General features: G+C 64.9%; 62 protein-coding genes (2 of these 62 only partly in view). 22 read left to right on the top strand and 40 right to left on the bottom strand.

Features of this window, described 5'->3' with window-relative positions; all coding sequences use genetic code 11:
• The 3 genes from KUV65_RS11235 to phbB all read left to right on the top strand — a co-directional run.
• On the top strand, nt 1-476 hold the 3' portion of the coding sequence (locus KUV65_RS11235; RefSeq protein ID WP_222190651.1) for a patatin-like phospholipase family protein. The gene continues 208 nt to the left of window position 1, outside the view; 476 of the gene's 684 nt are visible here — the last part of the coding sequence; its start codon lies beyond the left edge, outside the window; its stop codon occupies nt 474-476.
• 12 nt (nt 477-488) lie between these two features.
• Nucleotides 489-620: a hypothetical protein gene (locus tag KUV65_RS18115; protein WP_261331736.1), complete on the top strand. Its 132-nt coding sequence runs from the start codon at nt 489-491 to the stop codon at nt 618-620.
• A 73-nt stretch (nt 621-693) separates the two neighbouring features.
• The gene (phbB, locus tag KUV65_RS11230) at nt 694-1,416 is read left to right on the top strand and encodes an acetoacetyl-CoA reductase (RefSeq protein WP_222190650.1); all 723 of its coding nucleotides are present in this window, start codon (nt 694-696) and stop codon (nt 1,414-1,416) included.
• A 466-nt stretch (nt 1,417-1,882) separates the two neighbouring features.
• On the opposite strand, the gene KUV65_RS11225 is transcribed toward phbB, so the two are convergent.
• The 3 genes from KUV65_RS11225 to KUV65_RS11215 all read right to left on the bottom strand — a co-directional run bounded on the left by KUV65_RS11225 (nt 1,883) and on the right by KUV65_RS11215 (nt 3,123).
• Nucleotides 1,883-2,047, bottom strand: coding sequence for a YdcH family protein (locus KUV65_RS11225; RefSeq protein WP_222190648.1), 165 nt, complete (start codon nt 2,045-2,047; stop codon nt 1,883-1,885).
• A 126-nt stretch (nt 2,048-2,173) separates the two neighbouring features.
• A complete protein-coding gene (locus tag KUV65_RS11220; protein ID WP_222190646.1) occupies nt 2,174-2,911 on the bottom strand; it encodes a tRNA1(Val) (adenine(37)-N6)-methyltransferase in 738 nt (245 codons plus the stop codon).
• Entirely contained in the window at nt 2,908-3,123 is a 216-nt protein-coding gene (locus tag KUV65_RS11215; protein WP_222190643.1) for a putative signal transducing protein, read from the bottom strand. Before KUV65_RS11215 ends, KUV65_RS11220 begins: the two co-directional genes overlap by 4 nt.
• A 58-nt stretch (nt 3,124-3,181) precedes the next feature.
• Here KUV65_RS11215 and KUV65_RS11210 point away from each other — a divergent pair, with 58 nt between their 5' ends.
• A complete protein-coding gene (locus KUV65_RS11210; protein WP_222190641.1) occupies nt 3,182-4,183 on the top strand; it encodes a polyprenyl synthetase family protein in 1,002 nt (333 codons plus the stop codon).
• Nucleotides 4,184-4,222: 39 nt separating this feature from the next.
• Here KUV65_RS11210 and KUV65_RS11205 read toward each other — a convergent pair whose 3' ends face one another.
• The 3 genes from KUV65_RS11205 to KUV65_RS11195 all read right to left on the bottom strand — a co-directional run bounded on the left by KUV65_RS11205 (nt 4,223) and on the right by KUV65_RS11195 (nt 8,522).
• Nucleotides 4,223-5,056 (bottom strand): 4-(cytidine 5'-diphospho)-2-C-methyl-D-erythritol kinase, encoded by an 834-nt coding sequence (locus tag KUV65_RS11205; protein ID WP_222190639.1) that lies wholly within the window; start codon nt 5,054-5,056, stop codon nt 4,223-4,225.
• Nucleotides 5,053-6,777, bottom strand: coding sequence for a tetratricopeptide repeat protein (locus tag KUV65_RS11200; RefSeq protein WP_222190637.1), 1,725 nt, complete (start codon nt 6,775-6,777; stop codon nt 5,053-5,055). Before KUV65_RS11200 ends, KUV65_RS11205 begins: the two co-directional genes overlap by 4 nt.
• A gap of 89 nt (nt 6,778-6,866) precedes the next feature.
• On the bottom strand, nt 6,867-8,522 hold the full coding sequence (locus tag KUV65_RS11195; RefSeq protein ID WP_222190635.1) for an electron transfer flavoprotein-ubiquinone oxidoreductase: 1,656 nt from the start codon (nt 8,520-8,522) through the stop codon (nt 6,867-6,869).
• Between the two features lie 365 nt (nt 8,523-8,887).
• On the opposite strand from KUV65_RS11195, the gene KUV65_RS11190 reads away from it, so the two are divergent.
• A complete protein-coding gene (locus KUV65_RS11190) occupies nt 8,888-9,205 on the top strand; it encodes a DUF2834 domain-containing protein (RefSeq protein WP_222190634.1) in 318 nt (105 codons plus the stop codon).
• On the opposite strand, the gene KUV65_RS11185 is transcribed toward KUV65_RS11190, so the two are convergent.
• Nucleotides 9,202-10,230 (bottom strand): trans-3-hydroxy-L-proline dehydratase, encoded by a 1,029-nt coding sequence (locus tag KUV65_RS11185; RefSeq protein ID WP_222190632.1) that lies wholly within the window; start codon nt 10,228-10,230, stop codon nt 9,202-9,204. The genes KUV65_RS11190 and KUV65_RS11185 overlap by 4 nt on opposite strands.
• A complete protein-coding gene (locus KUV65_RS11180; RefSeq protein WP_308124634.1) occupies nt 10,227-11,198 on the bottom strand; it encodes a quinone oxidoreductase family protein in 972 nt (323 codons plus the stop codon). Before KUV65_RS11180 ends, KUV65_RS11185 begins: the two co-directional genes overlap by 4 nt.
• Before the next feature lie 138 nt (nt 11,199-11,336).
• Between KUV65_RS11180 and lysA the strand changes: the two genes are divergently transcribed.
• Together lysA and KUV65_RS11170 are read left to right on the top strand one after the other, a co-directional pair.
• Nucleotides 11,337-12,602 carry a diaminopimelate decarboxylase gene (lysA, locus tag KUV65_RS11175; RefSeq protein ID WP_222190628.1) on the top strand — a complete coding sequence of 422 codons (1,266 nt, stop codon included), beginning with the start codon at nt 11,337-11,339 and terminating at the stop codon, nt 12,600-12,602.
• A gap of 40 nt (nt 12,603-12,642) precedes the next feature.
• Nucleotides 12,643-15,273 (top strand): TIGR02302 family protein, encoded by a 2,631-nt coding sequence (locus KUV65_RS11170; RefSeq protein WP_222190626.1) that lies wholly within the window; start codon nt 12,643-12,645, stop codon nt 15,271-15,273.
• A gap of 8 nt (nt 15,274-15,281) precedes the next feature.
• Here KUV65_RS11170 and KUV65_RS11165 read toward each other — a convergent pair whose 3' ends face one another.
• Entirely contained in the window at nt 15,282-16,112 is an 831-nt protein-coding gene (locus KUV65_RS11165) for a zinc-ribbon domain-containing protein (protein WP_222190624.1), read from the bottom strand.
• Nucleotides 16,113-16,343: 231 nt separating this feature from the next.
• Here KUV65_RS11165 and KUV65_RS11160 point away from each other — a divergent pair, with 231 nt between their 5' ends.
• Genes KUV65_RS11160 through KUV65_RS11140 form a run of 5 tightly spaced genes read left to right on the top strand, consistent with a single transcriptional unit; the run spans nt 16,344 to nt 19,456 of the window.
• On the top strand, nt 16,344-17,012 hold the full coding sequence (locus KUV65_RS11160; RefSeq protein WP_222191266.1) for a cell division ATP-binding protein FtsE: 669 nt from the start codon (nt 16,344-16,346) through the stop codon (nt 17,010-17,012).
• Nucleotides 17,009-17,911, top strand: a complete 903-nt coding sequence (locus KUV65_RS11155) for a cell division protein FtsX (RefSeq protein WP_222190622.1) — start codon at nt 17,009-17,011, stop codon at nt 17,909-17,911. Before KUV65_RS11160 ends, KUV65_RS11155 begins: the two co-directional genes overlap by 4 nt.
• Nucleotides 17,908-18,636: a lysophospholipid acyltransferase family protein gene (locus tag KUV65_RS11150; protein ID WP_222190620.1), complete on the top strand. Its 729-nt coding sequence runs from the start codon at nt 17,908-17,910 to the stop codon at nt 18,634-18,636. Before KUV65_RS11155 ends, KUV65_RS11150 begins: the two co-directional genes overlap by 4 nt.
• A complete protein-coding gene (locus KUV65_RS11145) occupies nt 18,633-19,238 on the top strand; it encodes a pyridoxamine 5'-phosphate oxidase family protein (protein ID WP_222190618.1) in 606 nt (201 codons plus the stop codon). The genes KUV65_RS11150 and KUV65_RS11145 overlap by 4 nt, the downstream gene beginning before the upstream one ends.
• Nucleotides 19,232-19,456: a hypothetical protein gene (locus KUV65_RS11140; protein ID WP_222190616.1), complete on the top strand. Its 225-nt coding sequence runs from the start codon at nt 19,232-19,234 to the stop codon at nt 19,454-19,456. Before KUV65_RS11145 ends, KUV65_RS11140 begins: the two co-directional genes overlap by 7 nt.
• Here KUV65_RS11140 and KUV65_RS11135 read toward each other — a convergent pair.
• The 8 genes from KUV65_RS11135 to def (KUV65_RS11100) all read right to left on the bottom strand — a co-directional run bounded on the left by KUV65_RS11135 (nt 19,453) and on the right by def (KUV65_RS11100) (nt 24,867).
• Nucleotides 19,453-19,908, bottom strand: coding sequence for a CIA30 family protein (locus KUV65_RS11135; RefSeq protein ID WP_222190614.1), 456 nt, complete (start codon nt 19,906-19,908; stop codon nt 19,453-19,455). The two genes, KUV65_RS11140 and KUV65_RS11135, sit on opposite strands and share 4 nt — an antisense overlap.
• Before the next feature lie 83 nt (nt 19,909-19,991).
• The gene (locus KUV65_RS11130) at nt 19,992-21,026 is read right to left on the bottom strand and encodes an acetyl-CoA carboxylase carboxyltransferase subunit alpha (RefSeq protein ID WP_445159134.1); all 1,035 of its coding nucleotides are present in this window, start codon (nt 21,024-21,026) and stop codon (nt 19,992-19,994) included.
• Between the two features lie 88 nt (nt 21,027-21,114).
• A complete protein-coding gene (locus KUV65_RS11125; RefSeq protein ID WP_222190612.1) occupies nt 21,115-22,074 on the bottom strand; it encodes an L-malyl-CoA/beta-methylmalyl-CoA lyase in 960 nt (319 codons plus the stop codon).
• Between the two features lie 116 nt (nt 22,075-22,190).
• Entirely contained in the window at nt 22,191-22,463 is a 273-nt protein-coding gene (locus KUV65_RS11120; RefSeq protein ID WP_222190610.1) for a hypothetical protein, read from the bottom strand.
• A gap of 1 nt (nt 22,464) precedes the next feature.
• Entirely contained in the window at nt 22,465-23,388 is a 924-nt protein-coding gene (gene fmt, locus KUV65_RS11115) for a methionyl-tRNA formyltransferase (RefSeq protein WP_222190608.1), read from the bottom strand.
• Complete coding sequence (gene def, locus KUV65_RS11110; protein WP_222190606.1) at nt 23,388-23,882, bottom strand: peptide deformylase; 495 nt, start codon at nt 23,880-23,882, stop codon at nt 23,388-23,390. Before def (KUV65_RS11110) ends, fmt begins: the two co-directional genes overlap by 1 nt.
• A complete protein-coding gene (def, locus tag KUV65_RS11105) occupies nt 23,879-24,337 on the bottom strand; it encodes a peptide deformylase (RefSeq protein WP_222190604.1) in 459 nt (152 codons plus the stop codon). Before def (KUV65_RS11105) ends, def (KUV65_RS11110) begins: the two co-directional genes overlap by 4 nt.
• Nucleotides 24,337-24,867: a peptide deformylase gene (gene def, locus KUV65_RS11100; protein ID WP_222190602.1), complete on the bottom strand. Its 531-nt coding sequence runs from the start codon at nt 24,865-24,867 to the stop codon at nt 24,337-24,339. The genes def (KUV65_RS11105) and def (KUV65_RS11100) overlap by 1 nt, the downstream gene beginning before the upstream one ends.
• Nucleotides 24,868-25,108: 241 nt before the next feature.
• Between def (KUV65_RS11100) and KUV65_RS11095 the strand changes: the two genes are divergently transcribed.
• Nucleotides 25,109-26,278: a MalY/PatB family protein gene (locus tag KUV65_RS11095; protein ID WP_222190600.1), complete on the top strand. Its 1,170-nt coding sequence runs from the start codon at nt 25,109-25,111 to the stop codon at nt 26,276-26,278.
• Between the two features lie 3 nt (nt 26,279-26,281).
• Here the strand turns inward: KUV65_RS11095 and KUV65_RS11090 are convergent, their stop codons facing one another.
• On the bottom strand, nt 26,282-27,160 hold the full coding sequence (locus KUV65_RS11090) for a DMT family transporter (protein ID WP_222190598.1): 879 nt from the start codon (nt 27,158-27,160) through the stop codon (nt 26,282-26,284).
• Complete coding sequence (gene mobA, locus KUV65_RS11085) at nt 27,157-28,575, bottom strand: molybdenum cofactor guanylyltransferase MobA (protein ID WP_261331778.1); 1,419 nt, start codon at nt 28,573-28,575, stop codon at nt 27,157-27,159. Before mobA ends, KUV65_RS11090 begins: the two co-directional genes overlap by 4 nt.
• 112 nt (nt 28,576-28,687) lie before the next feature.
• Between mobA and KUV65_RS11080 the strand changes: the two genes are divergently transcribed.
• The gene (locus KUV65_RS11080) at nt 28,688-29,407 is read left to right on the top strand and encodes an AzlC family ABC transporter permease (protein WP_222190595.1); all 720 of its coding nucleotides are present in this window, start codon (nt 28,688-28,690) and stop codon (nt 29,405-29,407) included.
• Complete coding sequence (locus KUV65_RS11075; protein WP_222190593.1) at nt 29,404-29,730, top strand: AzlD domain-containing protein; 327 nt, start codon at nt 29,404-29,406, stop codon at nt 29,728-29,730. The genes KUV65_RS11080 and KUV65_RS11075 overlap by 4 nt, the downstream gene beginning before the upstream one ends.
• A gap of 91 nt (nt 29,731-29,821) precedes the next feature.
• Here KUV65_RS11075 and KUV65_RS11070 read toward each other — a convergent pair whose 3' ends face one another.
• Complete coding sequence (locus KUV65_RS11070; RefSeq protein WP_222190591.1) at nt 29,822-30,304, bottom strand: Lrp/AsnC family transcriptional regulator; 483 nt, start codon at nt 30,302-30,304, stop codon at nt 29,822-29,824.
• 116 nt (nt 30,305-30,420) lie between these two features.
• Between KUV65_RS11070 and ald the strand changes: the two genes are divergently transcribed.
• The gene (gene ald / locus KUV65_RS11065) at nt 30,421-31,539 is read left to right on the top strand and encodes an alanine dehydrogenase (RefSeq protein WP_222190589.1); all 1,119 of its coding nucleotides are present in this window, start codon (nt 30,421-30,423) and stop codon (nt 31,537-31,539) included.
• A 74-nt stretch (nt 31,540-31,613) separates the two neighbouring features.
• A complete protein-coding gene (locus KUV65_RS11060; protein ID WP_222190586.1) occupies nt 31,614-32,219 on the top strand; it encodes a sulfite oxidase heme-binding subunit YedZ in 606 nt (201 codons plus the stop codon).
• A 67-nt stretch (nt 32,220-32,286) separates the two neighbouring features.
• Here KUV65_RS11060 and mscL read toward each other — a convergent pair whose 3' ends face one another.
• The 4 genes from mscL to pheT form a co-directional block, all read right to left on the bottom strand.
• Nucleotides 32,287-32,721 carry a large conductance mechanosensitive channel protein MscL gene (gene mscL / locus KUV65_RS11055; RefSeq protein ID WP_222190584.1) on the bottom strand — a complete coding sequence of 145 codons (435 nt, stop codon included), beginning with the start codon at nt 32,719-32,721 and terminating at the stop codon, nt 32,287-32,289.
• A gap of 107 nt (nt 32,722-32,828) precedes the next feature.
• Entirely contained in the window at nt 32,829-34,433 is a 1,605-nt protein-coding gene (locus tag KUV65_RS11050; protein ID WP_222190582.1) for a GMC family oxidoreductase, read from the bottom strand.
• 49 nt (nt 34,434-34,482) lie between these two features.
• A complete protein-coding gene (locus KUV65_RS11045; protein ID WP_308124624.1) occupies nt 34,483-34,926 on the bottom strand; it encodes a YtoQ family protein in 444 nt (147 codons plus the stop codon).
• 89 nt (nt 34,927-35,015) lie between these two features.
• Nucleotides 35,016-37,424: a phenylalanine--tRNA ligase subunit beta gene (gene pheT, locus KUV65_RS11040; protein ID WP_222190578.1), complete on the bottom strand. Its 2,409-nt coding sequence runs from the start codon at nt 37,422-37,424 to the stop codon at nt 35,016-35,018.
• A 183-nt stretch (nt 37,425-37,607) separates the two neighbouring features.
• On the opposite strand from pheT, the gene KUV65_RS11035 reads away from it, so the two are divergent.
• Nucleotides 37,608-38,450: an META domain-containing protein gene (locus KUV65_RS11035; protein WP_222190576.1), complete on the top strand. Its 843-nt coding sequence runs from the start codon at nt 37,608-37,610 to the stop codon at nt 38,448-38,450.
• A gap of 5 nt (nt 38,451-38,455) precedes the next feature.
• Here KUV65_RS11035 and KUV65_RS11030 read toward each other — a convergent pair whose 3' ends face one another.
• From KUV65_RS11030 to pyk, 11 genes are all read right to left on the bottom strand, one after another.
• Complete coding sequence (locus KUV65_RS11030; RefSeq protein ID WP_222190574.1) at nt 38,456-39,331, bottom strand: nitrilase-related carbon-nitrogen hydrolase; 876 nt, start codon at nt 39,329-39,331, stop codon at nt 38,456-38,458.
• A gap of 50 nt (nt 39,332-39,381) precedes the next feature.
• Nucleotides 39,382-39,615: a hypothetical protein gene (locus KUV65_RS11025; protein WP_222190572.1), complete on the bottom strand. Its 234-nt coding sequence runs from the start codon at nt 39,613-39,615 to the stop codon at nt 39,382-39,384.
• A 302-nt stretch (nt 39,616-39,917) separates the two neighbouring features.
• Nucleotides 39,918-40,316 carry a type II toxin-antitoxin system PemK/MazF family toxin gene (locus KUV65_RS11020; protein ID WP_222190570.1) on the bottom strand — a complete coding sequence of 133 codons (399 nt, stop codon included), beginning with the start codon at nt 40,314-40,316 and terminating at the stop codon, nt 39,918-39,920.
• Nucleotides 40,317-40,323: 7 nt separating this feature from the next.
• Nucleotides 40,324-41,397: a phenylalanine--tRNA ligase subunit alpha gene (pheS, locus tag KUV65_RS11015; RefSeq protein WP_222190568.1), complete on the bottom strand. Its 1,074-nt coding sequence runs from the start codon at nt 41,395-41,397 to the stop codon at nt 40,324-40,326.
• 77 nt (nt 41,398-41,474) lie between these two features.
• A complete protein-coding gene (locus KUV65_RS11010; protein WP_222190566.1) occupies nt 41,475-41,807 on the bottom strand; it encodes a phage holin family protein in 333 nt (110 codons plus the stop codon).
• 10 nt (nt 41,808-41,817) lie between these two features.
• Entirely contained in the window at nt 41,818-42,147 is a 330-nt protein-coding gene (locus KUV65_RS11005) for a DUF883 family protein (protein ID WP_222190564.1), read from the bottom strand.
• Nucleotides 42,148-42,226: 79 nt separating this feature from the next.
• The gene (locus tag KUV65_RS11000; protein ID WP_222190562.1) at nt 42,227-42,955 is read right to left on the bottom strand and encodes a class I SAM-dependent methyltransferase; all 729 of its coding nucleotides are present in this window, start codon (nt 42,953-42,955) and stop codon (nt 42,227-42,229) included.
• Nucleotides 42,956-43,032: 77 nt separating this feature from the next.
• Nucleotides 43,033-43,392, bottom strand: coding sequence for a 50S ribosomal protein L20 (rplT, locus tag KUV65_RS10995; protein WP_222190560.1), 360 nt, complete (start codon nt 43,390-43,392; stop codon nt 43,033-43,035).
• A gap of 12 nt (nt 43,393-43,404) precedes the next feature.
• A complete protein-coding gene (gene rpmI, locus KUV65_RS10990) occupies nt 43,405-43,605 on the bottom strand; it encodes a 50S ribosomal protein L35 (protein WP_025311654.1) in 201 nt (66 codons plus the stop codon).
• A 110-nt stretch (nt 43,606-43,715) separates the two neighbouring features.
• On the bottom strand, nt 43,716-43,955 hold the full coding sequence (locus tag KUV65_RS10985; protein ID WP_222190558.1) for a hypothetical protein: 240 nt from the start codon (nt 43,953-43,955) through the stop codon (nt 43,716-43,718).
• 7 nt (nt 43,956-43,962) lie between these two features.
• A complete protein-coding gene (gene pyk, locus KUV65_RS10980; RefSeq protein ID WP_222190556.1) occupies nt 43,963-45,411 on the bottom strand; it encodes a pyruvate kinase in 1,449 nt (482 codons plus the stop codon).
• Between the two features lie 187 nt (nt 45,412-45,598).
• Here pyk and KUV65_RS10975 point away from each other — a divergent pair, with 187 nt between their 5' ends.
• Both KUV65_RS10975 and KUV65_RS10970 read left to right on the top strand, forming a co-directional pair.
• Nucleotides 45,599-46,336 carry an N-formylglutamate amidohydrolase gene (locus KUV65_RS10975; RefSeq protein WP_222190554.1) on the top strand — a complete coding sequence of 246 codons (738 nt, stop codon included), beginning with the start codon at nt 45,599-45,601 and terminating at the stop codon, nt 46,334-46,336.
• Between the two features lie 21 nt (nt 46,337-46,357).
• Nucleotides 46,358-46,654, top strand: a complete 297-nt coding sequence (locus KUV65_RS10970; protein ID WP_222190552.1) for a DUF1244 domain-containing protein — start codon at nt 46,358-46,360, stop codon at nt 46,652-46,654.
• Between the two features lie 51 nt (nt 46,655-46,705).
• Here KUV65_RS10970 and yaaA read toward each other — a convergent pair whose 3' ends face one another.
• Nucleotides 46,706-47,482 (bottom strand): peroxide stress protein YaaA, encoded by a 777-nt coding sequence (gene yaaA / locus KUV65_RS10965; RefSeq protein ID WP_222190550.1) that lies wholly within the window; start codon nt 47,480-47,482, stop codon nt 46,706-46,708.
• A 60-nt stretch (nt 47,483-47,542) separates the two neighbouring features.
• Nucleotides 47,543-49,600: a DNA helicase RecQ gene (recQ, locus tag KUV65_RS10960; protein WP_222190548.1), complete on the bottom strand. Its 2,058-nt coding sequence runs from the start codon at nt 49,598-49,600 to the stop codon at nt 47,543-47,545.
• 202 nt (nt 49,601-49,802) lie between these two features.
• On the opposite strand from recQ, the gene KUV65_RS10955 reads away from it, so the two are divergent.
• Nucleotides 49,803-50,879: a TRAP transporter substrate-binding protein gene (locus KUV65_RS10955; protein WP_222190546.1), complete on the top strand. Its 1,077-nt coding sequence runs from the start codon at nt 49,803-49,805 to the stop codon at nt 50,877-50,879.
• 94 nt (nt 50,880-50,973) lie between these two features.
• Here KUV65_RS10955 and KUV65_RS10950 read toward each other — a convergent pair whose 3' ends face one another.
• The 3 genes from KUV65_RS10950 to KUV65_RS10940 are packed head-to-tail and all read right to left on the bottom strand — an operon-like array spanning nt 50,974 to nt 53,404.
• Nucleotides 50,974-51,627 carry an HAD family hydrolase gene (locus KUV65_RS10950; RefSeq protein ID WP_222190544.1) on the bottom strand — a complete coding sequence of 218 codons (654 nt, stop codon included), beginning with the start codon at nt 51,625-51,627 and terminating at the stop codon, nt 50,974-50,976.
• The gene (gene rsmD, locus KUV65_RS10945; protein ID WP_222190542.1) at nt 51,624-52,193 is read right to left on the bottom strand and encodes a 16S rRNA (guanine(966)-N(2))-methyltransferase RsmD; all 570 of its coding nucleotides are present in this window, start codon (nt 52,191-52,193) and stop codon (nt 51,624-51,626) included. The genes KUV65_RS10950 and rsmD overlap by 4 nt, the downstream gene beginning before the upstream one ends.
• Before the next feature lie 5 nt (nt 52,194-52,198).
• Nucleotides 52,199-53,404, bottom strand: coding sequence for an NAD(P)/FAD-dependent oxidoreductase (locus tag KUV65_RS10940; protein ID WP_222190540.1), 1,206 nt, complete (start codon nt 53,402-53,404; stop codon nt 52,199-52,201).
• An 87-nt stretch (nt 53,405-53,491) separates the two neighbouring features.
• On the opposite strand from KUV65_RS10940, the gene KUV65_RS10935 reads away from it, so the two are divergent.
• On the top strand, nt 53,492-53,714 hold the 5' end (the start) of the coding sequence (locus KUV65_RS10935) for a peroxiredoxin (RefSeq protein ID WP_222190539.1). 266 nt of this gene lie beyond the right edge of the window; the window shows 223 of its 489 coding nt (coding positions 1-223); it begins with the start codon at nt 53,492-53,494; its stop codon lies beyond the right edge, outside the window.

The raw sequence follows: 53,714 nt of genomic DNA, 5'->3' as shown, positions 1-53,714 counted from the left end.
TCGAGGAACGGGATCACAATCTTGATCTCTTCGATGCCGATAGCGACGGAATCACCCCGCATCAGAAGATTTACTGCGATGTCGTCGCCCAGGTGATGGATCATGCGGCCTGCGCCAAGGTCGCGCAAGCTGCGCAATTCCAGATCCAGATTGCCCATCCGCCCGAAACGGGGCATCCGACGCTGACGGGCACCGCACTGGCCGCCGCCTACGAGGCCGAGTTGCACACCGTGAATTCCCCGCATTTCAGTTGGGCCGAGAAGCTGGGCCTTCAGGCCCATCTCGTGGATGCGAACGAGGCCGCGCGTCATGGGCGGCTGGTCGACCTGATCACGGCGGCTGCCGTCATCCCACCGGTTTTCGAACCGCCGCTATGGGACGGCAAACGCGTGGTCGATGGCGGCATGGCCGATCAAGCCCCCATGCCGGACCCGAACGAGGGCGTCACATGGGTGTTGCTGACTCGCCCCTATTAACGTCTGCCCGAGATGGAAAACCGGTTCTACATCTGGCCCAGCAATGAGACGCCCGCCGACAAGATCGATTTCACCGATCCCCGGAAACTGCGCGACACCTGGGATCTGGGCGTAAGTGACGCAGAAAACTGGCTTTCTGCATGAGCAACAATGTTGCGTTTGCGAGCGCAGCAATATAACAAAGTTTCCAATGAACAAAGCCAAAACGGAGGAGAACATGGCAAAAGTTGCGCTCGTCACCGGCGGCACCCGTGGAATCGGGGAAGCCATTTCCAAGGCGCTCAAAGCCGAGGGCTATGAGGTCGCTGCGACCTATGCCGGCAATGACGAGAAAGCCGCGAAGTTCACGGAAGAGACCGGGATCAAGACCTACAAGTGGAACGTGGCCGATTACGACTCCTCCAAGGAGGGTCTGGCAAAGGTCGAAGCCGATCTTGGCCCGATCGACGTGGTCGTCGCCAATGCCGGCATCACCCGTGACGCGCCCTTCCACAAGATGACCCCCGAACAGTGGCACGAAGTGATCGACACCAACCTGACCGGCGTCTTCAACACGGTGCACCCGCTCTGGCCCGGCATGCGCGAGCGCAAGTTCGGTCGCGTCATCGTCATCTCTTCGATCAACGGGCAGAAGGGCCAGTTCGCGCAGGTGAACTATGCCGCGACCAAGGCGGGCGACCTGGGCATCGTGAAATCGCTGGCCCAGGAAGGCGCACGCGCCGGCATCACGGCCAACGCGATCTGCCCCGGCTATATCGCGACCGAGATGGTCATGGCCGTGCCGGAAAAGGTGCGCGAATCGATCATCGCGCAGATCCCGGCGGGCCGCTTGGGTGAACCGGAAGAGATCGCGCGTTGCGTCGTCTTCCTCGCCTCGGATGATGCCGGCTTCATCAATGGCTCGACGATCTCGGCCAACGGGGCGCAGTTCTTCGTCTGACCGGATAGCATACCCAAAAAAGGAAAAAGGCCGGGTGGACGCCCGGCCTTTTTTCGCTTTCGACGATCTGTCGATCAGCCGCGGTGCGGATGAAAGATGCGCCCAACCAGACCGGCAACATATTTCGCGCGCTCGCGCTTGGCGCGGGCAACTACGTCATGGATATGCGTCTGAGAAGAGATCACGTACATCGGTGTCGTCCTTTCCAACAAAGGTCTTCACCTCCCCTGCCGACACAATTAGGTCAGCATGGGTTCCGCCACCAGATGAATGGCGGAAAGCCCGGTTTTCCAAAAATGCAATGCTTGACGGAGCCAAGGAAAACAAGGTCGCATTGCGGACCTTTGTATACCGTGGCGCAGGGTTTGTCCGGTTGCCGATAGCGCAATGGATTTCGCCCGGCACAAAGGCCGGCATCATACCAGGCGCGGCAGGCGGCGCGACCGTTGCGGCCGCGCCAGGCCGATCAGGCGTCGAGACGGCTGATTTCTTCTTTCAGGCGCAGCTTTTCCTTCTTGAGCGCGCGAATGGTGAGGTCGTCGGTGCCGGGACTGCGCTCAGCCTCTTCGACACGGGCAGAGAGAGTCGCATGTTTCTTCTTGAGTTCCTGAAGATGTGCACCAAGCGACATGGATAGTCCTCCTCTGACATGTGACATTCACATCACGAGTGCAGCACGGAATCCGAGTCGTGTCATCCCTTGCATTCGATTGGATTATGCTTAAGCGGCGGTCGCGCGGGCCAAGGCGCCCCAGTTTTATTGAAAATCTATGGAAGCGCCGTCTCTCAGCACCGCGGCGGCAAGCGCGGTATAGTCGTCGCCATCTGACAGATGATGCGGCTGTTCGTGTACCAGGAAAGGCGCCAGCAGCCTGAACGGGGCCTTCCCGCCCTTGCGCGCCCGGATCAGGACCCGCCCCGCAGACCGGCCCGCGCGCGATTGCACGGGCAGAACAGCGACGGAGCCGAAACCACGGGACAGGGCAGTCAGGCATTCGGGTAAACGCTCGGCCAGTTGGATCAAGCTCAGCCAACCCTTGGGCTTCAAGCGGGCGCGAGCGGTCTCGATCCACGCGGATAGGGGCGTATCCTCGCGAAACGCCCCCTCGCGGCCGACATCGCTGGCCGGGGTGCCATCCCCTTCGGCAAAATAGGGTGGGTTGGCCATGACATGGTCGAAACTGCGCGCGCGCAGATCCGGCGGCAAAGCGGTCAGATCGGCCTCGACCACGTCAAGCCCGTTGCGCCGCGCCAGATCGGCATAGGCGAGCTGACGCTCCACGCCCGAGATGTGCAGGCCTTCGACCCGCGCGCCGAGGCAAAGGGAAGCCACGCCAACCCCGCAGCCCAGTTCGAGGACCGCCTCCCCGGGCCTGGCCGGGCAAGCGGCCGCAAGAAACACAGGGTCCGTCCCCGCGCGATAGCCTTTCGCGGGCTGCCATGCCTGCACACGCCCGCCGAGAAACGCATCGCGGGTCAGGCCCGCTTCGCTCACTCTGTCACCGGAAGATCGTTGTCGCGCAGCGCCGCCCGGGCCATGTGCGCATCTTCGCGCCGGACCATCAGGCGGCGCGGCAAAACGCCTATGGAGCCTTCGAGGACGCTCATATGGACGTCCATCTCGAACACCTCTATACCCTCGCCCGACAACAGCGCCGAGGCAAAGGCGATCTGGGTCGGGTCGTTGCTGCGCATCACCTCAAGCATGTTTCGGCATGTAGGCCCCCTGCCCGCGCTTGTCGAGTGACACGGAAGGACTGGGCGCATGAGCCTCGACGACGCCGCCACCAAACCGCATGAACGGATGCAGGCCGCACTGGCTGACGATCTGGCCGCCGTCGGCGACCTGATCCGCGCCCGGATGGCCTCGAAACACGCGCCGCGCATTCCCGAGGTGACGGCGCATCTGGTCGAAGCCGGTGGCAAACGCGTGCGACCGATGCTGACGCTGGCCGCCGCACGGCTCTGTGGCTACGAAGGCGATGCGCATCAGAAACTGGCCGCGACGGTGGAGTTCATCCACACCGCGACGCTGCTGCATGACGACGTGGTTGACGAAAGCGAGAAACGGCGCGGTCGCCCCACGGCGAACCTTCTGTGGGACAACAAATCGAGCGTTCTCGTCGGGGATTACCTGTTCGCCCGGTCGTTCCAGTTGATGGTCGAGACCGGAAACCTGCGGGTCCTGAACATCCTGTCCAACGCGGCCGCGACGATCGCCGAGGGCGAAGTGCTTCAGCTTACGGCCGCCATGAACCTCGCCACGACCGAAGAGATCTACCTGCAGGTGATCCGCGGCAAAACCGCGGCGCTGTTCGAGGCAGCCTGCGAGGTCGGCGGGGTGATCGCCGGCAAGGATGAAGACGTAATCAAAGCGCTCGCCACCTATGGCGACGGTCTGGGCATTGCGTTCCAGATGGCGGACGACCTCTTGGACTGGGGCGGCACCGGCGGCGAGATCGGCAAGAACACGGGCGACGATTTCCGTGAGCGCAAGCTGACGCTTCCCGTGATCCGTGCCGTGGCCCGCGCCGATGAAGACGAACGTGCCTTCTGGAAACGGACCATCGAAAAGGGCGACCAGCAGGATGGCGACCTTGAACACGCGCTGGAGTTGCTGCGCCGCCACGGCACGCTGGAAGAAACCCGTGACGTGGCCAATGCCTATGTCGCCGAGGCGAAATCCGCCCTGTCGATCCTTCCGGATCATCCCCTGCGCGAGATGATGATCGACCTCGCCGATTACGTGGTCGCGCGGCTGAACTGAGGCCGAATAATCTTCTAGAAGATTATTCGGCGAAACGGCCTACGCCGCGAGAACAGCCCCGGCGTCGACCCACCACGCGGGATGTGCCTTGCCGATCACAGCGGCGGCCATGCGCGCAGCCTCCTCATGCGCGAACAGGCCAAAGCAGGTCCCACCGGACCCGCTCATTCGGGCCATGAGGCAGCCGGGCTGCGCATTGAGATGGGCGATGACCTGTTCGATGTCAGGGACAAGCGCGCGGGCCGGCGGTTCAAGATCATTTCTTGCGCGGCACAGATACTCGACCAAAGATGCAAGATCGGTCCAATCGGGCTCTGGCAAAGGCGGATTGTCGGTGCGTTCAAGCGATTTGAAGACAGGCCCCGTCGGCACCTCGACACCGGCGTTGGCGAGAACCAGCCACAGCGGCGGGAGCGGGGGAAGCGGTTCGATCACCTCTCCGACCCCACGCATGCGGGCCGGCTTCCCGAAAAGGCACACTGGCAGGTCGGCGCCGAGCGAGAGCGTCTCTTCCGGGCTGGGGGGTGGTCTGTTCCAAAGCGAGCACAGGGCATGGATCGTGGCCGCAGCATCAGACGACCCGCCGCCGATACCACCCGCATGGGGCAAATGTTTTTCCAGCGTGATCGCCGCGCCGTCCGGCTGCCCCAACCACTCGGCCGCTTGCCAGACAAGGTTCGAGCTGTCGGTCGGCACACCGGCTGCACGCGGCCCAGTCACGGATAGGGACAGCTCCGGCGCATCGCGCACCGAAATGCGATCGTCGATATCAGCGAAGACCACCAACGAATCGAGCAGGTGATATCCATCGTCCCGCCGCCCTGTCACATGCAGCGCAAGATTGACCTTTGCGGGGGCAGCACGTTCGATCACTGGGTTTCGCCGACCGACTCTTCTTCCTGGAGAACGCGGTCGAGACCCAGATCCAGCTTGCGGCGGATGCGTTCGGCTTCCTCCGGCTCCGGATCGAAGCTGAGGGCACGTTCCCACTGAAAGCGCGCCTCGCGTTCCCGGCCGACCATCCAGTACACGTCGCCGAGATGGTCATTGATGATGGGGTCGGTCGGAAGAAGCTCCGCCGCACGCTCCATCGGTTCGACGGCTTCGTCATAGCGGCCGAGGCGGTAGAATACCCAACCAAGCGAGTCCACGATGTAACCGCTGTCAGGGCGCGCGGCGACAGCGCGTTCGATCATGTCGAGGGCTTCGTCGAGATTGCGTCGCTGTTCGACCAACGAATAGCCGAGGTAGTTCAGGACTTGCGGCTGCTCGGGGTTGAGCACGAGGGCCTGGCGCAAGTCGTCTTCTGCCGCATCCCAGTTGTCTTCGCGATGATTACAGATCCCGCGCGCGTAATAGACGAACCAGTAGCGCGGCTGCGTCGTGTCCACCAAGTCGAGCGCATCGGTATAGGCGTCGATCGCCATGCCGCATTGTTCGCCACGGCGAAGCATGTCGCCATATGCCGCCAGAACACTGGCAAGGTCGGGGCGCGCGGCTGCAAGGTCGGCGAGTACCGCCGTGGCGGCCTCGATATCCCCCATCTCCTCGATCGCCTCGGCGCGGCCCATCTGGGCTTCGACATATTGATCGGCGCCTTCGGGCACAGTCTCGAACGCTGCGGCAGCGAGGTCGTTCTGCTCCGCTTCGAACAGCAGCGTGGCCGCCAGCATCGCCGCGTCGTAATGCTCGGGGTCAATCTCGGTGGCGGCCTGCGCATAGATCAGCGGCAGGGTCGAGGGCACGTCATTGCCGAGCGCCACGGCCACGGTGAAGAAAACCTCGGCCAGTCCTTCGCTCGCATCCGTGACGAACGCGTAAGGCCCCTCGGCCCCGGCCCCGATCCGAGCCTGAAGCTCAAGCAATGCGGGGTCGGGAACGCGCTGCGTGAAGCCATCGAGCAGGTCTAGCGCATCGCCACGCCGGTCAAGTTGCACGAGGATCTCCGCGCGGGCGGCGATCACGCGCTCGGTCTGGTTGATCGGGCCGATCTGGTCTCCGGACAGGATCTCATTGGCGCGCTCGAAATCTCCGACAGCGGCTTGGGCAAGGGCGAGGTGGAGCCACCCCAACTGCGACAGGACACGGTCGTCGGCCAGCGATTGAAAGGTGCGCACGGCTTCGGTCATGTCCCCTTCACCCAGCGCGATCCAACCAGAGGCCAACCCGTCGACGAAGGGTCCGGCGCCATACCCCTCGGCCATGGCTGCGGCGGCACGCTCCATCTCGTCCAGGCGGATCCATTCGACAAAGCGAACAAGGTCGACCAGTTCCTGCCCCTGCGCATCGGCGGGCATGTCTTCGGCAAGCGCCGCGGCGCGGTCGAACCGGCCGAGCGCGGCATTGGCGAAGACCGCGTTGCCGATCAGTGTTGGATTGCCCGGGTCAGACAGCAAAGCGCGTTCGAAATACTCGGCTGCCTCGGCATGGTCCCCCGAGATGACGGCAGCGCGCGCGGCAAGGTAGGAACCGGCCAATCCGATATCCGGGCTGCGGGCGGCAGCGCCCTCTTCCTGCGCGTGGGCAGCCTGGCCGGTCAGGGCAAGGGCCGCGGCGATCAAGCCGGCGCGGGCAAGGGGGCGAAACGGGGTCATGCAAGCTCTCCTAAGGTCGTCGCAGAGGAGACTAGGCCGCCGCCCCGGCAAGGGCAATGCGCCCCGACCGGTGGCCTGCCATCCGCTCATCACATGTTCGGGTAATTCGGCCCGTCGCCGCCCTGCGGGACCGTCCAGTTGATATTCTGCGACGGGTCCTTGATATCGCAGGTCTTGCAGTGGACGCAGTTCTGGAAATTCACGACGAAGCGCGGCGCCTCGCCCTTTTCTTCGACGACCTCGTACACACCGGCCGGGCAGTAACGCTGCGCGGGCTCGGCGTATTCGGGCAGGTTCACCTTGATCGGGATCTCGGGATCCATGAGTTGCAGGTGCGAGGGCTGACTTTCCTCGTGGTTGGTCATCGAGAAGCTGACATTGGTCAGGCGATCGAAGCTGATCTTGCCGTCCGGCTTGGGATAGTCGATCGGTTTGAAGTCCTTCGCCTTGCCGGTATGGGCCGCGTCGGACTTGTGGTGCCTGAGCGTGCCAAACGGGTTCCAGCCGGTCAGGCTGCCGACCCACATGTCGATCCCGCCGAGGATGACGCCGCCGATGATGCCGTAATGCGACCAGAGGGGCTTGACGTTGCGCACCGGCTTGAGGTCGCGGGCGATCGGGCCGTCTTCGTGGATGTAGTCGTCATAGGCCGTCAACTCGTCGCCCGAGCGTCCGTCGGCGATGGCGGCCGCGGCGGCCTCGGCGGCCTCGATGCCGGACAACATGGCGTTGTGGTTGCCCTTGATGCGCGGCACGTTCACCAGGCCCACGCCGCACCCGAGGATCGCAGCCCCCGGGGCAACGGCCTTGGGCATCGACTGCCAGCCGCCTTCGGAAATGGCGCGCGCGCCATAGGCCACGCGCTTGCCGCCCCTCAACAGCTCTTCGATCATCGGGTGATGCTTGAAGCGCTGGAATTCCTGGTAGGGCGAAAGATACGGGTTCTCGTAGTTCAGGTGCACCACGAAGCCCACGTAGACCTGGTTGTTCTCGAGGTGATAGACGAAGGACCCGCCCCCGGCGTTCTTGCCCAGCGGCCAGCCCATCGTGTGCATGACATGACCCGGCTTGTGCTTCGCGGGGTCGATCTCCCAGATCTCCTTCATGCCGATGCCGAATTTCTGCGGGCATTTGCCGTTCTGAAGGCCGTATTTCCCCATGACCTCCTTGGTCAGAGAACCGCGCACGCCCTCACCCAGGAAGACGTATTTGCCGTGCAGTTCCATGCCGGGTTCGTAGCCGTCACCGGGCGTGCCATCGGGGTTCTTGCCGAATTCGCCCGCGACGACGCCTTTGACCTCGCCGTCCTCGCCGTAGACGAGTTCCGAACAGGCCATGCCCGGGAAGATCTCGACGCCCAGTTCCTCGGCCTGTTCCGCCAGCCAGCGGCAGACATTGCCCATCGAGACCACGTAGTTGCCGTGGTTGTTCATCAGGCGCGGCATGACCGAATTCGGGATGCGAATACCGCCGCCTTCGCCGAGGATGTAGAACTTGTCATCCTCGACCGGCGTGTTGAGCGGCGCGCCTTTTTCTTTCCAGTCCGGGATCAGCTGGTTCAGGCCCACCGGGTCCAGCACGGCGCCCGACAGGATATGCGCACCGACTTCCGAGCCCTTTTCCAACAGGACGACATTGAGATCGGGGTTGATCTGCTTGAGGCGGATCGCAGCGGACAGGCCAGATGGGCCGGCGCCGACGATGACCACGTCATATTCCATGCTCTCGCGTTCGATATCGGACATCCTCTTCCCCTTGGCTGTCGTCGTCAGGCCCCTTTGGCAGGGCGTTTCGCGCAATAATCTTTCGCGAAGGCGTATTGGACAGGCGCGCCCGGGTCAATCGTGACGCGGCATCACGTTGTCGCAGTGCAGCATGATATGTTGTCCCACCAACCCTGTTGATGGTCGCGACGTGTTTCTTTTGTGTCCGAGCGGCTGAATGTGTGGTGCCAATCCGCGCCCCGTCGATTCGGCAATGATTGCCTTTTTGTCTGAAACCGGTTCCGCCCATTCCCGCTGATGCGCCGGTCTTGACCTGCGGTCGTTGCGGGGGTGACCTGCGGGCTCAGACCGCTAAGTGAGTGATCGTGGCCAAGAACGGGTGATCCATGCGCTATGTCTATCTTCTTCTCGTCATCATCGGGGCGATCCTGCCCTGGACGTATTTCTACGCCTGGTTCGCGGAAAACGGCTGGTCGCTGGGGCCGATGATCGACGCCTGGTACGTCAACGACGCCACCACCGCGCTGGTTTACGACCTGACCATTGCCGCCGTGGCGCTGACCATCTGGGCGTTGGTAGAGGCCTTTACCAAGAAGGACTGGGTGTTCCTGCTCGTCATCCCCGCGACCTATGGTATCGGCGTGAGTTGCGGCTTGCCGCTAGCCCTGTTCCTCAAGGCGCGCCCGGGCCGCGTGGCGGCCTAAGCCCCCGGCCAGGTGTCGGAGAGGCGATACCCCAGCGGGAACGGGTCGGACGGGTCAAGCATGTGCTGATGCGTGCCGGTGATCCAGGCCTGTCCGGAGATCTCGGGCCGGATGGCCGAGCGCATGCCAACATGCGTTTCACCGAGGATCCGCCCCTCGAATTCGGTGTCGAGGATCGAAACGCCGGTCAGACGATCGCCGACGCCCATCTGCCCCTTGGCGTGAAGAACCGCCATGCGCGCCGAGACCGCCGTGCCAGTCGGCGAGCGGTCAATCTTGCCGGGGCGGATGGCCACGACCGACCGGGCGCGCAGCCCGTCTGGGGCTTTTTCCAGGTCTCCAGCGAACAGGCAGAAGGAATGATGCCCCCAATCGGGCCTGTCGGGGTGGTCAAACCGAAACGCCGCGTCGGCGGCAGTCGTGATCCGCACACCCAATTCGGCAAGCGCGCGGGCGTTTCCGGGGACAAGATCCAGCCCGATATCGGCGGCATTGACGATGACGAAACTGTCACCCCCGAAGGCCGTGTCGACGCGTAGCGGCCCTACCCCCGGCACATCGATGCGCGCGTCCAGTTCCACCGCGAAACTTGGCAGGTTCTCGACCGCCACACGGGTGACCTTGCCATTCTCACAGGTGGCGCGGACATGAACCAGCCCGCCGGGGGCCTCCAGCGTCAGGTCCGTCACCGGCTCCTGCATCGCGACGATCCCGGTTTCCAAAAGGACAGTCGCCACGCAGATGGAGTTGGACCCCGACATCGGAGGCGTATCGGCGGGCTCCATGATGATGAACCCCGCATCCGCGCGCGGGTCCTTCGGCGGCACCAGAAGGTTCACGTGGCGAAAGACGCCACCGCGCGGCTCGTTCAGCATCAACGCCCGCAGGGTGCCGTCCTCGGCGATCCAGCGGCGCTGCTCCCAAAGCGTATCGCCCGGCGGCGGGGCGACGCCGCCGGTGATGACGTCGCCGACCTCGCCCGCCGCATGGGCCGAGACAGTGTGAATGACGCGGGTCGTCCTCACAGGGTCAGGATTGTCGACCCGGTGGTCTTGCGCGCCTCGAGCGCGCGATGCGCCTCGGCCACGTCCTCCAGCGGGAAACGCTGGTCGATGCGGATCTGCACATCACCCGCCTCGACCTTTTCGAACAGGTCGCGCGCCATCTGCTGGCAGGTCTCGTGATCGGCGATATGGGTAAACAGCGTCGGCCGCGTGATCTTGAGGGATCCCTTGGCCCCCAGCGTGGCAACGGCAAAGGGCGGCACCGGACCGGACGCATTGCCGAAGGAAATCATGAAGCCCAAGGGGCGCAAGCTGTCGAGGGACCCCTCGAACGTGTCGGCGCCCACGGCATCCATCACGACGTCCACGCCCTTGCCATCGGTCAGTTCCTTGACCCGGGCGACCCAATCCTCGTCGCGGTAATTGATGCAGGCATCGGCCCCATGGTCGAGCGCCAACTGGCACTTGGCATCGGTGCCTGCGGTCCCGATCAGGCGGATGCCGTCCGACTTGGCCCATTGGCAGGCAATCAGCCCCACGCCCCCGGCAGCGGCGTGAAACAGCACGGTGTCGCCCGCCGCGATCGGGGTCGTGCGCCGGAACAGGTATTGAACTGTCAGCCCCTTCAGCATCATCGCCGCGCCTTCTTCGAAACTGATGGCATCCGGCAACGGGCAGACCTGGGCCGCAGGCATCACGCGTTCGGCGGTGTAGGCCCCCGGGGGTTGGGCCGCATAGGCGGCGCGATCGCCGACCTTGAGATGCGTCACGCCCTCGCCCACCGCTTCGATCACGCCCGAGGCCTCCATCCCCAACGCATGGGGCAGTTCCATGGGATAAAGGCCAGAGCGCTGGTAGCAATCGATGAAGTTCAGGCCCACCGCCTTGTGGCGGATGCGAATTTCGCCCGGGCCGGGGTCCCCGACCTCGAGATCGACGATCTTGAATTTTTCCGGGCCGCCATGGGCCTCGATGATCGCGGTTTTCACAATGGTCTTCCCCTCTGCTGGTGTTGCGCCAAGGTTAGCCGGGACGCGGGCGCCGTCCAGCCTATTTGATTGTGCTGCGCAGGATGGTATGCGGCCTCGCGCGGACAGGTTGCGCCCAGGCGCCAAAAGGTCGGACCCATGGATCACTTTCTTTATCGCGACGGCACATTGCATGCCGAGGATGTGCCGATCCGCGAGATCGCGGCGACGGTCGGCACGCCGTTCTACGTCTATTCCTGCGCAACCCTGACCCGCCATTACCGCCTGTTCGAAGAAGCGCTGGATGGTCTGGATCATCTCGTGTGCTTCGCCGTGAAATCCAATGGCAACCAGGCGGTGCTGACACACCTCGCCAGCCTTGGGGCCGGGATGGATGTTGTCTCGGGCGGGGAATACCTGCGCGCGAAAGCGGCCGGCGTGCCGGGTGAGCGGATCGTTTTCTCCGGCGTCGGCAAGACCGAGGACGAAATGCGGTTGGCGCTGGACGGCGGCATCCGGCAGTTCAACCTCGAAAGCGAGCCCGAAATGCGCCGCCTGTCCCGCGTCGCGGTCGAGATGGGCAAGGTCGCGCCCGTCACGATCCGGGTGAACCCGGACGTGGATGCCCGCACGCATGAAAAGATCGCCACCGGCAAATCCGAGAACAAGTTCGGCATCCCCATCGCCCGCGCCCGAGAGGTCTATGCCGAGGCGGCCGCCCTGCCCGGGCTGGAGGTGATCGGCATCGACGTCCATATCGGCAGCCAGTTGACCGACCTCGAACCCTTCGAGATCGCATATGAAAAAGTGGCCGAGTTGACCCGGACCCTGCGCGCCGATGGCCATGACATCCGGCGCCTGGACCTTGGTGGCGGCCTCGGCATCCCCTACGAGCGGTCGAACAGCGCGCCGCCCCTGCCCATCGAATACGGCGACGTCATCAAGCGCACCGTCGGCGACCTCGGCGTCGAGGTCGAGATCGAGCCGGGGCGCCTGATCTCGGGCAACGCGGGCCTGCTGGTGGCGGGCGTGATCTACGTCAAGGAAGGGGAGGGGCGCGATTTCCTCATCCTCGACGCTGCGATGAACGACCTGATCCGCCCTGCCATGTATGGCGCTTGGCACGATATCGTGCCGGTCGAAGAGCCTGCGGCAGGCGTGGAACAGCGCCCCTTCGACGTGGTCGGCCCGGTCTGCGAGAGCGGTGACACCTTCGCCAAGCAACGCCACCTGCCCCCCATGGCCGAGGGCGATCTGGTGGCCTTCCGCTCGGCCGGGGCCTACGGAGCGGTCATGTCCTCGGAATACAACACGCGCCCCCTGATCCCCGAGGTCCTGGTGAAGGATGATCACTTCGCTGTCATCCGGGCGCGTCCGACATTTGACGAGATCATCAAACGCGATACTGTTCCCGAGTGGCTATGAGGCCCGGCAGACGGGGCGATCCCGCCCCGAAAGGGAATTCGTGACCGAAGACACCACCCCGAGAGAGGCAGCCCTGCAGCGCCTGATCTGGCCCCTTCGCCTGACGCGACTGGGGATGGTGGCCGAACGTGCGACGCGGGCCTTCTGGCCGCTCTGGTCACTCCTGTTTCTGACCGTCGCAGGCTTTGCCTTCGGCCTCGCCACGGCCCTGACACAGATGCAGCTTTGGGCCGTGATCGGCCTCTTGGCTGTCGGCCTCATCTGGGCGGTCCTCCATGGCCTGCGCCGGTTCCGCATGCCGAGCCGCAGCGAAGCGCTGGAGCGGCTGGACGCGACCATGCCGGGGCGGCCGATCACGGCGCTGATGGACCACCCCGCCGTGGGCGCGAACGACCCGGCCAGCCAATCGGTCTGGGCCGCGCATGTGGCGCGCATGGCCGAACGCGCCAGCCACGCCCACGCCCCGCAACCCGATCTGCGCCTGTCTGACCGCGACCCCTATGCCCTGCGTTACATGGCGGCGACGGCGCTTGCGATGGCCCTGCTGTTCGGCACGCTCGGGCGCGTGTCCGAGCTCGGCGAAGCGGTTGTGCTTGGACCTGGCGCAGCCTCTGCCAGCGGGCCGTCCTGGGAGGGCTGGGTGGAGCCGCCGATCTACACCGGGCTGCCTTCCCTTTACCTCGCCGATATCACCGCCGCGAGGTTCGAGGCGCCCGCCGGGTCGCGCATCAGCCTGCGTTTCTATGGCGACCCCGGCGAGATCACGGTTGAGACAAATATTGGCGACCTGCCCCCGGCCGGCGATCAGCCCTCCCTGTCGCGCAATGTGACGCTGGCCCGCTCGGGCAGCCTGTCGATCTACGGCCCCTCGGGCGCGCGCAGTTGGGATATTTCGATGCTGGCCGATGCCCCTCCGTCAGTCGCGTTGGAGGGCGAGGTGGAACCGGGTCCCCCGGGCCAGATGCAGTTGAGCTACACCGCGTCCGATGATTACGGGGTCGTTTCGGGCACCGCCACCCTGCGCCTGGACGCCGAGGCAGCCGACCGCCGCTATGGTTTGCGCATCGATCCCGAACCGCGCGAGCCGCTGGTGCTTGACCTGCCGATGCCGTTTCGCGGCGGGCGCGAGGACTTTACAGAGGTGATGGTCGAAGACCTGTCCGAGCATCCCTTCGCCAACCTGCCCGTCAGCCTGACTCTGACCGTCACCGATGATGCGGGCCAGATCGGGACGGTCAGCTATAACGTGCCGCGCCTGCCCGGCCGCCGCTTTTTCGACCCGCTGGCAAACGCGATCATCGAGATGCGCCGCGATATCCTTTGGAACCGCGAAAATGCAGAACGCGCAGCGGATCTGTTGCGCGCCATCACCTTCCACCCCGAGGACGACCTCGACGAGGGCGTTTACCTGCAACTGCGCACCGCAATCCGTCGGCTGGAATCGGGCATCGACTCGATCAGCGCCGAGACCCGCGACCAAGTGGCGGACATCCTCTGGAACGCCGCGCTTGAGCTGGAAGACGGCGATCTGGACGATGCTTTGGAACGACTTCGGCGCGCGCAGGAGCGTCTGTCCGAGGCCATGCGACAGGGCGCCAGCGACGAGGAAATCGCGCAGCTGATGCAGGAACTGCGCGAGGCCATGAACGACTACATGCAGCAACTGGCCGAGAATGCCGAACCGAGTGACGGCACTGACCAGCCCGACCAAGGCGAGCGCATGGAAATGTCCATGGCGGACCTCGACGAAATGCTGCGCCGGATCGAAGAGCTGATGCAGGAAGGCCGCACCGCCGAGGCGCAGGAAATGCTCAATGCGCTCCAGCAGATGCTGGAAAACATGGAAATCACGCAAGGCGAGGGCGGGGACGGGCCGCAAACTCCCGGCCAGCAGGCGATGGAGGGGCTTCAGGACACGCTGCGCGAACAGCAGGAACTCTCGGACGACAGTTTCAGCGAATTGCAGGAGCAGTTCGGCGGCCAGCCCCAAGGCCAACCGCAACCGGGGCAACAACCCGGCCAGCAGGGCCAGCAGCCCGGTCAGCAACAGCCCGGGCAACAAGGTCAGCAACCCGGCCAACAGCCGGGGCAGCCAGGCCAGCAACCGGGCCAGCAACAGGACGGGCAGATGCCCGGTGATCAGCAAGGCGCGGGCCAGGGCGGCGAGAATGACGGCATGACCTTGGCCGAACGGCAAGAGGCGCTGCGCCGGCAATTGGAGGAACAGGCCCGTCGCCTGCCCGGCACCGGCAGCGAAGCTGGCGACGAGGCGCTGCGCCAGTTGGACGAGGCGGGCCGCGCGATGGACGAAGCCGCCGAAGCCCTGGAAAACGGCGACATCGCCGGGGCGCTCGACCTGCAATCCGAGGCGATGGAAGGCCTGCGCGAAGGAATGACGGAACTGGGCCGCGCCTTGGCGCAGGACGAAGGGCGTGAGGCGGGCCAGGGGCAAGCCGAAGGATCCATGGCGCCCGACCGCCCGCTGCAAGACCCGTTGGGGCGTCAGGCCGGAAACTCGGGCTCGATGGGATCGGACGAGGACATGGAAACGCGCGAGGAGCTTTACCGGCGGTCACGCGAGTTGCTGGACGAGTTGCGTCGTCGGTCCTCGGAACAGGAACGTCCCCAGATCGAACTCGACTACCTGCGCCGACTTCTCGACCAGTTCTAAGGCTTGGCTTACTCGGCGGTCTCGTCGGTCCCGACCAGATCGCGCGCGGTCTGATCCAGGGTGAAGCGGGCCGTGTCGATCAAGCCGACATACCGCTCGATCACCGGTTCGGCAGCGGGAAGCCAGCCGATCGCACGCTCGTGATTGACGTAAAGCCATGCCAGCATGGCGGCGACCATCACCGTCAGGCCAAACCCGATCCGAACGCCCTGGCGACGGCGGAACGAGGCATCGACCGTCTCAATGTCGCTTGCATCCTCCTCGGTGGCGGCCCTGTCCCCGGTGGCGCGAAGGGTGGAATTGATCTCCTCGATATCCGGGAGGAGATCGCGGCGCGCCCCGTCGGTTTGGCTGTCCCGGCCCGATGCTGGGGTTTCGAAGGCCTCCTGCGCATTTTCGAGGTCCGCGTCGTGACCCGGCCGGCGCGCGCGCGCTGCATCCTCGGGTTGATCGAGCGGCATTTCCGATTGGGTCTCTACCGGGTCCGGCTCGCCCCGGCGCAACCGCGCCTCACGATCGGCTTCCTGCCGCAGGATATCGCGCACGGCGGGATCGATCGACCGACGCTCCCGCACGGCGGGCGTCTCTTCACCTGTCTCGGGGTCCGGGGCCGCTGTCTCGTCTGCGGGCGCTTCGGACGCATCGGCCTGTTCGGGGATGTCTTGGGGTGGCCGGGGCGCCTCGGGCTCCGGCTCAGGCATGGGCTCGACGGCGGGTCTGCGACCGGGTTGGAACCAGGTGGTCGCGCAATTGGAGCACTGCACATCCCGACCCTCGGCCGGGATCAGGCTGTCATCCACCTCGTATCGGGCGCCGCAATTCGGGCACGTCAACCGCATGAGACCCAGGTCCTCCGTCGGGGTTTCGGGGCATCGGCACGCGCCCTGCAACCCGCGCTGTTGATAACTTGTAGCAACGCCCCCCAAGCTTTCCAAGCATCGCTTTTCCCGTGGATTTTTCGCGTTGCAGCTTCGCCGCGCAGACTTGCGACCCAGCCGCCGATTGCAACAGGGGCGCATCCGTTGCAAGACAACACCAAGAACAGGTGCGAGGGTTCAGACGTGATCGTGATGGAGGAGGCCGCCTATGGCTACGGGACCGAGCCCTTGCTGGCCGACCTGTCGCTGCAACTCCAGCCCGGATCGTTTCATTTCCTGACCGGCCCATCCGGGGCGGGAAAGACCACCTTTCTCAAGCTGTGCTATGCCGAATTGCTGCCAACGGCGGGGCGTATCCAACTCCTCGGCGTGGACGCCGCCGCGCTGGACCGCGACGGGGTGGCCGACTTGCGCCGACGGATCGGCGTTGTGCATCAGGATTGCCAGTTTCTCGACCATCTGCCGACCTCCGAGAACATCGCGCTGCCCTTGACCGTATCGGGCCGCGCGACGCCGGATCAGGCCGCCAACCTGTCCGAACTGGTCAGCTGGGTCGGTCTGAAATCGCGCGCACATGCCCTGCCCCCGGAATTGTCGGGGGGCGAGAGGCAGCGCGCGGCGCTGGCCCGGGCGATCATCATGGACCCGGATGTCATCTTGGCGGATGAGCCTACGGGCAACGTGGACTGGGACATGTCGCTGCGGCTGTTGCAGCTGCTGGTGGAACTGAACCGCATGGGCAAGACGGTGGTGATCGCGACCCATGACCTCGCCTTGATCCGGGCCGCCAAAAGCCAGGTCCAGGCGCGCGTGCTGCGCATTCAGGGTGGGCATGTGACGGTCGCGGGGGCGGATCTGTGACCGCGCTCGGCGATATCCTGGCCCTTCTCGAGGGCGACGCGCAGGCCGACCGGGTGGTGCCGCGCACGGGTCAGGCCGCGCGCCTGTCGCTCGCCACCTCGGCGGCGATGGCCTTTCTCGCCGTCTTCGCGATGGCGCTGTCCATGGCGTCGGGCCGTTTGGCCGACCGCTGGTCGGACGCCTTGGCGCGCAGCTCGACCATTCGGATCTCGGCCCCCGCAGCCGAATTGGAAGCACAGACCTGGGCGGTCCTCACGGTGCTGGAACAGACCCCCGGGGTCGAGTCGGCCCGCGCCCTGACAGACGAGGAACAACAGGCCCTGCTGGAGCCATGGTTTGGCCCCGAACTTCCAGTGGACGATCTGCCGATCCCGCGCTTGATCGAGGTCAGCGAAACCGCCGAAGGCTATGACGGCGACGGGCTGCGCCAACGTCTGGCCGCCGAGGCGCCGGGCGCCGTGCTGGACGATCACACGCGCTGGCGCCGCCCGCTGGTCGAAGCCGCCGGACGCCTGCGGCTGCTCGGCTGGGTTTCTCTGGTGCTGATCCTCGGCGCGACGGGGGCCATGGTCACGCTGGCCGCGCAATCGGCCCTCGCCGCGAACGAGCAGGTCATTCGCGTGACCCGGCTGGTGGGCGCGCGCGATTCCTACATCGCGCGCGCCTTCGTGCGTCGCTTCACCTTGCGCGCGCTGACGGGGGCGTCGGCGGGAACAGCGCTCGGCATGGTCGCCGTTTTGCTGCTACCGGGCGCAGGCGACAGCGACAGCTTCCTGACCGGCCTCGGTTTCGCGGGGTCGCAATGGCTGTGGCCCTTGGTCATTCCGGTCCTTGCGGCCATCACCGCCTTTATCGCGACACGCGTCGCGGCCTTGCGCACCTTGAGAGGCCTGCAATGATCCAGTGGCTTCGATCCCTGATTTTCATCATCCAGATGTACGGCGCCATGCCCATCATCGCGATCATCTACCTGCCTTGGGCGATGGTCAGCCGCGCCGGTGCGCACGCTGCCTGCCACGCTTATTGCAAATGGGTGATCTGGACGGCGCGATGGATGGTGAATCTGCGATCGGAGGTGCGAGGCACACCACCGACAGACGAGGTTCTGATCGCCGCCAAGCACCAGTCGTTCCTTGACATCATCCTGATCTACAACGCCATTCCGCGCGGCAAGTTCATCATGAAGCGCGAATTGATGTATGCTCCGATCCTTGGGCAATACGCCCTGCGGATCGGCTGTGTTCCGGTCAACCGGGGCAAGCGGGCACAGGCCATCCAGCAGATGATGGCGGGCGTTCAATCCGGCAGGCAGGAACCGGGGCAGTTGATCATCTATCCCCAAGGCACCCGCGTCGCCCCCGGCGTGGATGTTCCTTACAAGATCGGCAGCGGGGTCCTCTACCGCGAGTTGGGGCAGCCCTGCGTGCCGGTCGCCACCAACGTAGGCGTCTTCTGGCCCCGCCACGGCATCCTGCGCAAACCGGGACTGGCGGTGGTGGAGTTCCTTCCACGGATCGAGCCGGGCCTGCCGACCAATGACTTCATGGCCCGCTTGACGCACGAGGTCGAAACGGCCTCGGACGCGCTGATGGCGGAGGCCGGATTCCGGAAGAGGTCAGAATGAAATTCATTGAGACGCTTCGAGATCTCGAAACCGTCTACGATGCCGAGATCGTACCCGCCGCACTGACCAAGGTCGCCGACCACCTGACGCCGCTCTATCGCACATGGGTCGAGGCCGCGCGGTTTTGCATCCTGACAACCGTTGGACCGGAGGGCACCGATGGCAGCCCCCGAGGCGATGACGGCCCGGTGGTGCGCGTGTTGGATGCCCGCACCCTCGCCCTGCCCGACTGGCGCGGAAACAACCGGATCGACAGCCTGCGCAACATCGTGCGCGATGGGCGCGTCAGCCTCATGTTCATGGTGCCCGGGTCGAACAATGTCGTCCGGGTGAATGGCACCGCCCGGCTGACCGCCGACCCCGAGATGACCGAACGTTTCGAACAGCGCGGCAAGCATCCCCGAAGCGTGATCATCGTCGAGATCGGGGAGGTCTATTACCAATGCGCCAAGGCCCTGATGCGCTCGGGCTTGTGGGTGCGGGGGGACGAAAGCGCGCGTGTTCCCACCGCCGGCCAGATGAACCGCGAGATGGACGCAGGCTTTGATGCCGAAACCTACGACCGGACCTATCCGGACCGTGCGAAAGGGCGCATGTGGTAGCCCGCGTCCTGAGCCTTTTCTTTTTCGCGGCAGGCGCGATCTTCCTGCTGCTTCTGGCCGTGCTCGCGGGCTACTCCCTGACCGGTAATATGTATGAATGTGGCAATGGGGGCGGGTTCTGCCGCGACGGGCTGAGCGCGCTCTATATCGGGTTGATCCTGCTGACCGCTGCGGTCGCCAGCTTCACCATCGGCGCATGGATCAAGGGCGCGGGCTAGGCCGCGCCGATCTCGCTCAGGGACACATCCGCCTCGTGGTCGCGGCCATACGCGACGAGGCCAATCGAGCGCACCTCTTCCGGGGCGATGCGCGCCCGCATGAGCCGGCCTGACGGCGCAAAATCGACAAGGGGCAGTGTCACGTCCGACCAGTCCGAGCCGGCCACGAAGCCCGCCTGATAGTATTGCCAAGGGAGCCGCGTGCGCGTCGTGCGCAGGTGAATGAAATAGCGTTCGCCGTTGCCACGCACCCGAAGGCGCAGAGCGGTCGTTCCGGGCGACAACCCTTCGGGCAGCGCCGTCCGCGTCTGGATGAAACCGCCCCGATTCTCAGTGGAAACCGTTCCGGTCAGGCGGATTGCCCCGCCTTCGAGCCGGGCTTGGCCCTGCGAAACACCGCCCATGACGGTGTCGGCGAGGTAGGACCAGTCGAGATCTGTGACAGGTGTCATGGCTCCAAGCTCCAGCGCGGTCGCGGCGCGGGGCCAGGACAGCAGAGAGACAGGCACAAGCGCAAGCAAAGCCCGGCGAGAGATCACGCAGCCAGCCCCTTCGACCCCATGTCGAGATACTTGCGGCGACGCGATGCAATCAGATCCGCGCCTCCGGCGTCCTTCAGTTGCGCCAGCATCGAGCGGATGGCTTTGCCGACCTCGGCAATCGTCGCCTCGGTATCGCGTTGCGCGCCGCCCGTCGGCTCCTTGATGACAAGGTCGCAGACCCCAAGCTTGTGCAGGTCCTGGGCTGTCAGGCGCAACGCCTCGGCGGCTTCGCGCATCTTCTCGGCATCCTTCCAGAGGATCGAGGCGCAGCCTTCGGGCGAGATGACCGAGTAGACGGAGTGTTCCAGCATCGCGAGCTTGTCAGCGGTGGCAAAGGCCACGGCGCCGCCTGAACCGCCCTCGCCGATGATGATGGAGATCAGGGGCACGCCGATCTGCAGGCATTTCTCGGTCGACCGGGCGATGGCCTCGGACTGGCCGCGCTCCTCCGCGCCCTTGCCAGGATAGGCACCGGGCGTGTCGACCAGCGTAATCACCGGCAGGCCGAAACGATCGGCCATATCCATCAGGCGCACGGCCTTGCGATAACCCTCGGGCCGGGCCATGCCGAAATTGCGCTCGATCCGGGTCTTGGTGTCGTGGCCCTTTTCATGGCCGATCACCACGACGGGCTGATCGTCGAACCGCGCCAGTCCGCCCATGACTGCATGGTCATCGGCAAAGTTCCGGTCCCCGGCCAGCGGCGTGTATTCCGTGAAAAGCGCCTTGATATAGGCCTCGCAATGCGGGCGCTGCGGATGGCGCGCCACCTGGCATTTCCGCCAGGGCGTGAGGTTCTTGTAGAGATCCACCAGCATGTCCGCGGCCTTGCGGTCCAGGGCGGCCGCTTCGTCCGCGACATTGGCCCCTTCGCTGCGGCGGGCAAGCGCGCGCAGTTCCTCGGCCTTCCCCTCAATTTCAGCGAGCGGTTTTTCGAAGTCGAGATAGTGCATGGCGGCGTTCATCCGTTGCGTGGCATCCCGCGTTATATGGCTGGGGCGCTGGCCGGATGCAACAAGCCGCGGCACGGGCCGCGGCTTGGATCAGGTGCTTGGACCGGAAAAACCATCACGAAGGTTTTTCGGCGCCGAAGATTGTTCGAGAACAATCTTCCTGTCAGCTGGCCGCGATCATCTCGGCCTGTTTGACGATCACCTCGGCCTGCTTGATGGACGCGATATCGACCAGACGGCCCTTGTAGACGGTCGCCCCCGCGCCTTCGGCCTTGGCCTTTTCCATCGCCTCCAGGATCTCGCGCGCCTCGGCCACGGCTTCCTCCGACGGGGTGAAAACCTCGTTGGCCAGCGTCACCTGCTTGGGGTGGATCGCCCATTTGCCGACCATGCCCAGCGTAGCCGAGCGGCGCGCCTGCGCACGGAAGCCCTCATCATCCGAGAAATCACCAAACGGGCCGTCGACCGGCAGCACCCCATGGGTGCGGCAAGCCGCGACGATGGCCGCCTGCGCCCAATGCCACGGATCGCTGTAATAGCGGCTGCCCTCGTGGTGCATGTAGTAGTTTTCCTGCGTGCCACCGATGCCGGTGGTCTGCATCCCCATCGAGGCCGCGAAATCGGCGGCACCCAGGCTCATGGCATGCAAGCGGGGCGAAGAAGCCGCGATTTCCTCGACATGGGCGATGCCGGCGGCCGATTCGATGATGACCTCGAAGCCGATCTTCTTGGTCCGGCCCATGGCCGCCTCGATCGACGTGACCAGCGCGTCGACCGCGTAGATATCGGACGCATTGCCGACCTTGGGGATCATGATCTGGTCCAGCCGTTCGCTGGCCTGTTCCAGCAGGTCGACCACGTCACGATACCAGTAGGGGCTGTCGAGGCCGTTGACCCGCACGCTGAGCGTCTTGTTACCCCAATCGACGCTGCCGATGGCTTCGATCACGTTCTTGCGGGCCGCGTCCTTGTCATCGGGGGCGACCGAATCCTCGAGGTCGAGGTTGATCACGTCCGCATCGGAACTCGCCATTTTCTCAAAGATCGCAGGGCGCGACCCCGGGCCGAACAGCTGGCAACGGTTGGGGCGGGCGACGGGTTGCGGCTGGATGCGAAAGCTCATGGCGGCTCCTCGGGTGTATGCGACAGTATATTTCGTAAGAGTCGCGCCGAGGGATAGAATGCTGCGCGCGCAAGCGCAAGTGCTGCGCCGCCGCAAAACGCGGTTGCTCGTGCGCGTTAGCGACGTCGGTCGCGGTTCCGGGTCCGGCGACGCTGCGCGGCCTCGGTCGGGATCAGGATCAACGCCGCCGCCGCGCCCACGATGGCGTCGACACCCGGCGATCCGAGACTGAGGTGAAACAGCGACCGCAGGAAATAGAGGACCAGCACGGCACCAAAGGCGATCAGCACCGAGGGGACAATGCCATTGTGCGTCCAGCCCCATTTTTCGAACAGGAAGGCGACGATACCGGCCAGCATCAGCGAGCCGAAGAACGAAAACAGGATCATCTCAACCTTCCCCTTGTTCAGCGCCCAACACCGTTCCGGGCGTCAACCGCGCCCCGCGCAGCCAATCACCGGCCGCCATGGGCGCTTTACCCTCGGGCTGAACGCGCGTGACCTCGACCGCACCTCGGCCACAGGCGATGGTCAAACCGGTCAGAACCTCACCCGCTGTGCCGCTGCCATCTGCCATGCGCGAGGCCAGCAGTTTCACCCGCTTGCCGTCGATCATGGTCCAAGCCCCCGGGAAAGGCGAGAGACCACGGATCTTGCGATCAACGGTCTCGGCGGGATCGGCCCAGTCGATGCGGGCCTCGGCCTTGTCGATCTTCTCGGCATAGGTGACGCCCTGCTCGGGCTGGGGCTCCGGCGTCAGGTCAGGCAGCTGGTGCAGCGCCTCAAGGATCGCCTCGGCGCCCAAGATCGACAGGCGATCATGCAACTCGGCGGCGGTTTCCTCGGCCCCTATGGGGATGGCGCGGCGCAAAAGAACGGGGCCGGTATCAAGGCCCGCCTCCATCTGCATGATGCAGACGCCGGTCTCTGCATCGCCGGCCATGATCGCGCGCTGGATTGGCGCCGCCCCGCGCCAGCGCGGAAGAAGGCTGGCATGGATGTTCAGGCACCCCTGTTTCGGCGCATCCAGAACGGGCTGCGGAAGGATCAGACCGTAGGCGACGACCACGGCCAGATCTGCGTCCAAGGCCGCGAATTCCTTCTGCGCCTCGTCATTTCGCAGGCTCTTGGGATGCCGGACGGGCAAGCCATGCGCCTCGGCAGCCAGGTGCACCGGGCTTTTTCGTTCCTTCTTGCCGCGCCCGGCGGGACGGGGCGGCTGGCAATAGACGCATGCAATCTCGTGCCCATCCGCCACCAGTGCATCGAGGACGGGAACCGAGAAATCAGGCGTGCCCATGAAGATAACGCGCATCAGGCGGTCTTCCTCGCTTTGCGCAGCAGCATGTCGCGCTTCACCTTGGACAGGTTGTCGAAGTACATGCGCCCGTTCAGATGATCGATCTGGTGCTGAACCGAGGTGGCCCAAAGCCCGGTGAACTCGCGGCGCACCCGCATGCCGTGGTGATCGGTGAAGGCCACGGTCACCGGGTGCGGGCGGATGATCTTTGCACTGACGCCGGGCAGGTTCGGGCTGGCCTCGTCATGCGGGCGGGTTCCGGGGCCAGATGCCACGATCTCAGGGTCGGCCAGCCGAACGGCAAAGCCGCGTTCGTCGCTGGCATCGACCACGGCGAGGCGCAGCATCACCCCGATCTGCGGCGCGGCGAGGCCGACGCCCGGCATCGCCTCCATCGTGTCGATCATGTCGTCCCAGATCGCGCGGATCTTGTCGGTGATCTCACCCACGGGCTCGGCCGGGGTGCGCAGCCGCTTGTCGGGCCAGGGGATGCACGGACGCGCCGTCATGCCGCCATACCATCGGTGATGAGAATGCCGTCCAAATGGTCGCGCTCGTGCTGGACGCAGACCGCGTCGAACCCGCCGAACCGCGCCTGTTGCGTTTGGCCCGTAAGCGATTGCCACCGCAACTCGACCCAACGGGGCCGCTTGATGCGCACAGGTTGGCCGGGGATCGACAGGCAGCGTTCCTCGTACTCGGCCATTTCGGTCGCGGCCGCGATGATCTCGGGGTTCACGAAAACCATGGGGCTTGGCGCCCCCTCTTTCCATGTTGTGTCCATGACGAAAATGCGCGCGGCCACACCGATCTGCGGCGCGGCAAGCCCTCGCCCCTCGGCGGCATAGAGCGTCTGAATCAGGTCCATCGCCAGGTCGCCCAGCGCGCCATCGAACCGCTCGACCGGCGCGCAGACCTGCGACAACACCGGGTCCGGGGCAAGGACGACCGGGCGCACCGCCATCAGCCGGCTTCCCGCGCGCGCTCTTTCTTGAGCTTGACCATCTTGCGGGTGATCATCTGTCGCTTCAACGGCTTGAGATAGTCGATGAACAGCTTGCCGTTGAGGTGATCGATTTCGTGCTGCACGCAAGTGGCCCACAGCCCGTCGAAGGTTTCGCGCTGCGCGTTGCCGTTTGGATCCATCCATTCGACGGTCACCTCGGCAGGGCGTTCGACATCCGCGAAGATTTCAGGGATGGACAGGCACCCCTCTTCGTAAACGCTGGTTTCGTCCGATTGCGCGACGATCTGGGGGTTGAACATGGCGAGCGGTCGCGGCGCGGCGGCTTCGTCCGTGCCCTTGGCACAATCCAGAACGATCAGGCTGGTCATAACACCGATCTGAGGCGCCGCGAGGCCGATACCCGGCGCGCCATACATCGTTTCCAACATGTCATCGGCCAGCACCCGCAACTCGTCCGACAAATCGGGCACGGGGGCGACGACCTTTTTCAAGCGTGGGTCGGGATGGATCAAGATGGGCCTTTGCATGCTGGTGAGATAGGCGATCCGGCACGCGGTCGCAACTGACCGCGACCCTATGGCTTGACCTTCCGCCAGCAAGGCCGGAGAAATTCACAGGCATCGCGCGAGACGCGAAACACCTGAAAGTCATCTTTTCCCATCTATGAGCACAATGCAGAACACCTGTTCCAATAATGCGTATTGAAATAGGATCATCATTCTGCTTCTTGGGGAAAATGCGAACGAAGCGGAGTCCAGGGGCACTTACATGAGTTTCGACGAGATCATCGACCGACGCGGCACCCATTGCGTGAAATGGGACATGATGGACACGCTCTACGGCGTCTCCCCGGATACAGGTTTGGCCATGTGGGTCGCCGATATGGATTTCCGGCCACCCAACTGCGTGCAGGAGGCCGTTCGCGGGATGCTCGATCATGGCATCTACGGCTATTTCGGCGATGACAGCGCCTACAAGGGTGCGATCCAGTGGTGGATGGAAAACCGCCACGGATGGGCGGTGGACCCGGATTGGATCTTCACGACACATGGCCTGGTGAACGGCACCGCGATGTGCCTCGATGCGTTCACGAAGGAAGGCGACGGCGTGGTTCTGTTCACGCCCGTGTATCACGCGTTCGCTAAGGTCATTCGCGCCTCGAACCGCGACCTGCGGGAATTGCAGATGCCCATCGAGGATGGCACCTACCGCCTCGATTTCGAGGCGTTCGACGCCCAGATGACCGGCAATGAGAAGATGCTGGTCTTCTGCTCGCCCCATAACCCCGGCGGCCGCGTCTGGACCCGCGAGGAGTTGGAGGGCGTGGCCGAGTTCGCGCGCCGCCATGACCTGATCGTGGTGTCGGACGAAATCCACCATGACCTCGTGATGCCGGGGCAGTCGCACATCCCGATGGCCAGGATCGAAGGGCTGGATGACCGGTTGGTGATGATGACGGCGGCCACCAAGACCTTCAACATCGCGGGGGCACATGTTGGCAACGTGATCATCCCCGACCCAGATCTGCGCGCGCGCTTCGGCGCACGGATGATGGCCCTTGGCATGTCGCCCAACAGCTTCGGCCTGCACATGGTCACCGCCGCCTATTCGCCCGAGGGTGCAGCCTGGGTGGATGACCTGATGGCCTATATCGCCGCCAATGCCGAGGTGTTCGATGCGGGCATCGCCGCCATTCCCGGTGTCACCTCGATGCCGCTGCAAGCCACTTACCTGTCCTGGGTCGATTTCTCGGGCACCGGCATGAGCCGCGAGGAATTCACCACCCGGGTGGAGAAAGAGGCCGGCATCGCCGCCAACCATGGCCCGACCTTCGGCAAGGGCGGCGAGACCTGGATGCGCTTCAACCTCGCCGCGCCGCGCTCGGTGATCGAAGACGCGGCCGGCCGCCTGCAAAGCGCCTTTGCCGATTTGCAGTAAGGCTCAGGCGCCCCGGCGTTGCCGCAACAGATAAAGGGCGAGGCTGCCGATCACGATGGCCCCGCCCACCAACATCAGCGGGGTCGGCGCCTCGCCATAGCCCAGCCAGACCCAAAGCGGGCCAAGCACCGTTTCCAGCAGCATCAGAAGCGACACATTCGCCGCAGCCGTGTGCCGCGAGGCCAGCGACAGCGCAAAGAACCCTACGGGCAGGATCACAACACCGGTGATCGCGATGGCCCAGACCGCCCCCTGCCCCATCTGCGCGGGTCCTGTGATCGCCACGCCCACCAACCCCGCCATCAATGCCCCTGTGCCCACGGCGGGCAGAATGGGCAACCCGCCCGCCCGCCGGATCAGCACGAAGGAAAAGGCGAGGCAGGCGGCCACCCCCAATCCCATCGCCCCGCCCAGCAGGCTGGCCACATCCCAAGGCGCACTGGCGTCGGGCTTTCCCAGGATGGCCAACGCGATGCCTGCCAGCACCGCGGCGATGGTGGCCCATGTCGCACGGCTTGTCGGCTCCCCCAGCATCAGGCGTGAAAACACGGCGGCAAAGACCGGCACCGTGGCCACGCCCAGCAAGACCACCGTCACAGGTGCAATGGCGATCCCGATGGCAAAAAATGCCCCGTTCACCGCCTGCGACAGCGCCACGCCAAGCCCCGAAATCGTCGCCAATGCCCTGATGTCCGCACGTAGGTGTCCCCTGTGCAAGACCGCCCATGTCGCCAGCATCACCACCCCCATCAGGGTGCCCCGCCAGCCCATCATCTGCACGCCGCTCATCCCCGAGATGCGCATCAGAAGCGTGTCGGGGGTCAGGGCCAAGGCCCCAAACGCGGCCAGCGCAAGGCCGAACAGGGGATGACGCGACCTCACCCCAAAGCCTCGACAAGCGCGGCCTCGTGCCCGTGACCAAGGATCCACCCCTCGACCGGGTCGCCCTCGGCCAGCAACGCATTCAACCGCTCCGGCGCAAGGCGCGACAAGGCCCGCGCCATCGACTGCACCTGCACGGCATCCAGAATGTCGCCGGGGCCAACCTGCGCCTTGATCGCCTCGTCGATCAGGCCGGGGTACACCTCGGCCAGAACGATCGGCGCGCCGGCCGACTGAAACGGCGCCACCGCAAGGTCATCGCCATACCGCATCCGCAAGGCCTGCAAGCGCGGAATCCCCAAGAGCGCCTGCGACCCGACCGAGCCCGCCCCCAAGAGCTGAAAACAGGTCTTTGCGCGGGGGATCAGCCGCTCGATCCCGCGCCGCTCGTCGAAGGGAAACCCGGCATAAGTAGGTTTGTGAAACGGCAAGTCCGGGATCTCGCGCCCCTGCGGATGGCCCCAAAACGGCCCCTCCTGCCCGAACAACCGATTGAGATCAGCCGCCACCTCGAAGCGGTTGTTGCCATTGCGCTCATCATCCGCGATCCGGTCCGCCAGATCGGCCCAGATCGCCAGCGGATCATCCGAGCCGGTGACCGCCCGCCCGAACCCCGCCGGATAGGCAAAGGGGAAATCGAACGCCGCCAGCACCCGGCGGCCGGCCCGCCTCTCGCCATCCAGAAGCCCGGTCAACCAGCGCATCGCATGGGCACGCGTGCGGTGGTAGCTGCCCGTGATCCGCCCATCCCGGACCATGCCTATATGAATCGCATCCTTGCTGGGTTTCGCAGGCGATGGCGCGGCACGGGCCGACCAGTCGACCACGAGAATCGTGTCAAACGCCATCGCCTGCGCCATCAGCATCGCTTCGGCCTGTGCCAGATCTTCGGCTGTGTTCACGTTGAAGAACGCGTCCGCGTCGTCGAACCGCACGATCCGTGCTCCGACACTTTCTGCCCAGACCCGCACCTTGCGGGCCCCTTTTCCCAGCGCGGCACGCAGATCGTCCCGCAAATCGACCGACCAGAGCCCAATGACCGGATGCAGCCCACCGTCTGTTTCCGCCACAACCGCCGAGGCTTGCACCGCTTCCAGGCGCGCGACCAGATCCCGCGGTAGAAAAGGTGTGTCGACAGCCACGGTAACGACGCGGTCTGCGCCACAAGCCGCCGCCCAATCCATCGCGGCCAGCACGCCCCCGAGGGGGCCCTGCCCCGGCACGGCATCAGGAATGACCGGCATGCCAAGGGATCGATACAGACCGGGATCAGACGCATTTACGGCCAGCGCCGCACATTGCGACGCCATCCGACCTGCAACATGTGACACCAGAGGCCGCCCGGCGAGGCTCACAAAAGGTTTGCCACCTCCAAGGCGCCGCCCTTCGCCCCCGGCAAGGATGACGCAAGGCATTCCGCTCATTTCAACCGCCATGACATGCCGTCATCCTCCGCATCACCATTGCGCGTTTGCATCCCGCGCCGGACCGGTCTAACCCGCCGGAAACACAGGGGTAGACCACGTCATGCCATCTGCCAATTCCCTCCGCGCCGCCTTCTGGCGCGGCGCGCGCGATGCCGCGCCCTTCATCATCGTCGTCGTGCCCTTCGGCGCGCTCTTCGGCGTGGTCGGAACCGAGGCCGGTCTCGACCTCTGGCAGGTGATGGGCTTTTCCTTCCTCGTCATCGCCGGGGCCTCGCAATTCGCCGCCCTGCAACTGATGACCGAGAATGCGCCTGCCTTCGTCGCCGTCGCCTCGGCGCTGGCGGTGAACCTGCGCATGGCGATGTATTCGGCCTCCCTCGCGCCACATCTCGGGGCCGCGCCGATCTGGAAACGCGCGCTGATTGCCTATCTGACCGTCGATCAGACCTACGCGCTCGCCGTGCAACGCTACGAGGACGCGCCCAAAGCGCCCCTTGCAGAGAAGGTCGCCTTCTTCTTCGGCGCCTGCCTGCCCATTGTGCCGCTCTGGTATCTTGCCTCGCTCGCCGGGATCCTCGCCGGAAGCGCCATCCCCGCCGACTGGGGCCTCGATTTCATCGTGCCGATCACCTTCCTCGCCCTTGTCGCGCCCGGACTGCGCACGATGGCCCATGTCGCCGCCGCCCTCGCCGCGATCACCCTCGCGCTTCTCGCCGCCGGCCTTCCCTGGAACCTGGGGCTCCTTGTCGGCGGCCTCGGCGGCATGATCGTCGGCGCCGAGGTCGAACGCCGCATGACCCGCGCGGGGACCTTCCAATGAATTTCACCGATGCCGAGATCTGGGGGATCATCGCCGCGCTTGGCGCGGGCACGTTCTTGATCCGCTTTTCCTTCCTCGGGCTGATCGGGGACCGGCCTTTGCCCGAGTGGCTGCTGCGGCACCTGCGCTACACGCCGGTCGCGATCCTTCCGGCCCTCGTGGCGCCGCTTGTCGTCTGGCCCGAAGCCACCGGGGGGCAACTGGACCCGACGCGCCTGGGCGCGGCCGGCGTGACGATCACCGTGGGCTACATCCTCAAAAGCCCGCTTTGGGCCATCGTCAGCGGCATCGCCGCCTTCCTCGCCCTCGGCGCGCTGGTCTGATCCATCTTTATCCCGGCAAATATGCTCGGGGGAGCGCGAGGGGGCAGACAGCCCCCTCGCACGGGTCACCTGCGTCAGCAGGCGAAATCCCTCAAACCGGCAAAGCGGTTGTCTTGAACACCGTCTTCAAAGCGAAACTCGACTGCATCTGCGCCACCCCGGGCAGACGGGCGAGCGATTGGCGATGGATCCGCGCGAAATCCTCGGAATCGCGCGCCACGACCTTCAGCATGTAGTCCGCCGTGCCCGCCATCAGGTGACATTCCAAAACGTCCGGCACCCGCGCCACGGCTTTTTCGAAAGCGTCGAGGATCTCGTCCGATTGCCCCTGCAAGCTGATCTCGACGAAAACCGTTGTCACCCGCCCCACGGCCCTCGGGTTCAGCAGCGCCACGTAATCGCGGATCACCCCGGCCGATTCCAGCCGTTGCACCCGCCTGTGACAGGCCGAAGGGGACAGATGCACCTTGTCGCTCAACTCGGCATGAGTCATCCGGCCATCGCGCTGCAATACGCGCAGGATCGCACGGTCCATATCGTCCAATTCTGGAAAAGCGCGAATTTCTTGCGCCATTATTCTCTCCCGTCGGAAATTCGTGCGCTACCCATGCCAGATACCGGGCAGGTTTCAAAGCATGTGATCGTGATTTGCGCGATGATCGGCACAGACAGACGGAAAGGGAGGTTTCCATGCTGATCGGTTGCCCGAAAGAGATCAAACCGCAGGAATACCGCGTAGGCTTGACGCCGGCCGCGGCGAACGAGGCCATCGCCCACGGGCACAGCGTCCTTATCGAGACAGGCGCAGGCGCGGGCGCGGGCTTCGAAGATGACGATTACCGCGCGATTGGCGCCGAGATCGTTGGCACGGCGGGCGAGGTGTTCGAGCGCGCCGAAATGATCGTGAAGGTCAAGGAACCGCAGGCTGTCGAGCGCAAGCGCCTGCGCGCAGGCCAGATCCTGTTCACCTATCTCCACCTCGCGCCCGACCTGGACCAGACCCATGACCTGCTGAACAGCGGCGTGACCGCCATCGCCTACGAAACCGTCACGGCCCCCACCGGCGGGCTGCCGTTGCTCGCCCCCATGTCAGAGGTCGCGGGCAAACTCGCGCCGCAGATGGGCGCCTGGGCGCTGCAAAAGGCGAATGGGGGGCGCGGCGTGCTGATGGGCGGTGTGCCGGGTGTTGCGCCCGCGCGTGTCCTCGTGATCGGCGGCGGGGTTGTCGGAACGCAGGCAGCACGCGTCGCGGCGGGGATGGGGGCCGAGGTCACCGTGCTCGACCGCTCCCTCCCGCGCCTGCGCCAGCTCGACGACCTGTTCCGCGCTGAGTTTCGTACCGGCTATGCCAGCGCCGAAGCCGTGGCCGAGGCCCTGCCGACAGTCGACATGGTCATCGGCGCGGTCCTGATCCCCGGTGCCGCCGCGCCCAAACTGGTCAGCCGCGCGCAACTGGCCAGCATGCAGCACGGCGCGGTCATGGTGGATGTCGCGATCGACCAGGGCGGGTGTTTCGAAACCTCGCACGCCACGACGCACCAGGACCCGATCTACGAGGTGGACGGCATCATCCATTATTGCGTCGCCAACATGCCCGGCGCAGTTGCCCGGTCTTCCACGCTGGCGCTTGGCAATGCGACCATGCCCTTCATGCTGGATATCGCCGACAAGGGCTGGCGGCAGGCCTGCATCGACGATCCGCATCTGCTGGCCGGCCTGAACACCCACGAGGGCAAACTGACGAATTACGAGGTCGGCAAGGCCCTCGGGATCGACGTGACCTCGCCCAGCCTGATCGTGAAAAACTGACCTGACCGCGACGGAATCCTCCGGCGGATGCGTGGGACCAATATTGCCACCTGCATCCCGCCGGAGTTTTCCCGATGTTGAACCGTCTTTCCCCGTATTGGCTTTGGGCATTGCTCAGCCTTCCCCCGGTGCTCTGGACCTACGAGGCGATGACCTCGACCAATGAGCGCATCATCCACATTCTCGTGCACCCGACCGGCGAATGGGCGGCGCGCCTCTTGATCGTCACGATGATGGCGACCCCGCTTATGCTGCTGTTCAAGGGCTGGCGCGGGCCGCGCTGGTTGCGCAAGAACCGCCGTTACCTTGGCGTTGCGGCCTTTGGCTATGCCGCGCTGCACACGGTATTCTACCTGATCGACAAGGGCAGCATGACCCGCGTGCTGGGTGAGTTGGAACGCACCTATATCTGGGCGGGCTGGATCGCCTTCCTGATCTTTGTCCCGCTGGCCATCACCTCCATGGATTACGCGCAGCGGCTGATGGGCAAGCACTGGAAAACGCTGCAACGCACCACCTATGTGGCGGCTGTGTTCACGCTGCTGCACTGGGCCGCCCTGCATAATTGGGATCATCCCGGCGCCGCGATCGTCCATTTCGCGCCGCTCATCGCGCTTGAGGCCTATCGCGTCTGGTACTGGTACCTGCGCCCTCGTGGCCCCCGCCTCGCGAGCGCCTGAGGTCCCTGACAGCACCCAAAACAGGCCCGCCGAAAGCGGCGGGCCTGTTCATTGCACGCAAGATGCATCAATTCGTTTTCAGCGCGTCGCGGATTTCCAGCAGGACTTCCAACTCGGTCGGGCCTTTCGGCGTCTCGGCCTCGGTGCCGGCGTCCTCGGCCTCTTTCGCGGTCGCTTCCTTGATGCGGTTCACCGTTTTCACCAGCATGAAGACGACGAAGGCCACGATCAGGAAATTGATCACCGCCATGATGAAATTGCCAATCGCAAAGACCGGCGCGCCGGCCTCCTGCGCGGAGGCCAGCGACGCGTAGCTTTCACCATCGAGCGCATAGAACCAGCCCGAGAAATCGATACCGCCGGTAAAAAGCGCGATGATCGGGTTGATGAGGTCGCCCACGAGCGACGTGACGATCGCGGTGAAGGCCGCGCCGATGATAATACCCACGGCCATGTCCATGACGTTGCCGCGCGCGATGAAATCCCTGAACTCGTTGAGCATTTGGTCGTTTCCTTGGTTCCTGTTTCCCCGGTGGCCGGACCTTGGCCCGCCCCTCCCGCGACGGAGTGTAGCACCCGGCAATCGAACAGTTGCAAGAAAAACAGGACTCAGACGCCAGCGCGGATCATGTCGGCGGCTTTTTCCGCGATCATCACCGTCGGCGCGTTCGTGTTGCCTCCGACGATGCGCGGCATCACCGAGGCATCGACAACGCGCAGCCCTTCAACGCCGTTCAGCCGCAGATCAGGGGACACGACCGCCTCGGCATCATCGCCCATCCGGCAGGTCCCGACAGGGTGATAGATCGTGTCGGCCCGGGCGCGAATATCGGCTTCGAGCGCGGCATCGCTGCCATCGTTGGGATAAAGCCGCTTGCTCCGCCACGGCGCCAGCGCCTCGGCCCCGAGAATCGTCTCGAGTTGCCGGGCCGCCTTGATCATCACCGCAAGGTCACGCGGGTCGGACAGGAATTTCGGGTCGATCCGGGGCGGAGAGCCGGGCTGCGCACTGGTCAGTCCGACCTCGCCCCGCGAATGGGGATAGAGCGCACAGATATGGGCCGAGAAACCGTCCGCGCCATGAAGTTTGCGCATGTGCTGATCGACGATCCCGATCACGAAATGGATTTGCAGATCGGCATGGTCGAGCGCCGGATCGGATTTCAGGAATGCCCCGCCCTCGGCCATGGGCGACGCAAACAGCCCCTCGCCCGTCGTGCGCCACCGAAGCGCGGCCTTGCCCAAGCGGCCCAAGCCACGCGGGTTGAGCCCGACAACATCGCGCCGGGGCGAGCGGTAGGAGATGACGTGATCAAGATGGTCCTGAAGGTTCTTTCCGACGCCTTCGGATACATGGACCGGGTCGATCCCGTGGGCGCGCAACTGGTCCTCCGGCCCAACCCCGGAGAGCATCAGGATCTGCGGTGAGCCGAACGCTCCAGCCGACAGGATCACGTCACGACGCGCCCGGATGGCGTGCCGACGTCCCTTGCGGCGCACTTTGATACCAGTCGCGCGGCCATCCTCGATCACCACCTTCTCGACAAGCATGCGCGTCAGAACCGTGAGGTTGGGTCGCCCCATCGCCGGGAACAAGTAGGCCGCCGCGACAGAGCATCGTTCCCCTGCCTGCGGCCCGTCGTGGAATTGCGTGACATGGTAAAGGCCCGCCCCATCCGGCGCGCCTTCATTGAAATCGTCGCACCGCGGGATCTGGCATTGCTCGCAGGCGTCAACGAACGCGCGGCTGATCTTGCGCGGCGCGGATTGGGCGCGCACCTGCAAGGGGCCATCCGCGCCGTGGTGCGGCCCAGCCCCGCCTTGAAAGCCTTCGGCGCGCAAGAACAGGGGCTTCACGCTCTCCCAATCCCAGCCGTCGCAGCCAAGATCGGCCCAGTGGTCATAATCTGTCGGGTTGCCGCGGACGTAGAGCATCGCGTTGATGGCAGATGAGCCGCCCAAGGCTTTGCCACGCGGCTGGAACCCGCGCCGCCCGTTCAAGCTCGGTTGCGGAACCGTCTGAAATGCCCAGTTGTTGATGCGCGGTCGGCCCGACACCATCGTGGCCAGCAAAGCAGGCGCGCGGATGAAGATGTCACGCCCGCCACCGCCCGCCTCGATCAGGATGACCGAGGTGTTCGGGTCCTCGGACAAGCGCGCGGCCAGAACGCAACCCGCACTGCCGCCGCCTACGATGACGTAATCCGCCTCCATGCACGCGACACTGCCGCGCCGGTGCGCGCACGCCAAGCGGAACCGTGCGTCAGCCTGGCAGCTTGCCGGTGAGAACGTAGCGCAGAACCTCGACCACCTGGCGCGGCTCTTCGGCCACGGCGAGAGCGGCGGCATGGACCTCTTTCAAGGCATGCTGATGCTCGGGCATGGACAGGACGATCATCGGCTTGCCCAGTGCCGCCGCGTAGCCCGCGTCGAAGGCCGCGTTCCACTGCTTGTATTTCTCGCCGAAGCGGACGACGACAACATCGGCATTCTCGATCCCGTGCCGCGTACGGATGGCATTCACCATCGCGCCCTTATGGTCGTGCCAATACTTGTTGGGCTCTTCCCCAAGGATCGCGACACCGCAATCATCGCTTGCCGCATGATCGGTGACGGGGCCCGAGAAGGTCACGTCCAGATCTTGCGCGCCTTCAACGATCTGCTCGCGCCAGTCGGTGTGGATCTCGCCCGAAAGGTAAACCTTCATGTCTCGCATCCCTTATCTGTGGTTCCGCCCAAAAAGATAAGGCGCGGCTGCTGGCGAGCAAACCGCGCCCTACTGCGTTCCGTTCGCGCCTAGCCGCGCAGCGTGCCGCCCGTGGCCTTGCCGACCTTCTCGATGATCTTCGCCGCCACGGACTCGATCTCTTCTTCGGTCATGGTGCCCTTGGTCGGCTGCATCCGCACGGTCAGCGCGATGGATTTCTTGCCCTCGCCGAGGCTGCCGCCGACAAATTCGTCGAACACGCGCACATCCTCGATCAGCGCCTTGTCGGCCCCGGCCGCAGCATTGACGAGGTTCAGCGCCTCGACCTGCGCATCGACGACGAAGGCGAAATCACGCTCGACCGCCTGGTATTCCGGCATCACCGCCGCGCCACGGCTGGCGCCCTGGGATTTCGGCATCGGCACCTCGGCGGGGAAGAGGGTAAACGCCATCGCGGGGCCTTTCACGTCCATCGCTTCCAACACGCGGGGGTGCAGTTCGCCAAAGACGCCAAGCACCTTTTTCGGGCCGAGACAGATCACGCCATGCCGGCCCGGGTGCCACCACTCGGGTCCGCCCCGCAGGATCTGCGCCTTGGCGGGCGCGCCAATGGCGGACAAAACCGCCTCGGCATCGGCCTTGACGTCGAACACGTCGACCGGACGGCGCGCGCCATGCGGATCACGCGGGCCCGATTGGCCGACCAGAAGTCCCGTGGCCTGCAAATGCTGTTCGCCCGGCTCCCCGCCCTGGAAGGCGTGGCCAACCTCGAACAAGGCCAGGTCCATCATGCCGCGCGCCTGGTTGCGCGCCGCGGCCTGCAAGAGCCCCGGCAGCAGGTGCGGGCGCATATGGCTCATTTCCGAGCTGATCGGGTTTTCCAGCATCACGTCATCGGTGCCGCCGCCGAACAGCGCGGCCGAGGCCTGGTCGATGAAGCTGTAGGTCACGCATTCGTTGTAGCCCAGCGCCGCACAGGTCCGCCGCGCAGCACGTTCGCGCAACTGCATCGGCGTCAGCACCGGCGCGGGCACGCCCGGTTTGGAGCGACGCATCGGTTTCGGCTCCAGCTTGGTCAGCGAGGCCACGCGCGCAACCTCTTCGACGAGATCGGCCTCGCCTTGCACATCGCGCCGCCAGGACGGCACCCAGACCTCCAGCACGTCACCCGTTCCAGTGGCCGAGAAGCCAAGTTCGGTCAGGATCCGCGCCTGTTCTTCCTTGGGGATCTCCATCCCGACAAGGCTGATGACCCGCGCGGTATCGAGCGGGTAGCTGCGCGCGGTTTTCAGCGCGGCCCCCGCCTCGACCACCTCGGACGGTTCGCCCCCGCACAGATCGAGGATCATGCGCGTCGCGGCCTCAAGCCCCGGCAAGGTGTATTCCGGGTCGACGCCACGCTCGAACCGGTAGCGCGCATCGGAGTGGATTTTCAGGTCGCGGCCCGTGTAGGCGATCTGAACCGGGTCCCACCAGGCGGATTCGAGGAACACATTCACCGTCTCCTCGGTGCAGCCCGACTCTTCGCCGCCCATGATACCGGCGATGCTTTCGGGGCCATCTTCGCCCGAGATGATGATCTGACCCTTCGAGAAGGTGTAGGTCCGCTCATCCAGCGCAAGCAGCTCCTCGCCCCCCTCGGCGCGGTGCACCCGGACGTTGCCCTTGACCTTGTCCGCATCGAACACGTGCAGCGGGCGGTTCATGTCGTAGGTGAAGAAGTTGGTGATATCGACCAGCGCCGAGATCGGACGCAGTCCGATGGCGCGCAGACGGTCCTGCAACCATTGCGGCGAGGGACCGTTCTTGACGCCCCGGATCAGACGGCCCGTGAAATGCGGCGCGCCGTCCAACGTGTCTTCGTCGATCGTCACGTCGATGGGGCACGCGAAGCTGCCCGGCACCGGGTCGACCGCATAGGGCTTCAATTTGCCGATCCCACGCGCGGCAAGGTCGCGGGCGATGCCGCGCACGCCCAGCGCGTCCTGCCGGTTCGGCGTGATGGCGATCTCGATCACCGGATCGACCTTGGCCGGGTCGTTCGTGGCCAGCCAGTCGACGAAGCGCTGCCCGACAATGCCCGAGGGCAGTTCGATGATGCCGGAATGTTCGTCGCTGAGTTCCAACTCACGCTCGGACGCCATCATGCCATGGCTTTCAACACCGCGGATCTTGCCCACGGACAGGGTCACGTCGATCCCCGGCACGTAGTCGCCCGGCTTGGCCAGAACGACGGTAATGCCCTCACGTGCGTTAGGCGCGCCACAGACGATCTGCTTCACGCCCTCGTCCGTCTCGACCATGCAGACCTTCAGCCGGTCGGCATCGGGGTGCTGCTCGGCCGAAACGACCTTGGCGAGCGTAAAGGACGACAGCCGCGCGCCACGATCTTCGACGCCCTCGACTTCAAGGCCCAGATCGGTCAGCGCCTCGGCGATCTCGTCGACCGACGCCTCGGTTTCGAGGTGATCCTTCAACCACGACAGCGTGAATTTCATTGGCCGCAACCCCTTCGCAATTCCGGCCTCGCGCTTAGCGCAGGCAGGCCCGGATTGGAAGGCTGCCCCGCATCCGTGGGTCGGGATTCCCGCCATTTTGCCTTTGCCGGCAGCACGGTATCAGACAGATCAATGTCAAATGGCCCTGCGGGGGCGAGGCCAAACCTGGAAAGGACGTGCCACATGCGCCGTTTCATTGCCCTTGCCGCGCTTGCCTGCGGGCTGGCCACCCCTGTTGCCGCCGCTGCCGAACAGGTGGCGATCCAATCCTGGCAGAACCGCCAGTATGCCTGCTTCGACGGTGGCTACCTGGCCGCCAGTTGTCCGGGCAATCACGCCCATGTCTTCGAGATCGAGCGCCTTGGCGGAAACGAAGTGGCGTTCCGCGATCCGGCCTCGAGGCGGTATCTGCGCGCGGGCGTCACGGAAAACGCGCTGATGGCCCTTGGTGGCGACCGCATCGGCGGGTGGGAACGGTTCGAGATGACCCAATCGGGCGGTACATTTCACCTGCGGTCGGTGCAGAACGGTCAATACGTGCGCGCAGGCATCGGGCAGCAGACGCTGTTCGGCGCCGTCTCACCCCATGCCCTTGGTTGGGAGGAGTTCCGTATTTTCCCGGTCGGCACCCCGTCGGAGGTTTCCTTGGAACAGGATCACGAAACGCCGGTGCAATTTGCTGGAAACTGGGTGCTGGACCGCGTGCTTGACGCCTCAGGGCAGGATGTTCGCTTCAACGATCGCATGGCGCGCATGCGCCCGGTCGAGATCGACGCGCAGGGGCGGCTGCATTTCACCTTCGGCTGCAACCAGATCAACGGCCAACTGCTGCAACGCGGCGACCGGATCGGCGTAGCGGGCGGCGGGTTCATGACCACGCGCATGGCCTGCCCCGGCCCAGAGATGGAGCTTGAGCGCATTGTCTCGGCGAGCTTCGCCAGCGCCGCGCATTTCGCGATCAACGGCAACCGTTGGAGCCTTCGCGCCGCCAATCACCAACTGCGGCTGGAATTCGTCCGCCAGTAAAGGCGTCACTCGTCGTCGCGCACGATATCCGGCACACCAAGCTTCGCAGTCAACCGCTCCATCTCGCGCTGGACCAGGCTGATGTTGCTGTCGCGCACGGTGGGCAGCAGGGCACGGGCGCGGCGCACCTCGGCATAGTCGAGTTTCGCCGCGATCACCTCTTCGCCCTCGCCCGCCTGCGCCAGCACACGCCCGAACGGGTCGAGGATGCGCGAGCCGCCCCAGAAGGTCAGGTCTTCCTCGACACCGCAGCGGTTCACCATGATCGACGGCGCGCCATACATCATGGAATAGAACTTCATCGTCGTGGCCCAACTGTCGGGGTTGTCGAACTCGTCGCCCACCGCCTCGCGCCCCGACGAGATCGGCGCGGTCAAAAGGGTCGCGCCGTGCAGGAAGGACAGGTGCACCAGCGCCGGGTTGTAGAGATCGGCACAGATGAGCAGCCCCATGCGCCAGTCGCCCGGCATCGGGTGCGTGTCGACGAAGCGGCCCAGCGCGTAGTATTTCGTTTCGATCAACCGGCCATAACTGGGCAGGTTCAGCTTGCGGTGGATATAGACCAGCCTGCCATTCTTCAGCACGGCGGCGGCGTTGTAGAACTGCGCGGCAGGGCCTTCCTCGATGAAGCCGACGACGATCTCCATCTCGCCCGCCGCCTTCGACAGGTCGAGCAGGCGGGTATCATCACGGTGCATCGCGACGTTCAGCAGGTTTTCCGCGCCGTAATGGCCCGCCAGCGACAGTTCCGGAAAGACGAGGCAATCGATCCCGAGGTTCTTGGCCTGGCCGATCAGCCTGTGATGGGTGGCGAGGTTCGCATCGAGATCGCCGATGGCCGAGGCCATCTGCGCCGCGCCGAGGTTCAGATAGCGTGTCAATTCCGCCCCCTATGCCGTTTCCCGCCCCGTGCCGAAAACCGGCGCGTGGGTCAAGCTTGGCTGTCGTCGGAACGGTCATCACGGTTCCTGGCCCGGACCGAGGTCAGCCAGCGTTCGACCAGGAAAACCGGCGCAAGGATGATCGTCCAGGCCAGCGTGTTCAGCAGCGTCCAGGTCAGCTTTTGCCCCGTCGGCATGTCGGATCGCCACAGGAACACATGCGCGATCACGATCAGCGTAACGAGGGCAAGGACGATCCAGGTGGAGCGGCGAAGTTTTGGCATGGGCGACAGATGGCGCAGATCAGAGCGACGGCAAGGCAGGACGGGACTTGTCCCGCCTCTCCCGGCGCGGCGGGGCTAGCCCCGCCCTACGCGATCCGGCAGCCGGGCGTATCAAGCGCTATGAACGCTTGCTTCTTCGAGCTTTGAAACACAAGACCCCGCCGAAGCGGGGCCAAGGGACTTTGACAATATTTAGGCTACTCTGACCTTGTCATCGGTCGGTGAGCAACCTGCCTAGTACTCTAGGTCTTAAGCCCGACTAGCGGGATACCCGTCAACTCTAATCCACCGATCGCGAATTTTCAATGACCGATCCAACCAAGCCCATGCAATACCGCCTCACGAACACCCGCCAAATCTTCTGGGGTGAGGCGAGGAGTTATGTACTTTCGGCGATCAACTTTGAACGCCGAAAGCCGAGCAAAACCAACATTCATGACGAGATCACATTTAGCCCAAGTTGCTTGGCTTGGTTCGCCCCAAGGAGAGTAGTTTCTGCTGAGTCGGTGAACGTATGGCACATCCTTCAGGGGTGCAGTCGTGCTAATCGGCACAATAGTTGCCAACCCAGATCTGAACGGCAAGCGCGGCGAAATTACGATCACCGGACGTTTCTTGGTTAATTCTGGTGCAACAAAACCTCGAAAATCTGCAACCAGAACAGTGCCAGCATGGGGATGAAAAGGAAGCGACTTACTCACTTATCCCTCAAACCCCGCTATGCACCGCCGGCACCTGCAGCGCGCTGAACCCGTAGTGGCGCAGCCACCGCAGGTCTGAGTCGAAGAATGCCCGCAGATCCGGGATGCCGTATTTCAGCATCGCGATCCGGTCGATGCCCATGCCGAAGGCAAAGCCCTGCCACTCGGCCGGGTCCACGCCCGCCGCTTGCAGCACCTTGGGGTGCACCATGCCGCTGCCCAGCACTTCCAGCCAGCCGTCGCCCTCGCCCACCTTCACGGTGCCGCCCTCGAAGGAGCACTGGATATCGACCTCGGCCGACGGCTCGGTGAAGGGGAAATGCGAGGCGCGGAAGCGGGTTTTGACCTTGGTGCCGAAATAGGCGGTGAAGAATTCCTCGAGCACCCATTTCAGGTTCGCCATCGACAGGTCGCGGTCGATGGCCAGCCCCTCGACCTGGTGGAACATGGGCGTGTGCGTCTGGTCGTAATCGGCGCGATAGACGCGGCCCGGGGCGATCACGCGGCAGGGCGCGCCATGCGCCTCCATATGGCGGATCTGCACGGGGCTGGTGTGGGTGCGCAGCACGTGGGGCGGACGGTCATCCCCCTCGGCGCGATGGGTGTAGAACGTGTCCATCTCGGCGCGGGCGGGATGATGGCCCGGGATGTTCAGCGCGTCGAAATTGTACCAATCGGTCTCGATTTGCGGACCCTCGGCCACCGAGAAGCCCATATCGGCGAAGATCGCCGTGACCTCTTCGGTCACCTGGCTGACGGGGTGGATGGTGCCGACGCGGCGGTGCCGCGCAGGCAGGGTCACGTCCAGCCACTCGGCTTGCAGGCGGGCGTCCAGCGCGGCATCGGCCAGCGCCTGTTTCTTGGCGGCCAGCGCGCTGTTCACCTCGTCCTTCAGGGCGTTCAGCGCGGGGCCAGCGGCCTGGCGTTCTTCGGGCGTCATCTTGCCCAGCTCGCGCATCTTCAGGCTGATCTCGCCCTTCTTGCCGATGGCCGCGACGCGGATCTCTTCCAGCGCGGCCTCGTCGCCCGCGTTTCCGATCCGCTCCAGCCAGGTGGCGCGCAAGCTGTCCAAACCGTCCATCGAAGCCATCTCCGCCCATGAAAAAATCCGCGCCCTCACCTAGCAGAGAGGGGGCGGATTGCAAGGCAGGCTTGGCATCAGCGGCGGGTGGCGGCGGTCCCTTGGCCAGCGGCCATGCCGGTGACGAAGGCCTGGATGATCTCGGGCATCGGCGTGCTGCGCGCGGCGGGCGGCACATGGACCGGTTTACGCCGGATCAGGGCCACGATGCCAAAGAAGACCAGCGCGAGACCGAAATAGACGCCACCGACAATCAAGGCGACCGTTGCCGTCGGCAGGACGGCGGACAGGGCAAGCCATGCCGACACTGTAAAGAACGCCAGCCCCACGACCAGCAACACCCCGGCAAAGGCCGAGAAGGCGGCGGCCCGGGCCTCGACCCGGGCCTTGTAAGCCAATGCGGTCAGCATCGCGGCCCCCTTACCGGCGCGACGAGAGAAAGCCGACAAGGAAGCCGACACCAGCGGCGACGCCCAACGCCGCCCCCGGGTTCGAGCGCAACATGTCGCCCGTCTGGGCGGTCATGCGGTCGATTTCGGCGCGGGCCTGTTCGCCCTTGAGACGGGCGGCGTCCGACAGATCGTTGGCGCGTTCATTGACGTGCGCACGCGCTTCGGCGCCCTTGCCGCGGCCATAATCGGCCATCGTCTGGCTCAGCGCGGCCAGATCGGCCTTCACGGTTTCGAGTTGTGCGGCAATGTCCCCGCTGTCAGGGGTGCTGCGGCCATTGGTGGTCTTTGCGGTAGCCATGTCGAACCTCCGTCATGGTTGCGTGTGATCTGCCTCCACAACGTACCGGGTGTTCGGCGGTTCCATGATTTTCCGGGTCTCAGGTCCCGTCCTTGCCCGCGAAGGCTGACTTACGCCCGCGCACGGCCAATGCACGGCGCGACAAGGTCACCTTGCCGTTCTGGGCGTAAAGCGTTGTCGGAGGTTCGGGTTTCTGGTGCTTCTCGACCACGGTGATCGAGTCGTAGAAGCGCACGCCTTGAACCTCTTTCGCGATCTCGTCGAAGGGAAACATCGCGTCCTGATCGGTATACCAGCTATGCATCCGGTCCACGAGGCGTTTGGCGTATTCGATCCAGCTGGCCTCGTTGCGATAGCCGCCGCCGAAACCGGGCCAGTAGGAGGTATGGCAATCCTCGACCACATAGATGCCACGGTCGCTGATATGGGGCCAAAGCGCCTCGAAACTGGCGATCTGATGCGCGCAGACATGGCTGCCATCATCCAGGATCACGTCGAAGGGCCCGTGTTTCTCGGCGAGCTGCGCAAGGAAATCCGGATCGGCCTGGTTGCCGATCTCGACGCTGGTGCCCTCCTCGGCATGTTGGGCACAGTCAGGGTCGATATCGACGAAGGTCAGGCGGGAACCTTCGGCGAAGAACCCTTTCCACATCGGGATGGAGCCGCCCTTGAACACGCCGATTTCCAGAAACGAGATCGGGCGCTGGCGAAACCGGGTCATCTCGCGCTCGTAGACCTCGAAGTAATGCACCCATTTCGAGAGCATCCGGTCATCGGTGCGCTTGAGATAATCGGAGAAATAGCTCATCAACCCTGCCCGCAAAAGAAAACCCCCGCCGGACTGTCGCCCGGCGGGGGTTGAAACTCAAGCGATCCGGGGTCGGATCAGAGCGCGGCCTTGGCCTGCGCCACGATGGCGCCGAACGCTTCGGGCTCGTGCACGGCGAGATCGGCCAGAACCTTGCGGTCCACCTCGATCCCGGCCAGCGCCAGGCCGTTGATGAAGCGCGAGTAGGTCAGGCTTTCATCATGGGCGCGCACGGCGGCGTTGATCCGCTGGATCCAGAGCGACCGGAACTGACGCTTGCGGGCCTTGCGGTCGCGCGTGGCGTACTGGTTGGCCTTGTCGACGGCCTGGGTCGCGGTGCGGAAGTTGCGCGAGCGCGAGCCATAATAACCTTTGGCCGCGTCAAGAACCTTCTTGTGGCGGCGATGGGTGACGGTTCCACCTTTGGTGCGGGACATATCCGGGCCTCCTCAGCGGTCGTAGGGCATGTAGGACTTGACGATCTTCGCATCGGGTTCCGACAGGGTCGTCGTCCCGCGTGCGTTGCGGATGAACTTGTTCGTCCGCTTGATCATCCCGTGCCGTTTGCCGGCCTGAGCGGCGACCACCTTGCCGGTGCCCGTCACCTTGAAGCGCTTCTTGGCGCTCGATTTCGTCTTCATCTTCGGCATTTCCGTCTCCTTGTCTCGAAGCGGTTCGGGCGCGACTCGGCATGCCGTATCAAGGCCGGCCGCACCGTTGGAGCGGGTCGCATACAGCCAAAGGGGCGACGTGGCAAGCCTCAGTTCAGAATCCGCGCCGCCACGAGGATGAACGCATCGGGAATGTCCCAGAACTCCAGCCCGCCGGGCAGCGACAGATGCAGGAAGACGAACAACCCGACCCCGATTGCCAGGCTGAGAAGGGCCGCGATCGGCCAGCGCCCGTTGACCCAACCCGCCAGGCTCGACGCCAGCGCCATGCCCGAGACGAGCGTGGCAATGACCAGCAGGATGTCGGACGGCACGTCTGGCAGGGTCAAGCGTGGCTCACTCCGGGTCGGTGGCGTAGATCAGGCGTTCGGCACAGGGTGCCACGCGCAGGATGTTGGTGGAACCCTGCACGTTGAAGGGCACACCGGCCACGACGATGATCTGATCCTCTTCGCTGGCGAACCCGCCCGAGCGCGCGGCCCGCGCCGCCGATACGACGGCCCCCTTGAAGCGCGTCAGCTCATCGGTGATGAAACAGCTCGTACCCCAGTGCAGGCACATGCGCCGCGCCACCCCGGTCAGGGGCGTCAGCGCGATCACGGGCACGCGCGGACGTTCCCGCGCCACCAGCGCGGCCGTATTGCCCGACTGGGTAAAGCAGCAGATCGCCTTGATGTTCACGGTTTCCGCGATCTCGCGCGCGGCGGCCACGATGGCGTCAGCGGTCGAGGACCGATCGACGTAGCGGGACGCCACCATGATATCGCGGAAATTCGGATCGCTTTCGACCTCGATCGCGACGTTGTGCATGGTCTGCACCGCCTCGACCGGATAATCGCCCGCCGCAGATTCCGCCGACAGCATCACCGCGTCCGCCCCTTCGTAAAGGGCCGCCGCGACGTCCGAGACCTCGGCGCGGGTCGGCATCGGGCTTTCGATCATGCTCTCCAGCATCTGGGTTGCAACGATCACGGGTTTCGCAGCCGAGCGGCACTGGCGCACCAGGCGCTTCTGGATCGGGGGCACCGCCTGAACGGGCAACTCGACCCCCAGATCGCCGCGCGCCACCATGATCCCGTCCGAAGCGGCCAAAATCTCGTCAAAGCAATCGACGGCAGCCGGCTTTTCGATCTTCGACAGGATAGCGGCGCGACCATGGGCCAGTTCCCGCGCCTCTTCCACGTCGGCGACGCGCTGCACGAAGCTGAGCGCCAGCCAATCGACACCTAGCTGGCAGACGAATTCAAGATCCTTGCGGTCCTTGTCTGAGAGGGCAGCCAGCGGCAGAACCACATCGGGCACGTTCACGCCCTTGCGGTTCGAGATCGGCCCGCCCGCGATCACGGTGCAATCGGCGAAATCGCTGCCACATTTCTCGACGCGCAGGCGCACCTTGCCGTCATTGACCAGAAGGCGCTTGCCCGGCTCCAGCGCTTCGAAAATCTCCTTGTGGGGCAGTTGCACGCGGCTTTCATCGCCGGGCGTCGGGTCAAGATCGAAGCGAAAGGATGCCCCGTCCTGCAACTCGTGCCCCTCGTCATTGGCGAAGGTGCCGCAGCGCAGCTTTGGCCCCTGCAAATCGGCAAGGATCGCGATCGGGCGGCCCGTGTCCTTTTCAACCTGGCGGATCGCGGCGTGACGTTCGCGGATCTCGTCATGGCTGCCGTGGCTCATGTTCAGGCGGAACACGTTGGCCCCGGCCTCGAACAGAGCGCGGATCATGTCGTAGCCATCCGAGGCCGGACCCAGCGTTGCGACGATTTTGACGTTTCTTCCGGTGTTCATGGGCAACCTGCCCCCCTTCGTGATCTTTATTCACCCTTTTGGGCGATGTTTGCGCTCACATTGGCGCGTTGCGCCCCTATTGGCCCAAAAGCAGGCGCAGGACAAGTTGCCTGCCGACCCCGGCTCTGGCGCTTTCGCCAATTGCGTCCTAAGTGCCGGTGTCGGATGACGCGAGGATGACGCGACCGTGACTGCACCGTTTCATATCGAGGGCGAGGGGCGCAAAAGCCGCTGGGTCGTGACCTGCGACCATGCCTCGAACCGCGTCCCGCCCGAGGTTGCGGGCGGCGATCTTGGTCTGCCCCCCGAGGACATGGCGCGCCACATCGCCTATGACGTGGGGGCCGCCGGCGTGGCGCGCAGCCTGGCAGCGGCGCTGGATGCCCCGGTGATCCTGTCGGATTTTTCCCGCCTCGTGATCGACCCCAACCGGGGCGAGGATGACCCGACGCTTCTGATGAAGATCTATGACGGGTCGATCATTCCGGCCAATCGCCATGCCGATGCAGCCGAGGTCGAGCGGCGGCTAGACCTGTTCCACCGCCCCTATCATCGCGCACTGGAGCGCCTGATCGCGGGGCGGGATGACCCCGTCCTCGTGTCGGTCCATTCCTTTACCCGGCAGCTTCGGGGCCGGGCGCCGCGCCCATGGCATGTGGGCGTTCTCTATGCCGCGGATACCCGGCTGGCACTGCCGCTGCTGGCACGTCTGAACGACGAACCCGACCTGTGCGTGGGCGATAACGAACCCTATTCCGGCCACCTGCCCAACGACGCGCTGGACCGGCACGGGGTGCAGCCGGGCCGCCCCCATGTCCTGATCGAGCTGCGCAACGACCTGATCGAGGAAGAGGCCGATCAGGCGGCATGGGGCGCTAGGCTGGCCCCCATGCTTGACGCGGCGCTGAAGATTTCCGAGGTCTGACCCGAACACAGGAGGCAAGACATGGACGACGCGACGAAAACCGAGCTTGAAGCCGCCGCCTTTCGCCGGTTGCTGCAACATCTCGATGAACGCAAAGACGTGCAGAATATCGACCTGATGAACCTGTCGGGATTTTGCCGCAACTGCCTGAGCCGCTGGTACCAGGAGGCCGCTACCGAGCGTGGCGTCGTCATGGGCAAGGAAGAGGCCCGCGAGGTCGTCTACGGCGAGCCCTACGCGCAGTGGAAAGCCAAGTACCAGACCGAGGCGAGTGACGAGCAGAAAGCCGCCTTCGAGAAGTCACACCCGGACCACTGACCGGTTTGCGCGCGCAGGCCTGCGCGCGCCAATCGCAACGCTACGAAATCGTCAAGCCGCCTGTTCGGCGGCCTCGGCGCGCAGGAAGGCCGGCTTGCCCGGCTCGCTCAGGTCAGGCGCATGGCGGTAGCCGCCAAGGTCGAACTCCACGATACCCGCAGGGTCGGTAAGGCGGCGTTCGGTGATGAACCGCGCCATCGCGCCACGGGCTTTCTTGGCATAGAAACTGACGATCTTGGGACCGCCCGGTTTGTCCTCCAGGAACACGGGGGTGATGACCCTGAGCTTCAGCGCCTCACGGTCAGCGGCCGTGAAATACTCGACGGACGCGCAGTTGATCAGCGTGTCGGTCCCCAATTCCTCGGCTTCGGCGTTCAGCGCCTCGGCAATGCGGTCGCCCCACCAGTCATACAACGTCTTGCCGCGCGGGGTCTTCAGCCGGGTGCCCATTTCCAGACGGTAGGGCCGGATGGCGTCGAGGGGGCGCAACAGGCCATAAAGGCCCGACAGGATACGCAGGCGGTCCTGCGCAAAGCGCAGATCGTCCGCATCGAGGCTGGCGGCCTCCAGCCCCGCATAGGTGTCACCGGCAAAGGCCAATGCGGCGGGGCGCAGATCGTCAGGCTCCTCCGCATAGCGCGCGAAGCGCTCGACATTCAGCTTGGCCAAGTCCTCGGAAATGCTCATCAGCTTTTGCAGATCGCCCACGGTCAGATCGCGCGCGACCTCGGCAAGGTCGTCGGCTTGATCCTGGAAAACCGGCTTGGTCATCTCGACATCGCGGGGCGCCCAATCGAGGCGTTTCGCTGGGGAAATGACGGTCAGCATGGGCGGTCCTCCGAGGCAGCAATTCGTGATCGGTTGATCATGTAAGGCGATGGCGCCGGGTTATCCAGCCTCGCGCAGTACATCGAGAAACGCATCGGCAAAGCGTTCGGCGCGCCGTTCCCCCAGCAACCGTTCCACCGTGGACCGGTCGGTCGGGCGCATATCGGCCAGTTTCGCCAGCTGCGACGAGGAACAGGAGAGCGGTTTCTCAAGCCCCGTGTCGCCGCGTGCCAGATCGGCCTGCACCGCCAGAAGGCGATCATAGACAGTGCCCGCCTCCCGCCCCGCCAACTTGCGCCGCGCGGGATGCAGGGGGGCTGCGGCCTCGCCGGTGATAACGGACAGGAACTCGGCCCCGTAGCGGTCGAGCTTGGTCGCGCCGACACCCGAGACCTTGGCCATCTCGTCCAGCGACTGGGGGCGCGTCTCGGCCATCTCGATCAGGGTGCGATCCGTGAAGATGACATAGGCCGGAACGCGCGCAGCCTCGGCCAGCGCACGGCGCTTGGCCTTCAGCGCCGAGAGGAGCGGTGCGTCCTCCTCCGAGACCAGCATCTTGGCGGCCGGGCGTCGGCTGGCCGATTTGGTGATCGTGTCGCGGCGCAAGGTGATCTCGGCCTCGCCCTTCAGGATAGGGCGCGCGGCCTCGGTCATGCGCAGCGCGCCATGCCGGGCGGGATCGGGCCGCACGAGGTCATGACCCATCATCTGGCGAAACACGGCCTGCCAGCCGCGCCGGTCGAACTCCGACCCGACGCCGAAAGTCGGAAGCCGATCATGCCCGCGGGCACGGACCTTGTCGGTATCCTGCCCAAGGAGGATGTCGATCAGGTGGCCGGTCCCGGAATACTCACCCGTTCGCAGGATCGCAGACAGCGCCTTGCGCACGGCGGTCGTGGCATCGAAGGTCTCGGGCGCGGTGGCGCAGAGATCGCAATTGCCGCAGGGGTCCGACTCCTCGCCGAAATACCCAAGCAGTTTCTGACGGCGGCAACTGATCGCCTCGGCCAGTCCCAACAGCGCGTTCAACCGCGCATGGTCGGCCGCCTTGCGCTCGGGCGGGGCAAGGCCTTCGTCGATCTGCTGGCGGCGAAAGCGGATATCGTCGGGACCATAAAGCGTGAGCGTATCGGCAGGCGCCCCGTCGCGCCCCGCGCGGCCGATTTCCTGGTAATAGGCCTCGATGCTTTTTGGAAGGTCCGCCTGCGCGACCCAACGGATATCGGGCTTGTCCACGCCCATGCCGAAGGCGACGGTGGCAACCACGATCAGGCCATCCTCGGTGGCGAACCGGTGTTCGACATGGCGGCGATCTTCGGCCTCCATCCCGCCGTGGTAATGGCAGGCGGAATGGCCCGCCTCGCGCAGGGCTTGGGCGAGTGTCTCGGTCTTGGCGCGGGTGCCGCAATAGACGATGCCGGATTGCCCCTTGCGCGCGGCGGCGTAGCTGAGGATTTGCTGGCGCGGCTGGTTCTTGACCTCGAAGGCAAGCGACAGGTTGGGCCGGTCAAACCCGCGCAGGAAGGTTTCCGGCTGCGCGCCATCGAACAGGCGCGCGACGATTTCCTCGCGTGTTTCGGCATCCGCCGTAGCGGTGAAGGCGGCCAGCGGCACGTTCAATTGCCGGCGCAACGCCCCGATCCGCAGGTAATCGGGGCGGAAGTCATGGCCCCATTGGCTGACGCAATGGGCCTCGTCCACCGCGATCAGGGACACGCCCGCGCGTTTCAGCATACGCTCGCCCCCCGAGGAGGCGAGGCGTTCGGGCGCGATGTAGAGCAGCTTCAGCCTGCCGCTTTCCAGCGCCTCCCACACGGCGTCGGTTTCCTCGGGCGTGTTGCCCGAGGTCAGCGCACCGGCCTCAACCCCGGCTTCGCGCAGGCCGCGAACCTGGTCGCGCATCAGCGCGATCAGCGGCGAGATCACGACGGTCACGCCCTCGCGCATAAGCGCGGGAAGCTGGAAACACAGGGATTTGCCGCCGCCCGTGGGCATGATGGCCAGCACGTTGTGGCCGGCGGCAACCGCGCCCACGATATCTTCCTGACCGGGACGGAACCCCGGAAAGCCGAAAACCTGCGACAGCAGGGCGGATGCGTCTGGGCGGGTCTCCAGCATGGGCGTGCGGGGGCCTGTCGTGTCTTGTTATGCGGTCTGCTCGATGAGTTCTGACCGTCCCATATTGATGTTTGGTAAACAAGCCCTGCCAGATGTGGTGGTCCGGTCGCTGTGTCGCATCCGGCCAATTTCCCCTTAACGGAAACCCATCCTTTGGCTAGCAAGTTGACCAATGCGTAAACCTCGTGGAGTATCCATCATCATGTCGTCCCGCCTTGCCGGATATCTCGTGGCCACATCGGTTGCGCTTACGGTCGCTTGCGCAGGCCCGTCTCTTGCGCAGGATGCCGAACCCGAGGTCACCCTGAGGTTTCAGCATTTCGTCTCGCCACTCTCGGCCAACCCGAGCCATTTCATGGGACCTTGGGCCGAGGCGATCGAAGAGCAGTCGGGTGGCCGCATCGCGGTGGAGATCTACCCGTTCATGCAGCTCGGAGGGGCCGCACCCAGTCAGTATGACCTGATCCGCGACGGGGCGATCGATGGCGGTTGGGTCATTCCGGGCTACCAGCCGGGGCGCTTCCCCGAGGCCGAAGCGCTTGAGCTTCCGTTCATGACGACGAAATCCGGCGAAGAGGCCAGCCGCGCGGCATGGCGCTTCACGCAGGAATTCCTGATGGATGATTTCGCCGATGTGCATGTCATTGCCGCGCATATGCATGGGCGCGGCCTGATCCATGTCGATGGCCCGGCGATTCAGGAGATTGCGGACCTTGAGGGGTTGCGCCTGCGCGGACCGTCACGACCTGCGACGCTGCTTCTGGAGCGGCTGGGGGCAACGCCCGTGGGCATGCCCGTGCCCGCCTTTCCCGAGGCGCTGGCACGCGGTGTCGTCGATGGTGGCGTGATCACCTGGGAGATGTCGCCCTCGCTGCGGCTGGACGAACTCGTGCAAAGTCACACTGACGTCGCGGGTGACCGGTCGCTTTACAACCTCTATTTCATCTGGGCGATGAACCGCGAGGTCTACGAAGGGCTGCCCGAGGATCTGCGCGCGGTGATCGACGCCAATTCCGGCATGATGGCGAGCGCTTGGGCCGGGCGTGCCCATGATATCGGCGATGCGGATGGACGCGCCGCGATGGCCGCCGCAGGCAATCAGATTGCCACCCTCTCGGAAGACGTGACCGAGGAAATCCGTGCTCTCGGCGAAGACGTCACGCAAGCGTGGATTGACGACGTGAGCGCGCGTGGGCTGGATGGCGCCGCATTGGTCGAGGCCGCCCGCCGCTATGTCGCCGAAGAAGCCGGGACAGGAACCGTCCCTTTGACGGATTGAGAGACGTAACCAGTACTTCAGTGATCAGTAGGAAGGCCGTCCCTTCGGGGGCGGCCTTCTTCTTTGCAACTGGAACGGTCTGCCAGCGGGCGTGTCAGGCAGCCTTGATCCCGATCAGCGCCGGAATCTCGGCCATGTCACGAATGATCTGCGCGCCCTGTGCGGCAAGCCGCGCACCATCGCCTTCGGGGGCATAGCCGATGCAGGGCATGCCCGCGCGCCGCGCAGCTTCTGCGCCGGTCGGGCTGTCTTCGACGACAAGGCACTTGGCCGGGTCCACGCCCAAATCCGCAGCCGCATGCAGGAACAGGCCCGGATCGGGCTTGGCAACCCCCAAGGTATGGGCCGAATAGCGGCGCCCGTCGAAGCGCGGCGCCAACCCGGTCGAGCCGAGCGTGATCCCCATCTTCTCTTCACTGCCGTTCGAGGCGACGCAATAGGGCAGGCCGACCGTGTCGAGCTGATCCAGCAACGCCGGAATGCCGGGGATCGGATCAACGCCTTCGCGCAGCTTGGCGTAGGTTTCGGCATAGATCTCGTCCACCCAGTCATCGGGAAGATCGGCCCCGAGGCTGCGGGCCTTCTCGCCGACCCCCGCCATCGTGCCACCGACGAACAGCCCCATCGCCTCATCCAAGGTCAACGACAGGCCATGCCGTGCGAGGTTGTCGACCAACAGGCGGTTCGACACGGGCTCACTGTCCACCAGCACGCCGTCACAATCGAAAATGATGAGATCAAGGGTCATTCGGCCTTTTCCGCACGCAACAGTGTCAGGGTCGTGCCGCCATAGCGGCGTTGATCGACCTGGACCAGACCGGATGGCGGGAGGGGTGGGGTGCTTTCTTCCCAGACGATCAGGGTGCCGGGGACGATCCATCCGCCGGTCAGCGCGCTGCCCAAGGCTCGTTCACCCAAGCCCTGACCGTAGGGCGGGTCCATAAACACGAGATCAAAGGGTTTGCCCCGGTTCTCGCCAAGGCTGGTCGCATCGCGGCGAAAAACCTTGGTCACGCCTTGCGCAGCGCACAGCCCGATATTCTCCCGCAGAAGCGCCCGAGACGCCCCGCCATCATCGACGAAGGTGACATGGGCGGCCCCACGGCTCAGCGCCTCCAGCCCCAGCGCACCGGTCCCGGCGAACAGGTCCAGCACACGGGCGCCGGTGACGGGATCGCCCTGCTTGCCGTTCATCAGCAGGTTGAACAGGCTTTCGCGCACGCGGTCGGTGGTGGGGCGTAGATGCGCTGCCGCGTCCCCCGCGCCGACCTCGGCCAGTTTCTTGCCGCGCCAGCGCCCGGCGACGATCCGCATTCAACTCACCCTTTCAACAGAGGCTTCAGATCGGCGGAGGCATCCGCGATGATCGCCGGATCGGGGGATTTGCCCGCCTCGATCAGGCGCTTGCCGATCATGTAGCCACGCGCATCGTTCATCGCATCGACCGCCAGTAGCGTGTCGCCCGCGTAATACCAGTGCGAACAGGCCCCTTCGCCCTCGCGCACCACCACGTGGTCATAGCCACGGTTCAGCCCGGCGATTTGCAGTTTCACGTCATACTGGTCCGACCAGAACCACGGTTTCGGGTCGTAGTCCTGATCCGCGCCGAGGATGTTCCTTGCCACAGTTTCGGCCTGGTCGATGGCGTTCTGGACCGACTCGAGGCGAATACGCTCTCCCCGGAACGGAAGCGACGCACAATCCCCCGCAGCCCAGATCGACGCGTCGCTGGTCCGGCCCTGCGTGTCCGTCGCGATCCCGTTGTCGATCTCGATGCCCGCGACCTCGGCCAGAGAGGTGGCCGGCGAAATCCCGATGCCGACGATGACCAGATCGACGGGCAGTTCGGTCCCGTCGCCGAGGATCGCGCCGGTGACATGGTCGTCGCCCAGCAACCGTTCCAGACCGACGCCCTCGCGAATTGTCACGCCATGGCGCGTGTGCAAGTCGCGGAACCAATCGCTGGTCTCGGGTGCGGCGACACGCTGGAGAATGCGGTCGGCCATCTCGATCAGCGTGACCTCCATCCCCTTCTTGCGGCAGACGGCGGCGGCCTCCAGCCCGATATACCCGCCCCCCAAGATCAGCGCATGGCGCCCCTCCACCACCCCGGAGGCCATCTCGTCGACATCGCGCAAGGTGCGCACGACATGGACGCCGGGTAACTCGCCCCCGATGGCAGCGGGCAGGCGGCGCGGGACAGACCCCGTGGCCAACACCAGCGCGTCGTAATCGACCGTCTTGCCCCCCGCGATCACCTTCTTGTCGGCGCGGTCTATCGCATCGACACGGGTATCCAGCATCAGCTCGATCCCGTTCTCGGCGTAGTAGCTTTCCGGCCGCAGGAAGAGGCGTTCAAGCTCCATATCCCCCAGCAGATAGGCCTTGGACAGCGGCGGGCGCTGATAGGGCGGAACATGTTCCTCGCCGATCAAGGTGATCTTGCCCGTGAACCCTTCGGACCTGAGCTTGGCCACGCAAGAGGCCCCGGCCTGCCCTGCCCCGACGACGACGATTTTTTCCATGGCCCCTGCCCTCTTTGCGACTGGCGTGCTGCGCGGCGGACCCTATATGCCGGGGATGCGGATAGACAAGCGAAGGAGACGCGCCAAATGCCCATTTCCGTCGGAGACACCCTGCCCGATGCAACGCTCGTTCAGATGGGCGCCGAAGGCCCCGAGCAGGTCCAGTTGAGCGACAAGGTGAAGGGGCGCAAGGTCGTGATCTTCGCTGTGCCCGGCGCCTTTACCCCGACCTGCCATTCTGCCCATGTCCCCAGCTTCGTGCGCACCAAGGGCGATTTCGAGGCCAAAGGCGTGGACGAGATCATCTGCA

Source organism: Maritalea mobilis (assembly GCF_019800885.1).
GTDB classification, from domain to species: domain Bacteria; phylum Pseudomonadota; class Alphaproteobacteria; order Rhodobacterales; family Rhodobacteraceae; genus Roseibacterium; species Roseibacterium beibuensis.
The sequence above is the reverse complement of the archived record's forward strand: the minus strand, read 5'-3'. Positions and strand labels throughout refer to the sequence as shown.

Bases quoted from the DNA above. Each gene is read 5' to 3' on its own strand.
- KUV65_RS18115 (WP_261331736.1), top strand. From the start codon at position 489: ATGGAAAACCGGTTCTACATCTGGCCCAGCAATGAGACGCCCGCCGAC.
- phbB (WP_222190650.1), top strand. From the start codon at position 694: ATGGCAAAAGTTGCGCTCGTCACCGGCGGCACCCGTGGAATCGGGGAA.
- KUV65_RS11225 (WP_222190648.1), bottom strand. From the start codon at position 2,047: ATGTCGCTTGGTGCACATCTTCAGGAACTCAAGAAGAAACATGCGACT.
- KUV65_RS11215 (WP_222190643.1), bottom strand. From the start codon at position 3,123: ATGCTTGAGGTGATGCGCAGCAACGACCCGACCCAGATCGCCTTTGCC.
- KUV65_RS11210 (WP_222190641.1), top strand. From the start codon at position 3,182: ATGAGCCTCGACGACGCCGCCACCAAACCGCATGAACGGATGCAGGCC.
- KUV65_RS11200 (WP_222190637.1), bottom strand. From the start codon at position 6,777: ATGACCCCGTTTCGCCCCCTTGCCCGCGCCGGCTTGATCGCCGCGGCC.
- KUV65_RS11195 (WP_222190635.1), bottom strand. From the start codon at position 8,522: ATGTCCGATATCGAACGCGAGAGCATGGAATATGACGTGGTCATCGTC.
- KUV65_RS11190 (WP_222190634.1), top strand. From the start codon at position 8,888: ATGCGCTATGTCTATCTTCTTCTCGTCATCATCGGGGCGATCCTGCCC.
- lysA (WP_222190628.1), top strand. From the start codon at position 11,337: ATGGATCACTTTCTTTATCGCGACGGCACATTGCATGCCGAGGATGTG.
- KUV65_RS11165 (WP_222190624.1), bottom strand. From the start codon at position 16,112: ATGCGGTTGACGTGCCCGAATTGCGGCGCCCGATACGAGGTGGATGAC.
- KUV65_RS11160 (WP_222191266.1), top strand. From the start codon at position 16,344: ATGGAGGAGGCCGCCTATGGCTACGGGACCGAGCCCTTGCTGGCCGAC.
- KUV65_RS11150 (WP_222190620.1), top strand. From the start codon at position 17,908: ATGATCCAGTGGCTTCGATCCCTGATTTTCATCATCCAGATGTACGGC.
- KUV65_RS11145 (WP_222190618.1), top strand. From the start codon at position 18,633: ATGAAATTCATTGAGACGCTTCGAGATCTCGAAACCGTCTACGATGCC.
- KUV65_RS11135 (WP_222190614.1), bottom strand. From the start codon at position 19,908: ATGACACCTGTCACAGATCTCGACTGGTCCTACCTCGCCGACACCGTC.
- KUV65_RS11125 (WP_222190612.1), bottom strand. From the start codon at position 22,074: ATGAGCTTTCGCATCCAGCCGCAACCCGTCGCCCGCCCCAACCGTTGC.
- KUV65_RS11120 (WP_222190610.1), bottom strand. From the start codon at position 22,463: ATGATCCTGTTTTCGTTCTTCGGCTCGCTGATGCTGGCCGGTATCGTC.
- fmt (WP_222190608.1), bottom strand. From the start codon at position 23,388: ATGCGCGTTATCTTCATGGGCACGCCTGATTTCTCGGTTCCCGTCCTC.
- def (WP_222190606.1), bottom strand. From the start codon at position 23,882: ATGACGGCGCGTCCGTGCATCCCCTGGCCCGACAAGCGGCTGCGCACC.
- def (WP_222190604.1), bottom strand. From the start codon at position 24,337: ATGGCGGTGCGCCCGGTCGTCCTTGCCCCGGACCCGGTGTTGTCGCAG.
- def (WP_222190602.1), bottom strand. From the start codon at position 24,867: ATGCAAAGGCCCATCTTGATCCATCCCGACCCACGCTTGAAAAAGGTC.
- KUV65_RS11095 (WP_222190600.1), top strand. From the start codon at position 25,109: ATGAGTTTCGACGAGATCATCGACCGACGCGGCACCCATTGCGTGAAA.
- mobA (WP_261331778.1), bottom strand. From the start codon at position 28,575: ATGCCTTGCGTCATCCTTGCCGGGGGCGAAGGGCGGCGCCTTGGAGGT.
- KUV65_RS11080 (WP_222190595.1), top strand. From the start codon at position 28,688: ATGCCATCTGCCAATTCCCTCCGCGCCGCCTTCTGGCGCGGCGCGCGC.
- KUV65_RS11075 (WP_222190593.1), top strand. From the start codon at position 29,404: ATGAATTTCACCGATGCCGAGATCTGGGGGATCATCGCCGCGCTTGGC.
- KUV65_RS11070 (WP_222190591.1), bottom strand. From the start codon at position 30,304: ATGGCGCAAGAAATTCGCGCTTTTCCAGAATTGGACGATATGGACCGT.
- ald (WP_222190589.1), top strand. From the start codon at position 30,421: ATGCTGATCGGTTGCCCGAAAGAGATCAAACCGCAGGAATACCGCGTA.
- KUV65_RS11060 (WP_222190586.1), top strand. From the start codon at position 31,614: ATGTTGAACCGTCTTTCCCCGTATTGGCTTTGGGCATTGCTCAGCCTT.
- mscL (WP_222190584.1), bottom strand. From the start codon at position 32,721: ATGCTCAACGAGTTCAGGGATTTCATCGCGCGCGGCAACGTCATGGAC.
- KUV65_RS11050 (WP_222190582.1), bottom strand. From the start codon at position 34,433: ATGGAGGCGGATTACGTCATCGTAGGCGGCGGCAGTGCGGGTTGCGTT.
- KUV65_RS11045 (WP_308124624.1), bottom strand. From the start codon at position 34,926: ATGAAGGTTTACCTTTCGGGCGAGATCCACACCGACTGGCGCGAGCAG.
- pheT (WP_222190578.1), bottom strand. From the start codon at position 37,424: ATGAAATTCACGCTGTCGTGGTTGAAGGATCACCTCGAAACCGAGGCG.
- KUV65_RS11035 (WP_222190576.1), top strand. From the start codon at position 37,608: ATGCGCCGTTTCATTGCCCTTGCCGCGCTTGCCTGCGGGCTGGCCACC.
- KUV65_RS11025 (WP_222190572.1), bottom strand. From the start codon at position 39,615: ATGCCAAAACTTCGCCGCTCCACCTGGATCGTCCTTGCCCTCGTTACG.
- pheS (WP_222190568.1), bottom strand. From the start codon at position 41,397: ATGGACGGTTTGGACAGCTTGCGCGCCACCTGGCTGGAGCGGATCGGA.
- KUV65_RS11010 (WP_222190566.1), bottom strand. From the start codon at position 41,807: ATGCTGACCGCATTGGCTTACAAGGCCCGGGTCGAGGCCCGGGCCGCC.
- KUV65_RS11005 (WP_222190564.1), bottom strand. From the start codon at position 42,147: ATGGCTACCGCAAAGACCACCAATGGCCGCAGCACCCCTGACAGCGGG.
- KUV65_RS11000 (WP_222190562.1), bottom strand. From the start codon at position 42,955: ATGAGCTATTTCTCCGATTATCTCAAGCGCACCGATGACCGGATGCTC.
- rplT (WP_222190560.1), bottom strand. From the start codon at position 43,392: ATGTCCCGCACCAAAGGTGGAACCGTCACCCATCGCCGCCACAAGAAG.
- rpmI (WP_025311654.1), bottom strand. From the start codon at position 43,605: ATGCCGAAGATGAAGACGAAATCGAGCGCCAAGAAGCGCTTCAAGGTG.
- pyk (WP_222190556.1), bottom strand. From the start codon at position 45,411: ATGAACACCGGAAGAAACGTCAAAATCGTCGCAACGCTGGGTCCGGCC.
- KUV65_RS10970 (WP_222190552.1), top strand. From the start codon at position 46,358: ATGGACGACGCGACGAAAACCGAGCTTGAAGCCGCCGCCTTTCGCCGG.
- yaaA (WP_222190550.1), bottom strand. From the start codon at position 47,482: ATGCTGACCGTCATTTCCCCAGCGAAACGCCTCGATTGGGCGCCCCGC.
- recQ (WP_222190548.1), bottom strand. From the start codon at position 49,600: ATGCTGGAGACCCGCCCAGACGCATCCGCCCTGCTGTCGCAGGTTTTC.
- KUV65_RS10955 (WP_222190546.1), top strand. From the start codon at position 49,803: ATGTCGTCCCGCCTTGCCGGATATCTCGTGGCCACATCGGTTGCGCTT.
- KUV65_RS10950 (WP_222190544.1), bottom strand. From the start codon at position 51,627: ATGACCCTTGATCTCATCATTTTCGATTGTGACGGCGTGCTGGTGGAC.
- rsmD (WP_222190542.1), bottom strand. From the start codon at position 52,193: ATGCGGATCGTCGCCGGGCGCTGGCGCGGCAAGAAACTGGCCGAGGTC.
- KUV65_RS10940 (WP_222190540.1), bottom strand. From the start codon at position 53,404: ATGGAAAAAATCGTCGTCGTCGGGGCAGGGCAGGCCGGGGCCTCTTGC.